This is a genomic window from Sphingomonas faeni (assembly GCF_024273235.1).
GTDB classification, from domain to species: domain Bacteria; phylum Pseudomonadota; class Alphaproteobacteria; order Sphingomonadales; family Sphingomonadaceae; genus Sphingomonas; species Sphingomonas faeni_A.
The window spans coordinates 1-56,723 of record NZ_JANBVH010000015.1; the positions used below are offsets into that span (position 1 = coordinate 1).

Annotated in this window: 52 protein-coding genes (1 of these 52 running past the window's edge); 23 read left to right on the forward strand and 29 right to left on the reverse strand. The window is 66.8% G+C overall.

The annotated features are described in order from the left end of the window. Together rsmD and NLI89_RS09795 are read right to left on the reverse strand one after the other, a co-directional pair. The coding region (gene rsmD / locus NLI89_RS09790; RefSeq protein WP_254686884.1) for a 16S rRNA (guanine(966)-N(2))-methyltransferase RsmD at positions 1–536 on the reverse strand (536 nt) is incomplete at its 3' end. Next, the gene (locus NLI89_RS09795; protein ID WP_254686885.1) at positions 536–2,122 is read right to left on the reverse strand and encodes a pseudouridine synthase; all 1,587 of its coding nucleotides are present in this window, start codon (positions 2,120–2,122) and stop codon (positions 536–538) included. The genes rsmD and NLI89_RS09795, both read right to left, overlap by 1 nt. A gap of 119 nt (positions 2,123–2,241) precedes the next feature. Here NLI89_RS09795 and NLI89_RS09800 point away from each other — a divergent pair, with 119 nt between their 5' ends. After that, a complete protein-coding gene (locus NLI89_RS09800) occupies positions 2,242–2,673 on the forward strand; it encodes a response regulator (RefSeq protein ID WP_254686886.1) in 432 nt (143 codons plus the stop codon). Between the two features lie 85 nt (positions 2,674–2,758). Further along, positions 2,759–4,090 carry an AmpG family muropeptide MFS transporter gene (locus NLI89_RS09805; protein ID WP_254686887.1) on the forward strand — a complete coding sequence of 444 codons (1,332 nt, stop codon included), beginning with the start codon at positions 2,759–2,761 and terminating at the stop codon, positions 4,088–4,090. A gap of 160 nt (positions 4,091–4,250) precedes the next feature. Here NLI89_RS09805 and NLI89_RS09810 read toward each other — a convergent pair whose 3' ends face one another. The 10 genes from NLI89_RS09810 to NLI89_RS09855 all read right to left on the reverse strand — a co-directional run bounded on the left by NLI89_RS09810 (position 4,251) and on the right by NLI89_RS09855 (position 14,466). Continuing rightward, complete coding sequence (locus tag NLI89_RS09810) at positions 4,251–4,751, reverse strand: DUF6628 family protein (protein WP_254686888.1); 501 nt, start codon at positions 4,749–4,751, stop codon at positions 4,251–4,253. A gap of 68 nt (positions 4,752–4,819) precedes the next feature. Further along, on the reverse strand, positions 4,820–6,139 hold the full coding sequence (locus NLI89_RS09815) for a bifunctional folylpolyglutamate synthase/dihydrofolate synthase (protein ID WP_254686889.1): 1,320 nt from the start codon (positions 6,137–6,139) through the stop codon (positions 4,820–4,822). Between the two features lie 144 nt (positions 6,140–6,283). Further along, positions 6,284–7,135: an acetyl-CoA carboxylase, carboxyltransferase subunit beta gene (gene accD, locus NLI89_RS09820; protein WP_254686890.1), complete on the reverse strand. Its 852-nt coding sequence runs from the start codon at positions 7,133–7,135 to the stop codon at positions 6,284–6,286. Next, a complete protein-coding gene (trpA, locus tag NLI89_RS09825; protein ID WP_254686891.1) occupies positions 7,132–7,944 on the reverse strand; it encodes a tryptophan synthase subunit alpha in 813 nt (270 codons plus the stop codon). The genes accD and trpA overlap by 4 nt, the downstream gene beginning before the upstream one ends. Positions 7,945–8,119: 175 nt before the next feature. Then, positions 8,120–9,361: a tryptophan synthase subunit beta gene (gene trpB, locus NLI89_RS09830; protein WP_254686892.1), complete on the reverse strand. Its 1,242-nt coding sequence runs from the start codon at positions 9,359–9,361 to the stop codon at positions 8,120–8,122. Between the two features lie 161 nt (positions 9,362–9,522). Beyond that, positions 9,523–10,161: a phosphoribosylanthranilate isomerase gene (locus NLI89_RS09835; protein ID WP_254686893.1), complete on the reverse strand. Its 639-nt coding sequence runs from the start codon at positions 10,159–10,161 to the stop codon at positions 9,523–9,525. Between the two features lie 175 nt (positions 10,162–10,336). Next, a complete protein-coding gene (gene pyrF, locus NLI89_RS09840; RefSeq protein WP_254686894.1) occupies positions 10,337–11,011 on the reverse strand; it encodes an orotidine-5'-phosphate decarboxylase in 675 nt (224 codons plus the stop codon). Next, positions 11,008–11,361: a LapA family protein gene (locus tag NLI89_RS09845; RefSeq protein ID WP_254686895.1), complete on the reverse strand. Its 354-nt coding sequence runs from the start codon at positions 11,359–11,361 to the stop codon at positions 11,008–11,010. Before NLI89_RS09845 ends, pyrF begins: the two co-directional genes overlap by 4 nt. Positions 11,362–11,445: 84 nt before the next feature. Continuing rightward, positions 11,446–13,734 (reverse strand): patatin-like protein, encoded by a 2,289-nt coding sequence (locus NLI89_RS09850; RefSeq protein WP_254686896.1) that lies wholly within the window; start codon positions 13,732–13,734, stop codon positions 11,446–11,448. 24 nt (positions 13,735–13,758) lie between these two features. Next, positions 13,759–14,466, reverse strand: a complete 708-nt coding sequence (locus NLI89_RS09855) for an endonuclease/exonuclease/phosphatase family protein (RefSeq protein WP_254686897.1) — start codon at positions 14,464–14,466, stop codon at positions 13,759–13,761. Positions 14,467–14,699: 233 nt separating this feature from the next. On the opposite strand from NLI89_RS09855, the gene NLI89_RS09860 reads away from it, so the two are divergent. Continuing rightward, on the forward strand, positions 14,700–15,779 hold the full coding sequence (locus NLI89_RS09860; protein ID WP_254686898.1) for a sphingomyelin phosphodiesterase: 1,080 nt from the start codon (positions 14,700–14,702) through the stop codon (positions 15,777–15,779). Between the two features lie 65 nt (positions 15,780–15,844). Here the strand turns inward: NLI89_RS09860 and NLI89_RS09865 are convergent, their stop codons facing one another. The 7 genes from NLI89_RS09865 to NLI89_RS09895 all read right to left on the reverse strand — a co-directional run bounded on the left by NLI89_RS09865 (position 15,845) and on the right by NLI89_RS09895 (position 24,432). Further along, positions 15,845–17,209 (reverse strand): ATP-binding protein, encoded by a 1,365-nt coding sequence (locus NLI89_RS09865; protein WP_254686899.1) that lies wholly within the window; start codon positions 17,207–17,209, stop codon positions 15,845–15,847. Continuing rightward, complete coding sequence (locus NLI89_RS09870; RefSeq protein WP_254686974.1) at positions 17,206–17,922, reverse strand: response regulator transcription factor; 717 nt, start codon at positions 17,920–17,922, stop codon at positions 17,206–17,208. The genes NLI89_RS09865 and NLI89_RS09870 overlap by 4 nt, the downstream gene beginning before the upstream one ends. A gap of 118 nt (positions 17,923–18,040) precedes the next feature. Next, positions 18,041–19,435 (reverse strand): efflux transporter outer membrane subunit, encoded by a 1,395-nt coding sequence (locus NLI89_RS09875; protein ID WP_254686900.1) that lies wholly within the window; start codon positions 19,433–19,435, stop codon positions 18,041–18,043. Next, positions 19,432–22,551, reverse strand: a complete 3,120-nt coding sequence (locus NLI89_RS09880) for an efflux RND transporter permease subunit (protein ID WP_302675707.1) — start codon at positions 22,549–22,551, stop codon at positions 19,432–19,434. Before NLI89_RS09880 ends, NLI89_RS09875 begins: the two co-directional genes overlap by 4 nt. Before the next feature lies 1 nt (position 22,552). Further along, a complete protein-coding gene (locus NLI89_RS09885) occupies positions 22,553–23,608 on the reverse strand; it encodes an efflux RND transporter periplasmic adaptor subunit (RefSeq protein ID WP_302675708.1) in 1,056 nt (351 codons plus the stop codon). Positions 23,609–23,708: 100 nt separating this feature from the next. Continuing rightward, a complete protein-coding gene (locus NLI89_RS09890) occupies positions 23,709–23,984 on the reverse strand; it encodes a hypothetical protein (protein WP_254686902.1) in 276 nt (91 codons plus the stop codon). 154 nt (positions 23,985–24,138) lie between these two features. Beyond that, positions 24,139–24,432 carry a putative quinol monooxygenase gene (locus tag NLI89_RS09895; protein WP_254686903.1) on the reverse strand — a complete coding sequence of 98 codons (294 nt, stop codon included), beginning with the start codon at positions 24,430–24,432 and terminating at the stop codon, positions 24,139–24,141. A 240-nt stretch (positions 24,433–24,672) separates the two neighbouring features. Here NLI89_RS09895 and NLI89_RS09900 point away from each other — a divergent pair, with 240 nt between their 5' ends. After that, complete coding sequence (locus NLI89_RS09900) at positions 24,673–25,350, forward strand: glutathione S-transferase family protein (RefSeq protein ID WP_254686904.1); 678 nt, start codon at positions 24,673–24,675, stop codon at positions 25,348–25,350. 19 nt (positions 25,351–25,369) lie between these two features. Here NLI89_RS09900 and NLI89_RS09905 read toward each other — a convergent pair whose 3' ends face one another. The 9 genes from NLI89_RS09905 to NLI89_RS09945 all read right to left on the reverse strand — a co-directional run bounded on the left by NLI89_RS09905 (position 25,370) and on the right by NLI89_RS09945 (position 33,364). Further along, the gene (locus NLI89_RS09905) at positions 25,370–25,819 is read right to left on the reverse strand and encodes a pseudoazurin (protein ID WP_254686905.1); all 450 of its coding nucleotides are present in this window, start codon (positions 25,817–25,819) and stop codon (positions 25,370–25,372) included. Positions 25,820–25,973: 154 nt separating this feature from the next. Continuing rightward, positions 25,974–26,834 (reverse strand): hypothetical protein, encoded by an 861-nt coding sequence (locus NLI89_RS09910; protein ID WP_254686906.1) that lies wholly within the window; start codon positions 26,832–26,834, stop codon positions 25,974–25,976. Positions 26,835–26,854: 20 nt separating this feature from the next. Further along, the gene (locus tag NLI89_RS09915) at positions 26,855–27,322 is read right to left on the reverse strand and encodes a DUF6152 family protein (RefSeq protein ID WP_254686907.1); all 468 of its coding nucleotides are present in this window, start codon (positions 27,320–27,322) and stop codon (positions 26,855–26,857) included. A gap of 43 nt (positions 27,323–27,365) precedes the next feature. Then, a complete protein-coding gene (locus NLI89_RS09920; protein ID WP_254686908.1) occupies positions 27,366–29,015 on the reverse strand; it encodes an FAD-binding oxidoreductase in 1,650 nt (549 codons plus the stop codon). Next, positions 29,012–29,695 carry a hypothetical protein gene (locus NLI89_RS09925; RefSeq protein ID WP_254686909.1) on the reverse strand — a complete coding sequence of 228 codons (684 nt, stop codon included), beginning with the start codon at positions 29,693–29,695 and terminating at the stop codon, positions 29,012–29,014. Before NLI89_RS09925 ends, NLI89_RS09920 begins: the two co-directional genes overlap by 4 nt. After that, a complete protein-coding gene (locus NLI89_RS09930) occupies positions 29,692–30,051 on the reverse strand; it encodes a c-type cytochrome (RefSeq protein WP_254686910.1) in 360 nt (119 codons plus the stop codon). Before NLI89_RS09930 ends, NLI89_RS09925 begins: the two co-directional genes overlap by 4 nt. Before the next feature lie 342 nt (positions 30,052–30,393). Next, the gene (locus tag NLI89_RS09935; RefSeq protein ID WP_254686911.1) at positions 30,394–31,656 is read right to left on the reverse strand and encodes a HupE/UreJ family protein; all 1,263 of its coding nucleotides are present in this window, start codon (positions 31,654–31,656) and stop codon (positions 30,394–30,396) included. 11 nt (positions 31,657–31,667) lie between these two features. Further along, positions 31,668–32,594 (reverse strand): peptidyl-prolyl cis-trans isomerase, encoded by a 927-nt coding sequence (locus NLI89_RS09940; RefSeq protein WP_254686912.1) that lies wholly within the window; start codon positions 32,592–32,594, stop codon positions 31,668–31,670. Then, positions 32,591–33,364 (reverse strand): c-type cytochrome, encoded by a 774-nt coding sequence (locus NLI89_RS09945; protein WP_254686913.1) that lies wholly within the window; start codon positions 33,362–33,364, stop codon positions 32,591–32,593. The genes NLI89_RS09940 and NLI89_RS09945 overlap by 4 nt, the downstream gene beginning before the upstream one ends. 134 nt (positions 33,365–33,498) lie before the next feature. Between NLI89_RS09945 and NLI89_RS09950 the strand changes: the two genes are divergently transcribed. The 5 genes from NLI89_RS09950 (at position 33,499) to NLI89_RS09970 (ending at position 40,393) form a co-directional block, all read left to right on the forward strand. After that, a complete protein-coding gene (locus tag NLI89_RS09950) occupies positions 33,499–34,800 on the forward strand; it encodes a helix-turn-helix domain-containing protein (RefSeq protein WP_254686914.1) in 1,302 nt (433 codons plus the stop codon). Positions 34,801–34,931: 131 nt separating this feature from the next. Further along, a complete protein-coding gene (locus tag NLI89_RS09955; RefSeq protein ID WP_254686915.1) occupies positions 34,932–37,163 on the forward strand; it encodes a TonB-dependent receptor in 2,232 nt (743 codons plus the stop codon). Next, a complete protein-coding gene (locus NLI89_RS09960; RefSeq protein ID WP_254686916.1) occupies positions 37,138–38,661 on the forward strand; it encodes a hypothetical protein in 1,524 nt (507 codons plus the stop codon). The genes NLI89_RS09955 and NLI89_RS09960 overlap by 26 nt, the downstream gene beginning before the upstream one ends. After that, the gene (locus NLI89_RS09965; RefSeq protein WP_254686917.1) at positions 38,658–39,371 is read left to right on the forward strand and encodes a HupE/UreJ family protein; all 714 of its coding nucleotides are present in this window, start codon (positions 38,658–38,660) and stop codon (positions 39,369–39,371) included. Before NLI89_RS09960 ends, NLI89_RS09965 begins: the two co-directional genes overlap by 4 nt. Continuing rightward, a complete protein-coding gene (locus tag NLI89_RS09970) occupies positions 39,368–40,393 on the forward strand; it encodes a hypothetical protein (protein ID WP_254686918.1) in 1,026 nt (341 codons plus the stop codon). Before NLI89_RS09965 ends, NLI89_RS09970 begins: the two co-directional genes overlap by 4 nt. Before the next feature lie 80 nt (positions 40,394–40,473). On the opposite strand, the gene NLI89_RS09975 is transcribed toward NLI89_RS09970, so the two are convergent. Further along, positions 40,474–41,271: a cytochrome b gene (locus NLI89_RS09975; RefSeq protein ID WP_254686919.1), complete on the reverse strand. Its 798-nt coding sequence runs from the start codon at positions 41,269–41,271 to the stop codon at positions 40,474–40,476. A 243-nt stretch (positions 41,272–41,514) separates the two neighbouring features. On the opposite strand from NLI89_RS09975, the gene NLI89_RS09980 reads away from it, so the two are divergent. The 14 genes from NLI89_RS09980 to NLI89_RS10045 form a co-directional block, all read left to right on the forward strand. Further along, entirely contained in the window at positions 41,515–42,369 is an 855-nt protein-coding gene (locus NLI89_RS09980) for a fumarylacetoacetate hydrolase family protein (RefSeq protein WP_254686920.1), read from the forward strand. A 74-nt stretch (positions 42,370–42,443) separates the two neighbouring features. Further along, positions 42,444–43,874, forward strand: coding sequence for an aldehyde dehydrogenase (locus tag NLI89_RS09985; protein ID WP_254686921.1), 1,431 nt, complete (start codon positions 42,444–42,446; stop codon positions 43,872–43,874). A 148-nt stretch (positions 43,875–44,022) separates the two neighbouring features. After that, on the forward strand, positions 44,023–44,511 hold the full coding sequence (locus NLI89_RS09990) for a DUF6644 family protein (protein ID WP_254686922.1): 489 nt from the start codon (positions 44,023–44,025) through the stop codon (positions 44,509–44,511). A 28-nt stretch (positions 44,512–44,539) separates the two neighbouring features. Then, positions 44,540–45,055: a DUF6644 family protein gene (locus NLI89_RS09995; protein ID WP_254686923.1), complete on the forward strand. Its 516-nt coding sequence runs from the start codon at positions 44,540–44,542 to the stop codon at positions 45,053–45,055. 311 nt (positions 45,056–45,366) lie between these two features. Further along, a complete protein-coding gene (locus tag NLI89_RS10000; RefSeq protein WP_254686976.1) occupies positions 45,367–47,370 on the forward strand; it encodes a TonB-dependent receptor in 2,004 nt (667 codons plus the stop codon). Positions 47,371–47,473: 103 nt separating this feature from the next. Then, the gene (locus NLI89_RS10005) at positions 47,474–48,178 is read left to right on the forward strand and encodes a TetR/AcrR family transcriptional regulator (RefSeq protein WP_254686924.1); all 705 of its coding nucleotides are present in this window, start codon (positions 47,474–47,476) and stop codon (positions 48,176–48,178) included. A gap of 613 nt (positions 48,179–48,791) precedes the next feature. Further along, positions 48,792–50,297 (forward strand): bifunctional 3-(3-hydroxy-phenyl)propionate/3-hydroxycinnamic acid hydroxylase MhpA, encoded by a 1,506-nt coding sequence (gene mhpA, locus NLI89_RS10010; RefSeq protein WP_254686925.1) that lies wholly within the window; start codon positions 48,792–48,794, stop codon positions 50,295–50,297. Positions 50,298–50,389: 92 nt separating this feature from the next. After that, positions 50,390–51,283: an acetoacetate decarboxylase family protein gene (locus tag NLI89_RS10015; RefSeq protein ID WP_254686926.1), complete on the forward strand. Its 894-nt coding sequence runs from the start codon at positions 50,390–50,392 to the stop codon at positions 51,281–51,283. A 437-nt stretch (positions 51,284–51,720) separates the two neighbouring features. Next, positions 51,721–52,365: a YceI family protein gene (locus tag NLI89_RS10020; RefSeq protein ID WP_254686927.1), complete on the forward strand. Its 645-nt coding sequence runs from the start codon at positions 51,721–51,723 to the stop codon at positions 52,363–52,365. After that, complete coding sequence (locus tag NLI89_RS10025; protein ID WP_254686928.1) at positions 52,362–53,771, forward strand: hypothetical protein; 1,410 nt, start codon at positions 52,362–52,364, stop codon at positions 53,769–53,771. Before NLI89_RS10020 ends, NLI89_RS10025 begins: the two co-directional genes overlap by 4 nt. Positions 53,772–54,100: 329 nt before the next feature. After that, positions 54,101–54,508, forward strand: coding sequence for a DUF6152 family protein (locus NLI89_RS10030; protein WP_439144503.1), 408 nt, complete (start codon positions 54,101–54,103; stop codon positions 54,506–54,508). Positions 54,509–54,519: 11 nt separating this feature from the next. Beyond that, on the forward strand, positions 54,520–55,257 hold the full coding sequence (locus tag NLI89_RS10035) for a hypothetical protein (protein ID WP_254686929.1): 738 nt from the start codon (positions 54,520–54,522) through the stop codon (positions 55,255–55,257). Positions 55,258–55,289: 32 nt separating this feature from the next. Then, entirely contained in the window at positions 55,290–56,240 is a 951-nt protein-coding gene (locus NLI89_RS10040; protein ID WP_254686930.1) for a hypothetical protein, read from the forward strand. Between the two features lie 26 nt (positions 56,241–56,266). After that, positions 56,267–56,723: the 5' portion of a nuclear transport factor 2 family protein gene (locus NLI89_RS10045; RefSeq protein ID WP_254686931.1), read on the forward strand. 92 nt of this gene lie beyond the right edge of the window; 457 of the gene's 549 nt are visible here — the first part of the coding sequence; its start codon is at positions 56,267–56,269; the stop codon falls past the right edge of the window.

Genomic DNA, 56,723 nt, shown 5'->3' on the forward strand with positions numbered 1-56,723 from the left:
TAGATAGGGCGGAGCAACGTAAGTCGCGCCTTGCCGTGCACGCGCGTGGCGTCGACCTCGAAGCCGGCCAGTTCGACGACCTCCGCCTTCGCCGTCTCCAGGCTGATCCACGTCGCCGGCCCGACCCAACCCAGTCGCGACAGCTTGTCGAGCGCGACCAGTCCGGCACCGGTGGCGTAGGGCGGATCCATCAGGATCACGTCGAGCGGCGCGGGTGCCGGCCCGAGCGCCATCACCGACGTTGCGCGGACGTCACCGCGGATTTCCAGCTTGGCGAGATTGGCCTTCAGCGCATCGACCGCCAGCTTGTCCGATTCGACGAACATGCACGTCGCCGCGCCGCGCGAAAGCGCCTCGATCCCGAGCGCGCCCGAGCCTGCGAACAGATCGGCAACCGCCAGACCCTCGAAACTCCCGACTCGGCTCGTCAGCATCGAGAACAAGGTCTCGCGCATCCGGTCGGCGGTCGGGCGGGTGGTGTCACCCTTGGGCGCGGCGATCTGACGGCCGCGAAACTGCCCTGCGATGATCCGCATCAGCGCTTCCCTCCACGTGGTGCACGGGGCGGATGACCGCGCCCCCCCGACGGACCCTTGCCGGGCGCAGTCGGACGTGTCCCCCGCTCGGGCCGTGCCGGCGCATCGCGCACCGGCCGCGGTTCGGCACCCGGACGCCCGGACGCACTGCGCGCGGCACGCTTGTCGAGCGAACTGCGGCCGCGCGAGTCATCCGCCTGAGGACGAAAACCGCGCTGCGGCTCCTGACGCTGCGGCGTATCGGCGCGACGCGGCGCCACCGTACCTCCGGCACCGACCCGCGACGGCGCAGCCCGCTCGCGCGGCGGCTTGGCCGCGCGGAAATGCTTGATCTTGGGGCTCGTGCTCAGTTCCTCGCCGCGATCCGCGCGTTCCTGACGCACATAGGGCTTGGACGTTTCGCCACTCGTCGGGCGGGCGTGATGCGTCCCCGTCGGCCGAGCGGCATTGCGGGCATCCGGCCGCGCCCAGGGATCGTTGACGTCGCCGCGCTGCATCGCCGCAGTCGGACGAATCCGCTCCGGCCGTGCAGGCCGCGACGGACGATCGGTTGGCACCGTGCCGCTCGAGAACCCCGAGCTTGCCGGCGCCGTGTACGGGCTCCGGACGGGCGTCCGCGCACCGCCAGCGGCAGGTCGCGCACCCGGCGCAGGCCGTGTCGTTGCGACGGGCCGTGGCGCATTGCTGCCCCGCTGGCTCGACCGCGCACCGATCCCCGCACCCGCACCGGCGCTCGCGCTGATCCCGATATTCGCGCGCGCACCCGGACCCTCGGGCCGGCCCTTCGCGAGCTCCTTCTGGAACGCGACGACGTCGTGCTGGAGGACCTCGCCGATCTGCCCCGGCGGCAGGTCGCCGAGCACGAACGGGCCGTAGCGCGTCCGGATCAGCCGCGAGACCTGCAGTCCGAGATGCTCCAGCACGCGGCGGACTTCGCGGTTCTTGCCCTCGGTCAGGATCATCTCGATCCACACGTTCGCGCCCGTTCGACGCTCGATATTGGCGTTGATCGAGCCATAGCGCACGCCCTCGATCTCGATGCCTTCGATCAGTTCCTCGAGTTGCGGCTGCGTTATGTTGCCGTAGGCGCGTGCACGATAGGCACGCTCGACGCCGGTCGCGGGCAGTTCGAGCTGGCGCTTGAGGCCACCATCGGTGGTCATCAGCAACAGCCCCTCGGTGTTGAGATCGAGGCGACCGACCGGCACCAGCCGCGGCAGATCCTGCGGCAGGCGATCGTAGATCGTCGTGCGGCCCGCGGGATCGCGCTCGGTGACGAGCAGCCCGGTCGGCTTGTGATACAGGAACAGCCGCGCCGCGCTGGGCGCTTCGACCGGATCGCCATCGACCGTCACCCCGTTCAGATTGCGCAGGATCGTCGCCGGCGTGTCGAGCGTCGAGCCGTTGAGCGCCACGCGTCCCTCGGCGATCATCCGCTCGATATCGCGGCGCGAGGCGATCCCGGCGCGGGCGAGCAGCTTGGCGATACGGTCGCCCTTGATCGGTGCGGCAGGGGCTGTGGCAGGGGTTGCAGGCGCGTCGGGCGACGGGCTGGCAGTCGGGTTATCGTCTTTTGAAGTCGTCATGGCGCGGCTGATACTATGGATCGCCTCGAAGCGCGAAATATTTGCGACCGTTCGTGCTGCGGCGCGTTAAGACACGCGAGCGTAACGACCTTTCGTTAGCGTCCGGGGGCCTTGCGGCGATGTTGTTCGGAAAGAAGAAGCGGCAGATTGTCCGGCTCCTCGTGGTCGAGGACGAGCCGTTGGTGGCGTTCGATACCGAATATTTCCTGGCCGAGGCGGATTTCACGATCGTCGCGACGATCGACCGGGTCGCCGAAGCGCTGCTGATCCTGTCGAGCGATACGGTGGTCGATCTGGTCCTGGTCGACGTGAACCTCGCCGACGGATCGGGCGTCGACGTCGCCCGCGCGGCGCAGGCTGGCGGCGTGCCGGTGATGTTCGTGACCGGAAGCTGCCCGGTCGAGGCGACCACGCTTGCCGCCGGCTGCATGGCCAAGCCCTACGCACCGCGCGATCTGATTGCTGCGATCGAGGCGATCGAGGCGATGATGGGCGGCAAAAAGCCGAGGCGCGTGCCGTCCGGGTTCACGCTGTTCGAAGCAAAAGCCTGACGTTTGCCGCCTTCCATCGCCTGACGGGTAGCGCATCGGCGATTTCCCGTTAGGGTCCGCGCAAGCGAGTGGGAGCGTAAGTGCGATGGACGGAACCGAAGGCAAGCGCTGGAGCGACGGTGTTCGCCCATATCTGGAAAAGGCGCCGCTGGCGGCGTTCTTCCTCGGTGTGTCCTCGGGATTTCCCTATGCGATGATCGGCGCGACGCTGACCAGCCGGCTGGCGCAGGATGGTCTCGACAAAAAGACCATTACCGCCTTCACGCTCGGGTTCCTCGTCTACAATCTGAAGCCCTTATGGGCATGGATGATCGACGGCGTGCGGCTGCCGGTTCTCGGATGCCTGGGGCAGCGTGTGTCGTGGCTGGTGTTCGCGGGGCTGTTGACGATCGCGGCGATCGTCAATCTGGCGTTCGTCAGCCCTGGCACGAACCTGTCGGGAACGATTGTCGCTGCCATTCTGGTCGGGATCGCGGGGGCGACGTTCGACATCGTGATCGACGCCTACCGGATCGAGCAGCTGAAGCCCTACCAACTGGGTGTTGGCTCAGGCATGACCCAATATGGTTGGCGGATCGGCAACGTGGCGGCGGCGTCGCTGGCGTTGGTGCTGGCGGCACGGATCGGGTGGAGCGGCGCGTACCTTGCCTGCGCGGTGTTCGCACTGCCGGCGATGCTCACCGGATTGCTGATGGGTGAACCCGACCGCCACCGCGAGCCGACCGCCAAGCGCGCGACCGCGGAGGTGATTGCGTCGATCGTTGGACCGTTCGTCGAATTCTTCCAGCGTCAGGGCGCGATCGTGATCCTGCTCTTCATCCTGATTCACAAGATCGGTGACACGCTGGGCCAGATCGTGCTCCGGTTGATGCTCAATGATCTGGGGTTCAGCAACGACGAGATCGCCCTGTATGACGTCGGTGTCGGCTTCTGGGCGTATCTGGTCGGGATCTTCGTCGGCGGCGCGCTGTATGCACGGCTTGGGCTGAAGCGCGCGGTTCTGCTCAGCCTGGTGCTGATGGCCGTGTCGAATGCGAGCTTCGCATTGCTCGCGAGCGCTGGACACAGCAACGAAGGGCTTGCTGCAGCGATCGGGTTCGAGAATATCGCCAGCGGGATCGGCGGCGTGACTGTGATCGCGTATTTCTCCGCCCTGTGCGACCTGCGCTTTACCGCCGCGCAATATGCGCTGATCTCCGCGGCATCGAGCGTCGTCGGACGATTGTTAACGGCGACCACGGCGGGCGGGCTGGTCGAGCGGTTCGGCTATGTCGACTTCTACTGGATGACGACACTGGTTGCGTTGCCTGGCGTCCTGCTGTTCTGGTGGATGAGCCGGTCGGGCATGATCGATCGCTCGATCGGCAGCGCGGGCGTCGAGGGAGAGGGCGACGCCCGCGACGGTACTGCTCCATAGAGCTGAGTCGCTTTGTCTTCCTAGTCCTCCCCCGCCAGGGGGAGGTGGCGCGAAGCGACGGAGGGGAGGACCACGCAACCGGCGTTTGCGTTTGCCTCCCCCTTCGTCAGGCAAGCGCCTGCCACCTCCCCCTGGCGGGGGAGGATCGTGAGACCTACCTCTACATCGTGACCGGTCGCCCCTCGTCGGCAAACGCGGCTGCCACCGCCGCGGCGCTGGCGAGGACGCCATCGACGCGGCGGACGCCGAGCAGGTCGGCCATCAGGTAGCGCGCGCTCTCCGGTGCAATCTCGACGCGCGCGAGGATCGACAGCATCGCCGACTCCGCCGGCGTCATCCGCGCGCAGCAGCACGGCGCGATCGCGATCGTCCCCGCCGACGTGCCGGCGAGGTCGGCCATCAGCGCACGCAACAGCACTAGCGGGCGGCGGAAGCTCTGCCCGAACGCGGTGAACATCGTGTGCGAGGCACGGGCATCGGCAAGGCCGTGGGCCCCCATCCGACGCATCGCGAACAAGGCGATTCGCGCATTCTCACAAGGCGGTAGCGGATGCGGCAGCAACGTCGTCGCACTGGCGAGCAGGTTAGCCGAGGCGGCCGTCGACCTGGGCGCCGACTTGGGCGTCGAACTGGGCGTCGAACTGGGGCGGGTATCGGTCATTCACGCGACTCCGTGGTGGTGTCCACAAAGTCGCGCGTCCGTTATTGATAGTCAATAGCAATAAGAACTCAGTCCGGCGGCTGGTCGTTTGCCGCGAGCACTTCACCGGCGAGGTAGAGCGAACCGGCGATCAGGACGAGGTTGGGCAGGGCGCTCCGCATCCCGATCAGGTCGAGCGCGTCGGCGGGGGTCGACGACGTTTCGGCCGTCTTCCCGAAGCTTCGTGCAAGCGCTGCTAGTGCCTCGGGAGCGTGATGCGCGTGGCCCGGCACCGGGATGGCAACGACATGCCCGACCGACGGCGACAGGATGCGGATCACCGCCTCCGCATCCTTGTTGGCGAGCATTCCGAGGATCAGCGTGACCGGACGACCCTTCGCCAGCGTCCGTAGCGCCCGCGCGACCGGTTGCGCGGCGTTCGGGTTATGCGCCCCGTCGAGCCATAGTTCGCAGCCGTGCGGCAGGCGCGCGAGCAGGGGACCGTCGGACAGGCGCTGCATGCGCGCCGGCCAGTGCGCCCAGTCGGCGGCGGCGCGCATCGCGGCTTCCGGGATGTGCACCACGCCTTGATGCCGCAGCATCGCGATCGCCAGCGCGAGATTGCGCGACTGGTGCGCGCCGACCAGTCGAGGGCGATTGGTGACGACCGAAAAGCCGGCATCCTCGTAGCGCATCGTCGTCCGCGCGGTCTCGCTGGTCCACGCCGTGCCGCGCGCGACGACCGACGCCCCCGCCGCATCGGCGATCGCGGCGATCTTCGCGCGCAAGGCCTTGGGGTAGTCCATCGTGACGAGGGGTATGCCGGGCTTGGCGATGCCCGCCTTCTCGCCGGCGATCTCCAGCAGCGTGTCGCCGAGGAACGACTGGTGATCGATGCCGAGCGCGGCGATGCCGGTGACGACCGGGTTCGGGATGACGTTGGTTGCATCGAGCCGCCCGCCGAGGCCGACCTCGACGATCGTCGCGGCGGCGGGCGTGCGCGCGAAGGCGAGGAAGGCGACGGCGGTGGTGACTTCGAAGAAGCTGGCTTGCAGGTCTGCGGCTTGGTCGAGAACCTCCTCCAGCAGCGCGGCGAGCAGGTCGTCCTCGATCAGTTTGCCAGCGAGGCGGATGCGTTCGTTGAAGCGGACGAGGTGCGGGGATGAGTAGACGTGGACGCTGTGCCCGGCGGCTTCGATCGCGGCGCGGAGGAAGGCGCAGGTCGAGCCCTTGCCGTTTGTGCCGGCGACGTGGAACACCGGGGGGAGATCGAGGTGGGGGTCGCCGAGGCGGCTGAGGAGCGCGGTGATGCGCTCGAGGCCGAGGATGTCCGCACCCGGCGACAGCGCGGTGAGTCGGTCGAGCTGGGCCTGGACGGCGGGGGACGAGGAAACGGCGTGGTCGGGCATTCTAGCTCCTCACGATCCTCCCTCGCCAGGGGGAGGTGGCTGGCTCTTGCCAGACGGAGGGGGAGGTAAGCGACGACGTAGGTTTCGTGTCCGCCCCCTCCGTCGCCTTCGGCGCCACCTCCCCCTTGCGGGGGAGGATCAGGTTTACGCGGCTTCGCGGGCGCTGAGATACCCGATCACGGTGCCGAGCTGCTCGCGCAGGTCCTTCCGGTGGACCACCATGTCGATCATCCCATGCTCGAGATAATATTCGCTCGTCTGGAAATCCTCGGGCAGCTTTTCGCGAATGGTGCTCTCGATCACGCGGCGGCCGGTGAAGGCGAGCGTCGCCTTGGGCTCGGCGATCTGCACGTCGCCGAGCATCGCGTATGCCGCCATCACGCCGCCCGAGGTCGGATCGGTCAGCACGACGATATATGGCAGCCCGGCATCGTGCAGCATCTGGATCGCGACCGTGCTGCGCGGCATCTGCATCAGGCTGAGGATACCTTCCTGCATGCGCGCGCCGCCCGATGCGGTGAAGATCACGTAGGGCACGCGGTCCTCGATCGCTGCCTCGACGCCGCGCACGAACGCTTCGCCGACCGCGAGGCCCATTGAGCCGCCCATGAAGCCGAAGTCCTGCACGCCGACCACGACCCGGTGGCCGTCGATGCTCCCGCGCGCGTTGATCAGCGCGTCCTGCTCGCTATTGTCGGTTCGTGCCGCCTTCAGGCGATCGGTGTAGCGCTTCTGGTCGCGGAACTTGAGCGGATCCTCGGGCACCTTCGGTGCGGGAAGCTCGCTGCAGCTGCCTTCGTCGAACAGTTGCGCAAAGCGGATCTTCGGGCCGATGCGGTCGTGGTGATCGCATTTCGGGCAGACGTAGAGATTGTCCTCCAACTCCTTGGTGAAGACCATCTGCCCGCAACCCTTGCACTTGTGCCAGAGATTCTCGGGCGTCTCGCGCTTCGCGACGAAGGGCAGGACGTTGCGGACGCTGTTGAGCCAGCTCATGCGGGGACCTTCCGTGCGGACGCGACGGCGTCGGCGAGAGATTTGATATAGGCGCGGACCGGCTCAGCCGCAGCGGCGCCGTGCTGTGCGACGAGTTCGACGATCGCCGAGCCGACGACGACGCCATCGGCGACGCGCGCGACGTTGGCGGCCTGCTCGGGCGTGCGAATGCCGAAACCGACCGCGATCGGGATGTCGGTCTGGGATTTCAGGCGTGCGACGGCGTCCTCGATCGAGGATTGCTGCGCCTGCTGGAGCCCGGTGATGCCGGCGACCGAGACGTAATAGAGGAACCCGCTCGCGCCATCGAGCACGGTCGGCAGGCGGGCGGCGTCGGTGGTGGGCGTCGCGAGGCGGATCAGGTCGATTCCGGCGGCGCGCAACTGCGGTCCGAGCGAATCGTCTTCCTCGGGGGGCACGTCGACGCAGATCACGCCGTCGACTCCGGCCTTCGCGGCGGCGTCGGCGAACCAGTCCGCGCCGCGGCGGAGCATCGGGTTGCCGTAGCCCATCAGGACCAGCGGCACGTCGGGGTGGCGCGCGCGGAACGCGGTGGCGGTGGCGAGTATGTCCGCGGTGCGCGTCCCCTGCGCGAGGCTGCGGATGTTGGCGGCCTGGATCGCGGGGCCGTCGGCCATCGGATCGGTGAACGGCATGCCCAGCTCGATCGCGTCCGCGCCGCCCGCGACCAGTGCGTCGAGGATCGGGCCGGTGGCCTCGGTGGTTGGATCACCTGCGGTGACGAATGCGACGAGCGCGGCGCGGCCGGCGGCGGCGGTGCGCGCGAAGGTGGCGGCGAGGCGGCTCACTTGCCCCCCTCCAAACCAACGCCCGTCGCTCGACCCATCTCCCGAGCCACACCAACACCCGTCACCCCAGCGAAAGCTGGGGTATCCCGGTTGGCGACCACGGCACATGCCCCATGGATACCCCAGCTTTCGCTGGGGTGACGGGTGGAGGAGGGGGACTGCGCCTCGATCGCGATCATATCGCCACTCCCAGCGCTTCCGCCACGGTGAAGATGTCCTTGTCGCCGCGGCCGCACAGGTTCGCCAGGATGATCTGGTCCTGCCGCATCTCGCGCGCCTTCTTGGTCACCGTCGCAATGGCATGCGATGGCTCCAGCGCGGGGATGATGCCCTCGGTGCGGCACAGCAACTGGAACGCGTCGAGCGCCTCTTGGTCGGTCGCGCTGTCATATTGGACACGGCCGATATCGCGCAGCCATGCGTGCTCGGGACCGATGCCGGGATAGTCGAGCCCCGCCGAGATCGAGTGCGCCTCGGTGATCTGGCCGTCCTCGTCCTGCAACAGATACGTCTTGTTGCCGTGGAGCACGCCGGGGAACCCGCCGGCGAGGCTGGCGGCATGTTCCTTGTCCAACCCGTGGCCCGCCGCCTCGATGCCGAGCATCTGCACGTCGGCATCGTCGAGGAACGGATGGAACAGCCCGATCGCGTTCGATCCGCCACCGATCGCGGCGACCAGCATGTCGGGCAGGCGACCGACGCGCGACAGCATCTGCGCGCGCGCCTCGGTGCCGATCACGCTCTGGAAATCGCGGACCATCTCCGGATAGGGGTGCGGGCCGGCGGCGGTGCCGATGATGTAGAAGGTGTCGTGGACGTTGGCGACCCAGTCGCGCATGCCCTCGTTCATCGCGTCCTTCAGCGTATGCGCGCCGCTGGTCACGGGGCGGACTTCGGCGCCGAGCAGCTTCATCCGGAAGACGTTGGGCGCCTGCCGCTCGACGTCCTTGGCGCCCATGTAGATGACGCAGGGGAGGCCGAAGCGCGCGCAGACCGTGGCGGTCGCGACGCCGTGCTGGCCTGCACCCGTCTCGGCGATGATCCGCGTCTTGCCCATGCGCATGGCGAGCAGGATTTGGCCGATGCAGTTGTTGATCTTGTGCGCGCCGGTGTGGTTGAGCTCGTCGCGCTTGAACCAGATTTGCGCACCCATGCCCGGCTCAGCGGATTCGCGCAGCGCCTCGGTCAGGCGTTCGGCGTAGTAGAGCGGGCTCGGGCGGCCGACATAATGTTCGAGCAGGTCGTCGAACTGCGCCTTGAACGCGGGGTCCGCCTTGGCGGCGCGGTAGGCCTCGTCGAGTTCGAGGACGAGCGGCATCAGCGTCTCGGCGACATAGCGTCCGCCGAAATCGCCGAAATGGCCGCGCTCGTCGGGCTGGGCGCGGTAGGAGTTGGGGGCGAGGGTTGGAGCGTTCATGACTGGGCGTTTAGCACTTCGTAAATCGCTGTCACCCCTCCCGTTTTATCAGGCACCACCCCGGCGGAGGCCGGGGCCCAGTTGGAAAGGTCTCGGTAACGGAGTTTGGCTCGTGCCAAATGGCCGTTCCCACCTGGACCCCGGCCTTCGCCGGGGAGGTGCTAGCGTGTGGCGACAGCGCGTAGGAACGCCGCGATCTTAGTTTGGTCCTTCGTGCCGGGGCCGCTTTCCACGCCTGAGGACACGTCGACCAGTTCCGCCCCGGTCCGCCGGATCGCCTCCGCCACGTTCACCGGATCGAGTCCACCCGACAACGCCCACGGCAGCGGATGCCTGAACCCGTCGAGCAGGTCCCAGTCGAACCGCAAGCCCATCCCGCCCGGCAACGCCGCCGAGTCCGGGGTCTTGGCATCGTACAGGATCCGGTCCGCAACTCCGGCAAAGCCATGCGCAGCCTCAAGATCACCCCGCGTGCGCACCGCGACCGCGACCCAGGTCTCGATCCCGAACTTCGCGCGGATCGCGGCGGCCCGCGCGGGGGTCACCTTGTGGAGTTGCAGCACGTCGAGAGCGGCCGATGCGACCGCCTGCTCGAGCATCTCGTCCTCGGGATCGACGAACACGCCGACCTTCGCGACATGGCCCGGCACGCGTGCGGCGAGTTCGGCGGCTTTCGCGAACGTCACGTGCCGCGGCGACGCGGGGAAGAACACGAACCCGACATGGCTCGCACCGTGCCGGATCGCGGCGTCGAGCGTCGCGGGCGTGGACAGGCCGCAGATCTTGGCGGTGGTCATCATCGTTCCTAAAACGGATCACGGAAGATTGATCATCCTCCCCCGCCAGGGGGAGGTGGCGTCGAAGGCGACGGAGGGGGCGGACACGGAACAGAGGTTTGCCCTTACCTCCCTCTCCGTCAGGCTATGCCTGCCACCTCCCCCTGGCGGGGGAGGATCGTAACGATTTCATCGGCTGTTACAGCGTCGCGCCGATCGCGCGGGCGGCGGTGTCGGGGTCTTCGGCCTGCGTGATCGGGCGTCCGACCACCAGGATCGAAGCGCCTGCATCCATGGCCTGGCGCGGCGTCACCACGCGCTTCTGGTCGCCGATCGCGCCGTCGGGCAGGCGGACGCCGGGCACCACGAAGAACCCCTTCGGCCATATCGCCTTCGCCGCGGCGACCTCGGCGCCCGAGCAGACGATGCCGTCGATCCCAGCCTCGCGCGCCAACTCGGTCAGCCGCGCGACCTGGTCGTGCGCGTTGCCGATAACGCCGGTCGCCGCGAGATCGGCCGCGTCGAGGCTGGTGAGCATCGTCACTGCGATCACTTTGGTCCCGATCGGTGCCGCGGCCTTCGCATCCTCCAGCATCGCCCGCCCGCCACTGGCATGCACCGTGAGGATCGCCGGTTCGAGCGCGCCGAGCGCCTGCACCGCCTTCGCCACCGTGTTCGGAATGTCGTGCAGCTTCAGGTCGAGGAAGATCGGCAGGCCGAATTCCGCCATCGCATGCACGCCGGGCTGGCCGTGCGCCGAGAAGAATTCGAGCCCCAGCTTGATCCCGCCGACATGATGGCGGACGCGCGCGGCGATCGCCTTCGCGCGCGCCAAGTCGGGCGTGTCGAGCGCGACGTAGATCCGGTTGCTCATCGCACGTCACCCGGCGGTACGGCGGTGGGTGTGACGGGCGCTGTCATCGGCGTCGCAACCGGCGTTTCGACCGGCACGAACGCCACCGGCTCCGGCCTTGGCGTCCGCAGTTCCAGCAATTCGCGCTCGCACGTCGACAGCCGTTGCCGCAGCCGCCACCGGATCGCGTGGTTATACAGCATCGTCGGCACGAACCCGATTAGGAAGGTGACGAACAGCAACAGGGGGAGGTTCACGTCGGCGATGAGGCCGCCCCAGAGCTGGATCTGGACGGCGTTCCAGTTGCTTATGGTGAACACTGCGGCGACGAACGCCAGCAGGCACCAGAACAGGATTTTCAGGAACTGCATGCGGCGACCCTCTTTTGTGCCCCAATCGCGCCGAAACGCGGTTGGAAACGCAGAGCTACCGCCACATCCGCCGTTTGGCCAGCTTTAGCCGATTTCCGTCCGCAACTGCGCGATCAGCGGCAGGATCGCGGTCAGCCGTGGCTCCTCCTCGTCGAGGATCGCGAGGAACGCCGCCCGCTTGATCGCCGCGACCCGGCCCGGCTTCATCCGCACGGTCTGCGGCAACGTCGAGACGGTGATGTCGATCATCCGCTCCGACCCGTGCAGCCGCCCCCAGAGATAGTCGTTCTCGCGGTAGGCACGGCTGAAGAACGCGCCGAACGTGCCGAACTGGATCCCCTTCAACGTCGCCTCCGCGCCGCCGGAGCGGATCGCGGTCGCATCGTCGGGGGCGATCCGGTCCACCTTGATCGGGTCGAACTCGTCGAGCCCCTCGCCCTGCAACAGCGGCAGCGTCGCGGTATCGAAATACGGAAAGCCCAGATAGGCGAGCAACAGCGTCCGCCGCGCAGGCTTGGCAAGCGCGGCGAACGCCTCCGCCAGCCGCTGGTCGGTTTCCGCATCGAGCCGCTCCAGATCGAACGTCCGCCCCAGCGTCTCCAGCACCGCGGTCGCATCGCCCTTCATCGCGCGCACCGCATCGTGCATCCCGGCATGCATATCGCCGCGCAGCCGATCCAGATACGGCGACAGCGATTCATAGATCGCGTCGCGCATCGGGGCGAGCTCGGGCTCGTCGGCGGCGGTCTCCACCTCCGACAGGCGCCGCGCCATCAGGCGCAGCCGACGGATGCGAAAGCCGATGTCGAAGGTTCGGAGGAACGCGATCGACGCGGGGCTGGCACCGTTTGCGAAGCTCGCCCCGAGCTGGTCCGCGCCCGTCGCCGCGACCCGCGCGACGATCGCGGCGCGGATCTGCACCAGCCGCCGCGGGCTGTGATGCCGCCCCGCATCGTACAACAGGCTCGCGATCGTCTCGATCACCGCGCTCCGCTTCAGATGCCCGTAGGCGACGAACCCATAGCCCGAACTCGCCGCCGCGGCCTTCTGCGCCCGCCGCCGCCACGCGATCAGCCGCGGCGCGGTCGGGCGATCGAGGAACAGCGTGTGACCGAACAGCGATTCGACGTCGGCCTCCACCTCCGGCCGGATCGCGGTGACGATCCCGCGCATCCGGTCGATCCGCGCCGAGCGCGCGGCGATCGCCTCCAGATTGTCGCGGATCGGTTGCTGGCGCGGAATGTCGCTGATCGCGCCGATGATCGTCTGGAAGAACCCGGGCGTGCCTTCACCGCGATTGAGCCGCAGCTTGATGCCGGGCGAGGGGTCTATGTAGATGAACCGCCGGTCGATCTGGCGTCGTGCCGGGCGTTCCTTCAGCGCGTCGAGCGCCGGGCGGAACGGCGCATTGGCAAGCACCGAGCCGTCGATCAGCACCGCGCTTTCCGCCGCGTTGGCCGCGGTATGACGGGGCAGCACGCGCGCGAGGAAGCCGCTGCGGCCCGGCCACGCGATCTTGCGCTGCTCCAGTACGCCGTCCAGTTCGGCGACCGTGAACGGCGGAAACGCGCCGGGAAAGCTCGACGTCGCGCGCGCCGCGAACGCCAGTTCCGCGCGCGGCGCGAGGGTCTCGGTCGCGCCGCCATGATCGGTGAAGTCGACCACCAGCCGGTGCTCGGTCTCGACCACCTCGGCGGGCGAGTTGAGCTGCAACCGCTCGGGATGCCCGGAGAAATCGGTCACCGTCACGAACAGGTCGAGCGGCTGGCCGGGCGGCAACAGCCGCGGCCCGCGCTCGCTCGCACCCATCGCATCGAACGCATCGAGCAGCAGGTTGGTGAAGGTCTTGCCCCCGAACGGTGGCTCGAACCAGCGCGAGCGGATGAAATGCGACAGCTTGGTGCGCACCTCTTCGCGGGTCGGCTCGTCGAGCGCCTCGACCTTGTCCGTGCTCCGCCCCGCCGCCATCCACGCGAGCGGCATCGCCCAGGCCTTCGAAAAGCGCGATTTCGGCGCCGCCTCGGTATCGATCAGCGCCTCGACATCCGCCGACGTCATCCACAGGTCGGTCAGCGGATCGAGGCTCTGGCCGGTTGCGATCGCCTGCGCGAGGAAGATGCCGTTGATCCCGCCCGCACTGGCGCCGGCGATGATGTCGGCCAGCACACGCACCCGGATCGCGGCGTGGTCTTCGATCTCCTGGAGCAGGGCGTGGTACACGCCCTGGCTGCCGCCCTTCGGCGCCTCGCCGTCATGGAATGCGCGGCTCGCGCAGACCAGACGCCAGATCTCCTTGGTGATCCCGTGCATGTAGACCGCCAGGCTGATCCCGCCATAGCAGACGAGCGCCAGCCGCAGTTCCTTCTCGCGCATTCCACATCCTCGTCCGGGTATCGATTACAGAGCCAGGGCCTTGGGTTGCAGTATAGCCCATATCGGCAGGTGATCCGATGCCTTCCGCGCCGCGGGGCTCGCATGCACGCCGCAATCGACGACGGTGAGGTCACGCGAGACCATGATCCGGTCGAGCCGCGCGACCGCCCGCCGCGAATGGAAACTCGCGCCCGTTTCGGCAAACGCATAGTCGCGCCCGAAATCGCGCAGGCATCCGGCACCCGCGCTCCATTCGTTGAGGTCGCCCATCATCACCGTCGGATGGCGATGCGCGCAGGTATCAACATGGTTCATGATCGCCGCCGCCTGCTTGCGCCGCCACAAACCCGACAGATCGAGATGCATGCCGAGCACGCGGATCGTCCCGCCGGCGAGTTGCACGTCCGCCATCACCGCCCCGCGCGGCTCCAGCGCCGGCAGGTGCAACGGTTCGCTGGCGACCACCCGCGCCGACTTGCGGACGAGAATAACGTTGCCGTGCCACCCCATGCTGAGCGCGCGGAGGCCGAAATCGACCGGCTTCCAGTCGCTATGTTCCTCCAGCAGATGATGCGGCAAGACGCACGCCTTCGCGCCGAACCGCCGGTCTGCCTCCTGCAGCGCGATCACGTCCGCGTCGATCTCGCGCAGAACCTCGACCACGCGCTCGGGGTTGCGCCGACGGTCGAGCCCGATGCCCTTGTGGATATTGTAGCTGGCGACCTTGATCATGCGTGGGCCCTATAACGCCGTCCGCGCGACCGCGGTTGCAGCATCACGTTTTCGAAACGAAAAAGTGACCGGGCGAAACGACAAAGTGACCGGCCGAAACGACAGAATGCCCGGATGAAACGGCAAGGAACCCGGTCCGAAACGAAAAAGCGACGGGCGAGCATTCGGTCGCACTGCGGACTCCGTCACGCGGCGACGTCACCGAAGCAGACTGCCACAGGGATGCTTTCATAGTGACGACACGATATCCGGGCGCTGCGACGTTCAGGGCGAAATCCAGGCTGAAGGCGGCGTCGAAGACCGGCGCGAAGATGGCGGCGGCGATGCTCGCCGTGGCGCTGGCGGGCGTGCCGGCGATGGCGGGCCCCACCGTCCGCGACCTGTCGTTGATGACCTATAACGTCCACGGGCTGCCATGGCCGATCACCGACGATCGCTCAGCCGATCTTCATGCGATCGGCGCCCGGTTGCGGTCGATGCGTACCGCGGGCGATCAGCCCGGCATCGTCGTCCTGCAGGAGGCGTTCGTCGCGGATGCCAAGGCGATCGGGGCGACGGCGGGCTATCGCTATGCGGCGTTCGGCCCAGCGGAGGAGTCCGCCGCGCCGGTGCCGCGTACCGATGACGGTTTCGTCGAGGACGGCAGCCGGCTGGTCGGTGAACGGCTCGGCAAGCATGTCGACAGCGGCCTCGCGATCTTCTCCGACTACCCGATCCTCGCGGTGCGGCGCATGGCCTACCCGGTCTGTGCCGGCTATGATTGCCTCGCCAACAAGGGCGCGGTCGCGGCAATGATCGCGGTGCCGGGAATCGCCACGCCGATCGTCGTCGTCGATACGCACCTGAATTCCAACGGAGCCTCGGGTGCCGGATCGCCCCGCGCGATCTATGCCTATCGTCGACAGCTCGATCTGCTGGCGACCTTCATCGGCTCGCTGGGTGCGGGCAATCGCCCGATCCTGGTCGCGGGCGACTTCAACGTCGGGCGCGATCTGGCGCGGCGGACGCAGTTCGATCTTCGCATGCTGGGTGGCGCGGCGTCGTTGCAGACCGCGGTCGCGACCTGCCGGATCGCCCCGAGATGCACGGTCGCGGAGCCGGCGGGGATGGCGATCTCGATCGGTCGCGGCAAGGACTGGATGATGTACCGCGATTCCCCGACGGTCCGCATCCGTCCGGTCGCGCTGGCGGCGCCGTTCGGCCGCGCCGCTGACGGAACGATGCTGTCCGATCACGTCGGCGTATCCGTACGCTACCGGATCGATACCCTCGCCCCGCCCGCCGTGCCGACGACCACGCTCGCGAGCCGCTGACCGGCGGGAGTTATTGCACCGTCGAGCCCGAGGGGGCTCCAGGGCTTGTTCCCCGCCGGAGGGGCTCAGGCTTTATTCAGCGTCAGGGTCGCTTCCAGGCCGCCATGGGGATGATTGGCGAGGTCCAGGCGCGCGCCGATCGCGGCGGCCTGCGCGCGGGCGATGGTGAGGCCGATCCCGGTTCCATCGCCGCTCGACCGCGACGTGTCGGCGCGGACGAACGGGTCGAATGCGTGCGCCAGCATGTCTTCGCTCATCCCGGGGCCGTGATCGCGGACGGTGACGATCACCGTCTTGCCCGCCCGCCGCGCCGCGATATGGGCGTCGCCGCCATGCTTGATCGCGTTATCGACGAGGTTCGACAGGCACCGGGTGAGCGCGTCGGGGCGTACGCGGACGGTTTCGCCGCAGGGCTGCGTGAAACGGACGGCATGGCCGAACTCCGCGGCGTCGTCGGCGATGCTCGACAGCACGGAATCGAGATCGACCGTCGACCAATCCTCGGCGCTGTCACCGCTCCGGGCGAGGTCGAGGCCGCGTTTCATCATCGCCAGCGTCGCCGACAGGTCCGCGACGAGGCGGTCGCGCAACGGCTCGTCCTCGACCTGTTCGAGGCGGAGGCGCAGGCGGGTCAGTGGTGTCTGCAGGTCGTGGCTGATCGCGGCCAGGATGCGGGTGCGCTCGCGCAGGCCGGCGCGGACCCGCTCCTGCATCAGGTTGAAGGTGGCGAGCGCGGCGCGCACGTCGGTCGGGCCGGTTTCCAGCACCGGCTCGGCATCGATCGACCGCGCGAACGCGTCGGCGGCGGCGGACAGGCGGCGCAAGGGGGCGGTCGCCAGGCGCGCGACAATCAGCGACAGGGCCAACGCCGCGGCGATGACGAGCAGCAGGAACAACCGGTCGGTGGTCCAGCTCGGCGGTGCGGGCAGTTGCGGCAGGTTGAGCGCGACGACCAGCGAGCGGCCGTCCAGGACCGTCGCCATCAGCCAGCAGTCGAGCACCAGCGGCTGGATCCCGGCCGTGCGCGGGCGCTCCTGCAACGGGTCCTTGACCTGGCACGCGGCGGCGGGCGCAGGCGAGATCGTGACGGCCGCGCCCGGTGCGCGTCGTGCGGCGAGCATCTCGCTCAGCGTGCTGTTCGGATCGATCAACGGCCGTGTCCGGCCATCGACGAGATGCGCACCGACGAGCCGGCCGTCGCTGAGGTTGCGCAGCGTGCCTTGGGGATCGCGGTGGAGGCGGCCGAGGACGTCGAGCGCGCTGGCGATCACGCGCTCGTCGCGGATCCGCATGAACTCGCCGCGACGGCCTTGTTCTGCGATCAGCAGCGCGCCGACCGAGGCGATCAGGATGCCGACCGCGAGGATCAGCGCGATCCGGCCGGTCAGCGAGCCGGCGAAGCGCACCATCCGGGCAATGACGGGCTTCATCCGAACGTGACGGTGGCGGCGAGCATATAGCCTTGGCCGCGGACCGTGAGGATCAGGTCCTCGCCGTCGGGTCTCAGCTTCTGGCGCAGGCGACTGATCTGGTTGTCGATCGTCCGGTCGTACGAGGCGGTCGCGGCGCGGGCGGGGACGAGTGCCTCGCGCGACAGCGGATGCCCCGCGGCATGGACCAGGCGGGAGAGCATGTCGAACTCGGCGGCGGACAGCATGACGACGTTGTCGCCGGGGGCGAGCAGGCGACGCTTGACGAGATCGAGCCGCCACCGGCCGAACGTCGCGATCCGCGCCGGTGCCGCCGTACCGACGTCGCGGGCACCGCGGCGGAGCAGGTTGCGGACGCGCGCGGTCAGTTCGCGCGGCTCGAACGGCTTGGTGAGATAGTCGTCGGCGCCCAGTTCCAGGCCGAGCACCCGGTCGATCGCACTGTCGCGCGCGGTGACCATGATGATCGCGCCCGGATAGCCCTCGCCGCGCAGTTCGCGGCACAGCGTCAGCCCGTCGCCGTCGGGCAGCCCGAGATCGAGGACGATGAGGTCGATGCTGTGCGCCGCCAGCGCCGCGCGGATCCCCGCAATGTCGCCGGCGGCGGTCAGCGCATAGCCCTCTCGCGCCAGCTGTGCGGTCACCAGGTCGCGAATATCGGCGTCGTCGTCCGCGATCAGGAGGTGAGGGCGGTCCGCCGCCGTGCCGGGCATCATGTCGTCATCCATCCGATCGGGCGGCGTCATGTCGAGGCCGTGGCGCAGGCATAGCCCGCCCGGCCTGGCATGCCCACCCGCACCCCGCGCAACCTGGTCACCCGGCTCAACCCGTTCAAAGCGTGTCGTCCGACCCGATCGCCTGGTACAGCGTCACGCGGTTCTGGAGATCGGTCAGCACGGTGGTGATCGCGCTCTGCCGGGCGGAATACAGCGTGCGCTGTGCGACGAGCGCGGTGAGGAAGCTGTCGGTGCCCTCGCGGTATCGTGCCTCGCTGATCGTGTAGCTCTTCTGCGCGGCGGCGACGAGATCGGCCTGCGCGGCACGCTGGCGGGCGATCGTACCGCGTCGGGCTAGGCCGTCGGCGACGTCGCGATACGCGGTCTGGGCTGCCTTGCGGTAGGCGGCGAGGTAATAGTCGACCTGCGCCCGCGCGTAATCGAGGTTGCCGCGATTGGTCCCGCCGAGGATCGGCACGCTGGCGGACGGCGTCGCGGACCAGGTCGAACCCGAGAACAGGCTGGTCAGCGCGGTGCTCGCGACGCCGAGCGCGCTGGTCAGCGAGATCGTCGGAAAGAATGCCGCGCGCGCCGCACCGACATTGGCGTTGGCCGATTTCAGCTGGTGCTCGGCCTCGACCACGTCGGGTCGGTCGAGCAGCACGGTCGAGGACAGCCCGGCGGGCACGGTGGCGATACCCGTATCGAGCGCGTCGAGACTGGCGGGCAGCAACGCGTCCTCGACCGGCGCACCGACCAGCAGCTCCAGCGCGTTGCGGTCCTGCGCGACCTGCGTCGTGTATTGCGCCACGTCCGCCCGCGCCTGGGCCAGCAAGGTCCGCGCATCCGCGGGGTCGGAGCCGCTCACCAGCCCGACATCGTGCAGTTCGTCGTTGAGCTTGACCGTGCGCGCGCTGCTGGCGACCTGGGCGTTGGCGACCGCCAGCAGGTCGCGGTCGGAGAGCAGCGTCAGATACGCGGTGGCGGTCTCGGCAACGACGGTGAAGCGCGTGTTCCGCGCCCCGCTCTCGGTCCCGAGATAGGTCTCGAACGCCGCGCGCGACAGGTTCTTCTGGCGCCCGAACAGGTCGAGCTCGAAGCCGCTGATCCCGACGCTGCCGGAAAACAGCGTACTGGAGCCGGCCGAGGCGGTGCCGCCGCCGGTCACCGCCCGGGTGATGCTCGCGCCGCCATCGGCCGACAGCGTCGGCAGCTGGCTCGACTTCTGCACGCGGTATTGCGCGCGCGCCGAGGCGACGTTGGCGACCGCCTGGGCGAGGTCCTGGTTGTTGGCCAGCGCGCGTTCGATGACGGTCCGCAACCGGGCATCGACGATCAGCGACCGCCACGGCATGCCCGCCTTCGCGTCGGGGTTTGCCGCATAGGCGGCCCCGCTCGGCCATTGCGGCGGCACGAAATCGGCGACCGAGCGGACATAATGGGGCGCGAGATTGCACCCGGCGAGCGCGGTGGCCGCGATCAGCGCCGCCGCGATACGCACGCGGATCATGCCGCTTTCTCCTTCTTGCCGTGGAACAGTCGGGCGACGATGACGAAGAACATCGGCACGTAGAAGATCGCCAGCACGGTCGCGGTCAGCATGCCGCCGACCACCGCGGTGCCGATCGCGATCCGGCTGTTGGCCCCCGCACCGGTCGCGACCGCGAGCGGGAACACGCCGAAGATGAACGCGAGGCTGGTCATCAAAATCGGGCGAAGCCGGGTCCGCGCCGCCTCCAGTGCGGCATCGACCACGTCCTTGCCGTCGCGCCGCGCCTCTTCCGCGAACTCGACGATCAGGATCGCGTTCTTGGCGGCAAGCCCGATCGTGGTGATCAGCCCGACCTGGAAGTAGATGTCGTTGTCGAGCCCGCGCATCGTCACCGCGATCACCGCGCCGATGATCCCGAGCGGCAGCACCAGCAGCACCGCGATCGGCACCGACCAGCTCTCGTACAGCGCGGCGAGGCACAGGAAGACGATCAGGACCGACAGCCCGTACAGCATCGGCGCCTGTCCGCTGGCCTGGTTCTCCTGGAACGACAGCCCCGCCCAGGCATAGCCGGTGCCGGGTGCCAGTTGCTTCTGCAGCTTGATCATCTCCTTCATCGCCGCACCCGAACTGCCGCCCGCGGCCGGCTCGCCCTGGATTTCATAGGACGAGCGACCGTTGAAGCGGGCGACGCTGTTCGGGCCCTTCTCCCACGACATCGTCGCGATCGCCGAGAACGGGACCATCGTGCCGCTGGAGGTGCGGACGAACCAGCCGTCAAGGTCGTTCGGCAGCATCCGGAACGGCGCGTCGGCCTGCATGTAGACGCGCTTCACCCGGCCCCGATCGACGAAATCGTTGACGTACACGCCGCCCCAGGCGCTCGACAGCACGTTGGTCACGTCGTTCTCGGTCAGCCCGAACACCGCGAGCTTGGCATCGTCGAGCGTCACGCGAAGCTGAGGCGTGTCGGGCAGCGTGGAGGCGCGGACCTGCGCGAGCTTGGAATCCTTGTTGGCCGCCGCGATCAGCTTGTCGCGCAGCGCGACGAAAGCATCCCGGCTGAGCCCGCTCGTGTTGGTCAGCTCGAACGTGAAGCCGTTGGACTGGCCCAACCCGGAAATAGCGGGTGGGGTCAGCGGAATGACGGTCGCATCGCGGATCTGGCTGAAGCTCTTCATCGCGCGGGCATTGATCGCCGATGCGCTCTGGCTCGCATCCTTGCGCTCGTCGAACGGCGCGAGGCTGGCAAAGGCCATGCCGGCATTCTGCCCCGATCCGCTGAACCCGAATCCAGTGATGCTGAAGGCGTTGGCGACCGTCCCCTTCTCGTGATCGGTGAAATAGCTCTGGACGCGGTCGCGTACGGCCTCGGTCCGCTCGTTGGTGGCACCGGCGGGCAGCGTGTACATCACCATCACCTGCCCCTGATCCTCGGTCGGCAGGAAGCTGGTCGGCAACCGGAGGAACAGCACGGCGAGGACGATCGTGATGACGCCGACCACCGCCATGTGCAGCCCGCGCCGGCCGATCACCGCGCGCGTCGCTCCGACGTACCGATGCGTCGAGCGATCGAACCACCGGTTGAACTTGCCGAACACGCCGCGCCGTTCCAGCGGATCGCCATGCGTCGGCTTGAGCAAGGTCGCAGTCAGGGCAGGGGTGAGGACGAGCGCGACCAGCACCGACAACAGCATCGCCGACACGATCGTGACCGAGAACTGGCGATAGATCACGCCGGTCGATCCACCGAAGAACGCCATCGGCAGGAACACCGCCGACAGGACGAGCGCGATGCCGACCAGGGCCGATCCGATCTCGCTCATCGACCGGATCGTCGCCTCGCGGGGGTTCAGGCCTTCCTCGGCCATCACCCGCTCGACATTTTCGACCACGACGATCGCGTCGTCGACCAGCAACCCGATGGCGAGCACCATCGCAAACAGGGTGAGCGTGTTGATCGAATAGCCGCACACCGCCAGCACCCCGAACGTGCCGAGCAGCACGACCGGAACCGCGATCGCCGGGATCAGCGTCGCCCGCCAGTTCTGGAGGAAGACGAACATCACGACGATCACCAGGATGATCGCGATCACCAGCGTCTCGACGACTTCCTCGACCGACAGTTTGACGAACGTGGTGGTGTCGCGCGGATAGGCGATGGCATAGCCGGCGGGCAGGTTGGTCGACAGTTCGGCCATCCGCGCCTTCACGGCGGTCGCGGTCTCCAGGGCATCTGCCCCGGTCGCCAGCTGGATCGCCATCCCCGACGCCGGATGGCCGTCGAGTTCCGCCGAGGAGTTATAGCTGTCCTGTCCCAGTTCGACGCGGGCGACGTCGGACAGGCGGACGATCGATCCGTCGGTCTTGGTCTTCAGCACGATCGCACGAAACTGGTCGGGGGTCGTCAGGCGTGATTTGGCACGGACGGTGGCATTCAGCATCTGCCCCTTCACCGCGGGCAATGCGCCGACCTGTCCGGCCGAGACGTCGACGTTCTGCGCCTGGATCGCGCTCTGCACGTCGGACGGCATCAACTGCACCGCCGCGAGCTTGGTCGGATCGAGCCACACGCGCATCGCATATTGCGCGCCGAACACCTGGGTCTGGCCGACGCCGTCGACGCGCGCGAGATCGTCCTGGAAATTGCTGACTAGGTAATCGGCGATGTCGTTCGCAGTGGCCTTGTCGGTCTTGTCGTACAGCGCGACGATCATCAGGAAGTCGCTGTTCGACTTCGACACGGTGACGCCCTGCGACGTCACCGCGCTCGGCAGGCGCGCCTCCGCCTGCTGGACCTTGTTCTGCACCTGGACCTGCGCGGTATCCGGATCGGTGCCCTTGACGAAGGTGACGGTGATCGAGGCCGATCCCGACGAATCCGAACTCGACTGGAAATACTGCAGGCCGTCGATCCCGGTCAGCTGCTGTTCGATCACCTGCGTCACGCTGGTTTCCAGCGTTTCGGCGGAGGCGCCCGGATAGGTGGCGCTGATCGATATCGTCGGGGGTGCGACGTCGGGATATTGCGCGATCGGCAGCGAGCGCAGTCCCGCGACCCCGCCGAGCATGATGACGATCGCGATCACCCACGCGAAGATCGGGCGTTCGACGAAGAAGCGGCTGATACCCATGTCAGTTGGTGGTCCCGAGCTTGACGGCGACCGGCTTCACGGTCGCGCCGGCCTGTGCCTTGTCGACCCCCTGGACGATCAGCCGGTCGCCGGCCTTCAGTCCGGCGGTGACGATCCATTTGTCGCCGACCGCCTGCGCGGTCGTGACCTGGCGGAGCGCGACCTTGTTGTCGGTGCCGACGACCATCGCGGTGGCGTTGCCCTTGGCGTCGCGGGTGATGCCCTGCTGTGGTGCGAGGACCGCGTTGCGGATCACGGTCTGCGGCACCGTCAAACGCACGAACATCCCGGGCAGCAACAGGCCCTTGGGGTTCGCGAACCGCGCGCGCAGCGTAACGGTCCCGGTGGTCGTATCGACGACGGCCTCGCCGAACTGGATCGTTCCGGTCTGCGGATAGGCGCGACCGTTTTCCAGCGACAGGCGGACGGTGGTGCTCGCCGGCAGCGCTTCGCCGGTGGCAAGGCTTTGTCGCAGATCGTAAAGCGCGCTGCTCGATTGCTGGATATCGACGAAGATCGGATCGAGCTGGGAGATCGTCGCCAGCGCCGTGGTCTGCGCCGCCGTGACGAGCGCACCCTGGGTATAGGTCGATCGACCGATCCGCCCCGAAATCGGCGCATAGACCCGCGTGAAGCCCAGGTTGACGTTCGCGGTGCGCAGGTTGGCGCGATATTGCGCAATGCTCGCGCTCGCCTGCCTCGACGTCGCGACGGCATCGTCGACGTCCTGCCGCGCGACCGCATCCGCGCTTTGCAGGCGGTTATACCGCTGCACCTTGGCCTGTGCGGTGACGGCCGAGGCCTGCGCGCTCGCCAATTGTGCGGCGACCTGGTCCCGGGTGGCCCGGTACAGGCGGGAATCGATCTGGTACAAGGGCTGGCCGGCGCGGACCAGCGTGCCCTCGGTGAACAATCGGGCCTTGATGATCCCGTCGACCTGGGGACGTACCTCCGATATCGCGGTGGCCGCCGTTCGACCGGTCAGTTCGGTCGTGGTCGTTACCGGCTCCGTCTTCAGCGTGACGATGCCGACCTCGGCGGGGGGCATTTTGGGCATACCCTCCTTGGACGATCCGCACCCCGCAAGGGGTACGGCCAGCGTCAGCAACAGAGCGGTCAGAGGATGCGGCCTCGACGGGATCATGATCTTGGCCTGCTCAGCGCGCGCAGCGCTGGCGTTTGCCGCGGGCGTCGCGGTACGTATTCGACTTCGCGTCGTAGGATGCGTTCGACCGGCGGCAGGGGCTGACGGTCTTCTTGCTCTGCACGGTCTTCTTGGTCTGGACCGCACGGCGGGCGTTGGTGCTGGCCGGGGCGGTGCGCGTATTAGCGCGATCGCTCACGCGCACGGACGACGTGGAACGCGACGGCTCCGCGTGCTGCGGAGCGGCGGCCATCGCGACGATGGCGGCAGCGAGTTCGAATGCGATCATGGGGAGAACCTTTTGCTGATGGTCCTCCGCAGCTAGGCGGTCCGGCGGCCTCCAAACATGCTCGCGGGGTAAGCAAACGTAAGCGTTTGTAACGGTCGGCACGCCGGACGTAGCGAACCCGTCGGTGCGTCCGGGCGCCGCTCGTCGGGGCGGTTCACGTCACGGCGATCGGGTCCAGGACGATGGCGGTGCGCTCCGCGAGATCCTCGATGACCGCCACGTAGCGTTTGAAATGCGGTGTCGCGCGGTGCGCCGTCACGGCGGCACCATCGACATAGAGCTCGTCCAGGACGAACCGCCCGGGATCGTCGCGATCGCGCCATATGTCGTAGCGCAGATTGCCTGGCTCGGCCCGGCTCGGTGCCGCCATTCCGTCCAGCAGGGCTTTCAAGTCGTCCGTCTTGCCTGCGCGTGCGGTCAGGATCGCCACGATTTTTACGCTCGTCATGCTGCATCGTCTCCCTGTTCGTATCTGCGCTCGTACCGTCGGTCTCGTCGGCACGCACGCCCGATAACCTAGGCCAGTCATGGACCTTTATTTATACTCGACAGTCAGCTTTGCACTGGATAGTTCAAAAATATCAAGCGGGCGAGGGCGCTGTGCTGTCAGGATCGATCCCATGGTCCGGCACGGCGTTCGGCGTGCGGTCGTCACGGCTTGATACATCGTCGTCGAGGAAGCGTGACCATGACCGAACCCGCCAATGATTCAATCGTGCTGTTCTTTACCCCCGGAACATGTTCCCGCGTGACGCTGAATGCGCTGGAGGAACTGGGTCTGCCGTTCGAGGCGCGACCGATCGACATCTTCAAGGGGGCGCAGCGCCGGCCGGACTATCTCGCGATCAATCCCAAGGGGAAGGTTCCGGCGTTGCTGGTCGGCGAGGCGGTGTTGACCGAGACGCCGGCGATCCTGTTGTGGCTGCACGAGACGTATCCCGCGGCTGGCCTGATTCCCGGCGAGGATGCGGTGTCGCGTGCACAGGCGTTTGCCGACATCGTCTGGTGCTCGAATACCTTGCACCCCCTGGTCCGTGCGGTCCTCATGCCGCAGCGCATGACGCTCGGCGATCCCGATCCCGTTCGCGCGGCGGCGCTGGCGCAACTGACGCCCGAACTCGATCTGATGCAGCGTCGCCTCGGCGAGAATGCCTGGTGGTTCGGGGCGGACTGGTCGATCCTGGATGTGTATCTCGCCTGGATCACGGGCATGTGCATCGGGGCGAAGGTCGATATGGGGGGCTATGGCGCGCTGCTCGCGCATATGGGGCGAGTGCGCGACCGGCCCGGTTTCCGGCGGGCGCTGGCGCGCGAGCAGGACGCGCTGGATACGGCCGGCATCGTGCTTCCCGGCGGACGACTCTAGGGATGCGGCGCGGGGCCGCCTATTTCGCCATCGCGAGCAGGGGCGCCATGCGCCTGGCCGCGAACGGCGGAAGCTTGGCGGCCCTGGCTGCGGCCAGATTGGCCGACGGTCCGTTCCCGACCTGGATCAGGGCGACCATCCCCATCGCGTAATGCGGCCGGCACTCGATTCCATAGAGGCCGGGCGTCGAGACGGTCAGCGCGAACTCCTTGTTGATCTGGCCCTTCGATGTCGTGACGCCAGCTGGCAGCATCGTGGGAATCGTCTCGGCATTGTGACTGGGATCGGTCGGCAGAAAACGTACCGTGTCACCCGGCATCACCTTCACGAACGCGGGCTCGAAGACCATCACGCCCGCAGCGCCTTGATTACGCATATGGACGATCACGTCCTTCGCCGCGGCCGGTGCGCCGGCGGTCGCGCAGGTGATCGCGAGGGCGAGGATCGGAACGGCTGAAACTCTACGCATGCTCATACTCCAGGCGGCCGGGCAGGATCCCGGCCGATATCGGCGAAACAGGTTGGGAGAGGGGCCCGCCCCGATCGCGCGACGATCGGGGCGGGGGGCAGGGGCAGGGGGCAGGGGGCAGGGGGCAGCCAGGGCGCGAGAACTTGCAGCGACCCTAGCGGTTCTGCGCCTTGTCCTTGACGTTCAGTTCGAGCTTACCCGTCGTCGGGTCGAGATAGTCGCGATTGTCGGTGCAGGCCCATTCCTGCGGCTCGTTGCGCCGTTCGATCCCGCGCACGAACTTCCGGGGTTCGAGCGCGTAGGGCTTTTTGAAGATGGTATCGTCGTACAGCGTCGTCTGGATTTCCAGCGTATTGAAGTCGAGCAGACGCATGCGTTCGACCAGTCGGAGGTTGGGGCCGTGTGGGCCGAAGATCACGCCGGATACCGGCGAGTGATCGCCCTGTGGTCGGAGCTTCTCGCTCAACCGTCCCAGTTGAAATACCGAATCGGCGGCAATGCCGGTGGTGTCGACGACCAGCGTATCGCCCTCCCAATGGCCGATCGACTCCCCGAGATAGGAGGGATTGGGTTCCTCGGTGTGCTTGCGCCCGTCGGTATGGATGAACCGCGTCATGCCCGACGTCTCGATGTAGAGCGCGATCATTCCCGGTGACTGGAAGAACTTCATGGGCATGCCGCCGATGTTCTGCACGAACGGCATGCCCAACGGCTTGCAGTTGGTGAACGGGCTGTCTTCGGCCGGCTTGTAGGCCTTGATATAGGCAAGTGCCGAAGGCGTGTAGTCGGGCGGCGTCGTGAAATTGTCCGCGATCGGCGCGATCGACTGCCACGTGCCTTGCCAGAAATCCGGCCGGTTGGCGATCTCCTGCCAGGCTTTGGCCTGTTCGGCGGCCGATCGCGGCACCGCAGGCGTCTCTGCGGTCTGCTGGGCTCGGCCGGCATCGACCGCAAGCGTCAAAGCCGCGAGCGAACACAGGCCACCGCACACCGCGCGGACCAGGGGCTTCTTCATCCGAGGCGCTGGAATGTCGATCATTTATAGGGTTGTCCCTGCGGTTTGGTCGGTACCTGGCTGGGACCGCCTGCGAGTGCCTGTCCGGTCGAGCCAGCCGGATCTCCCAGAATTTTACCCTTGGCCGTGAAGACCGTCTGGATCGCGCCGATCGACGAGCCGTCGCGGCCCGGATGCACGTCGACCGTTATCTTGTCGCCGGCCTTGATGTCGCTGGCGTTCCAGCCCCAGCGGCTCATCATGTTGGGGCTCGATCCGACGAGAGCCCATTGCTCGGTCGTGCCATTTGCCTTTTTGACGATCACGATCAGCCAGGTGTGGGGGTTGGCCCAGGTGAATTCGCGGACCGTGCCGGTGATCGCCGTCAGCTTGCCCATGTCGAACTTGCCGAACGAGTGATGCGCGTCGGCGGTCTGCGCGAAGGTCGTCGCCAGCGCGACGAGCGCGAGCCCCCAGCGACGCGCGCGGGATCGTGGTGTGTCGGTCATGATAGTCTCGTCATCGAAAATGGGGGAGCGAAGGAACAGGAGGTCATGCTTTGGCCTTTCTCAGCTGGCGCGGGCGGATCCCGTAGCGGCCGACGGACATGATCCCGTTGGGATCCACCGCGTCCTTGATCGTCTCCAGAAAGTCGCGCAGCGCATGGTCGTTGTAGGAATAGGTCTCCATGACCACGTCGTAGAAGGCCGGCGCCGTGCGATACTCGCCCCAGCCATGCTCGGCCGCCACCGCGACGAGTTCGCGGACGATTTCGCGGACCTTCGCATTGACCGCGGTCGACCGGGTGACCGGCAAACCCATCGCGAACAGGAAAGCGCGCTCGAAGATCGAGGACGGGAATTGCAACGGCGGGGAGGGCAGCTTGTACTTGCGCGCGATCGCCGCGAACACGTCCATCGCCTCGATCGCGGCCTCGCCGGTCCGCGGAATGACCGGCGAGAAGAAGACATGGCCGACCACGTCCTCGCCCTCGTACGAGATCATCGGCCCCATGCTGAAGGTGCGCAGCGACGGGATGCCGAGCGGCCCGGTATCGAACAGCCCGGCCAGCTCCGCCGCCGGCAGCGGCAGCGTGCGGATAGCGTTCAGCGTGAACTGCGCACTCGGGACGGCGGCGCCGATCGCGTCGCGGATACAGTCCCATTGCGCCGTTATGAGCTTGCCCGGGCCATAGAGATTGAACTCGCAGGCCCAGAACGGAACGCCCGCAGCCTGCGCCGCCACGTCGAGCTTGGTCATGTCGGCGCCGGCAGGATCGTTCAGGACGGCGGATATGCGCGGATCGATCTGCGGGGGAACGCCGCCGACGATATGCGCAGCGTCACCGCGAACGCCGGTGGTCGGGCTGGACAACGTCCAGAGGCCCTGCACGATCTTGCTCTGCTCGAGCCGGCCGATGACGTCGACGAGCGGGATCAGGTCGCGGAATTTCGGAACGGTGACCACGCCGGTCGCGAAATTCTCGGGCGGCGGCATCAGCCAGAAGCCCATCTTCGTGACCACGCCGAAGTTCGATTGCTTGAACAGCCCGTCGATCCGCGGACCGAACCCGGGCCGGAATTGCTGCCACGTCCTGGCGTTGGGCATGGCGCCCATGCCGGTCCGCATCATCCGGCCGTTGGGGAGAACCACCTCGATGCCGCACTGCGCATCGAAATGATTGCGGTACGACGCGAGCGTGACGCCGACGCCGCCGTCCAGCGCGTTGCCGATCAGGCTGCCCCAGCCCGGGCTGGGACAATCGATCCACAGCTTCAGGCCCTTTTCCTGGATGTAGCTGTAGAGATCGAAATAGCTGACCCCGGGCTCGACCACGACATAGCCGTTGCGTTCGTCGATCTCGACGATCCGGTTCATCCGCTTCAGGTCCAGCACGACGCTGCCCGCGACCGCAGGGGCGGCACCGCCGTAGCCGAGATTCTTGCCGGTCGAGATCGGATAGACCGGGATCTTGTACCGGTTGGCGATCTTGATCAGTTCGACGACCTGCTCCGACGTATCGGGCGCGACCGCTGCCGAGGCGGTCGGCTCCGCGGCCTCGTCCCACATCACCGAATAGGAATCGCGATAGAGTTCGAGATCTTCGTCGCTGGTGAAAAGCCACTCGTTGCCGACGATCGCGGCAAACGCCTTCAGCGCTGCGGTGAAATCGGCCTGGCTGACGTTGGGAGGCAATTTCATGACCAGGCTTTCATGCGATCAAGGCGTGACGGAGCGCTGCTCGACTTCTGCATCGTCCAGGCGTGCAGCGTTCCATCCTGCCGTGACGGCCGGTAGTGGCGGGCAGGGACCGAAGGAGACGTGCCCGAGGGGTGCGCGGCGTTCAGGAAGGCGACCGCGTCCTGCAAGCGCGCGCCGTCATCCAGGTCCGCGTCATCCAGGCCCGAACCATCCAGGTCTGCGGAGCGGCGTCCGCTTCGCGCCGTCAGGCGATAGCCGTGATCCCAGGCAATCCGCTCGACGCAAAACAACGTCGCGCCCGAGGTGACCCCGGCAAGGACGTGGCTGTCGCGCAGCACGCGAACCAGCGCTGCATGGCCGACGGCATCGAGCCGGATGCCGACGATCGGGAGCGTTCGTGCCCTGGCCGCGACGAAGGTCGCCAACAGCCGCGGCATCTCGACGCCGTGATCGACGAGGAGCGCATCGATCGGCCGCGGCGCGGCGTGATATCCGATAACCTGCGCGGAGGCCGCGGATCCGACGGAGCAGGCGATCGACGCGGCGATCATGCCGGAGCCGAGAACGGTCCGTCGCGTCATCGAGGGGCGATCGACGACAGCGACATCGATCGCGGAAGCGTCGTTTCGATGGCCAGTGCTCATGGCAGTGCTCATGGCACTGTTCATGCCGGTGTTCATGGCCGTGTCCTCGCGGGAACAGCCCGCTTGTGCGGCGCGGTGAGATAGGTCGCCAATTGCGCCAGTTCGGCGTCGGTGATCTCGGTCTTCCGGAAGGACGGCATGAAGGACACGCCGTTCCGGACTGCCAATTTCACGTATTCGGCAGTCAGATCGGTGCGTTGCAACAATATCGCAGCCGGATTTCCCTGATATTTGCGCTGTAGAGCGATGCTGCCTGGCCCCGTCGCGGGGGTGTGGCAATCGCTGCACCATTTCCGGTAAATCTTTTCGCCCGACACCGATGCGACAGTGTTCAGCGCGGCAGGGGATTGTTTGGCAGTCGCCAGTTGCGTCCCCGCCGCGCTGCCGAGCAAGGAGAGCAGTACAAGAAGCTGTAGTCTACTCATCATAGCGCGTTCCGGGCCCGACCCTGTGCGGGGCCGCTCATGTTCGAATTTCCATGACCTTCATGCGGTCCATGAGAGTATGCACGACGCCTGTTTGCCTCGGTGTCGCTATCCGAAACGACACTCGGACGGTTATTCCGACCGACCGGATGCAAGCTATTCAGGCTGATCGCGCACGATGCTCTGGAGAGAAAACGTCATCCTGCGAAACTAGCAGGCGCCTTGCCTCAAGATAGGTGCATGAATTGGCACCATCTTTAGGGGAACGTCGGGAAGGGCAACGTCGTGAAGAGGCCAGGTCCGGACGGCTCAGGCGAAACTGAAGCTGCGGCTGACGAACCAATACACGCCTTCGAGCACCAGGAACGACGCGCAGACATCGACCACGATCGGCCTCGGAAAGGTCAGCTTGAACCGTCTGAGCAGCGTGACGGCGCCGACCAGAGTCGTGACGACGGTGAGCTGGCCGATCTCGACGCCGAGGTTGAACCCGACGAGCAGTTCGGCAAGCTTTGCCGGCGGTATCGCTTCGTTGAGCAGGTCGGCGGCGAACCCGAAGCCGTGGATGAGGCCGAAGATCAGCGTGACGACGAGCCGCAGGCGGCCGGCATCGCGGACATGGCCTGCGACCATAAGATAGTTGGCGGAGAACAGCCCGGCGCCCAGCAGCAGGGTGAACGGGAGCAAGCCGATGCCGAGCAGCTTGAGGCCTGCCATCGCCAGCAATGCACCACCCGTCCAGAGCGCGAAGAGCCCCGGCCGCTGGATCTGCACGGCAAGATTCTCGACCCCGATCAGCGCGATCGTCAGTGCGACCAGCGCATCGATGAACTCCGCGTGCGGACGGATGATGCCGGTGACGGCGAGCGCCAGCGTCAGGCTGTGCCCCAGCGTGAAGCCGGTGATGACGAAGATGAGATCCTTGAACCGGCGCGAGATCAGGACCAGCCCGAGCAGGAAGCTCATATGATCGATGCCGGTGAAGATGTGCATGAGGCCCATCTTCACGAAGGTCGGGAAACCGGCGCCCTCGATCTCGCCGCCCTGCGCCTTGCCGAGGTCGATCGTCTGGGAATCGGCGGTCAGCACGTCCTCGACGAAATCGCCCTTGGCGGTCTGGATCTGTGCAAGGTTCACATGGGTCGGGACCAGTTCGAAGAATGCGCCATCACGCAGCATGATCCCTTCCGCGGAGGGACAATCGTAGAAGAACTCGACCCGGCGATAGCCGGTGACGGCCGCGACTGGCCGGGGTTTGCCGGTCAGTGCACAGGCCTTGCCCTGCGCGGTCGCCCCGAGCTTCGGCGTCAGATAGGCGATCAACTGGGGATTGTTCGGCGGGCGGCCATCGCCGGTCAGCCGGCGTGCCTCGAGGTCGGACACCGAGAACGTCAGGTGCACCGAACTGCCGTCGACCAGCCAGGTCGAATGGGATTCGGAACGCGTGTGTGCGCTGGCCGGCGAGCCCTGCCAGAGGAGCATCGCCGCCACGGCCAGCAGCCACCGGCCGATCGTGCGCGTCATCTCCGTGCGCGTCATCTCCGTGCGCGTCATCTCCGTGCGCGTCATCATCGTGCGCGTCATCATCGCAGGTCCGGCGCGATTTTGATGTCGGCACGCTTTTTCAGGAAGCGTTGGTTGCCCTCCTGGAGACGTGCGACCTTGTCGGCGAGAAAGTCTCGAAGCACCTGGTCTCGCGCCTCGGCATAGGGTGTCGCGACCGGACGCGTGTTGCGGACCATCTGGAGAATGTGGATTCCGCCGGGGGTCTGGATGGGGTCCGAGATCGCGCCATCGGCCAAGCCGAGCGCCACCGCGAAGACCGGCTTGCCGAGATGCTCTTGCGCGGCGAAATAGAATTCCTCGCCGTCGTCGACCCGACCGGTCGTCAGCAGTCCCGCCGCGGCGGGCGACGCACCGTTGCGCAGCGCCGTCACCGCGCGTCGTGCGTCGACACCGCCCGGCGCGCGCCATTCGTGCAAGGTCATCAGACCCTCCGTCGCGTATTTCGCGCGGTGGGCGTCGTACCAGCCGCGCAGCTCGTCCTCGGCCGGCTTGGCGGTCGTCGCGTCCTGCGCGATCTGGCCTTCGGTTGCCTGGACGAGCGCCTGGCGAACGTCGATGTCGTCGTTGGGTAGCCCCATCTCGACGCCGCGTTGTACGTAGAGTTCCTCGCGGACCATGTCGTCGAGGACCTTTTGTCGCTGCGGTCGCGTGGTCTGCGAATAGGGCAGGCTGTACAGCGCGGTGACCTGTGCGATCAGGTCGGCACGGAGGACGGGGATGTTGTTGACGAGCGCGGCATCCTCCGCGGGGACCGATGCAGTGCGTGTCCCTTGCGCGGTGAAGAGGCCGTAGCCGGCAATCGCGAGCCCGAGCAGCGCGCCGAGCGCGGCGAGCAGCAACGAGCGGCGGCCGACCGGCTTGTGCACGTCCCAGACGGCATCGCCGATAGCTGTGGAGGACGCCGTTGGCTGGGCCGGGTTCGGCGAAGGGGGCTGCTGGGTCATTTCCTGTCCGGTTGGGTTGGCGCCAGCGAGGCGACGTAGACCGCGACGTTGCGCAATTGTGCGGGGGTCAGCTTGCGCGCGAAGGCCGGGCTCATGCCCGCGCGGCCCCGGCTGATCGACCGGCGGATGTCTGCAGGGGTGCCGCCGTACAGCCAGATGTCGTCGGTGAGCGAGGGCGCGCCGATCGCGCCGTCGCCGCCGAGATCGCGACCGTGGCAATCCCAGCATCCGGCCTTGTTATAGGCGTCGCGCCCGCGTTGCTGCGTGGCGTGATCCTTGACGCCGGCGGTGAAGGAATGGATGAACTGCGTCAGCACCTCGATCTGCGCCGGGGTCTGCGGCGGCAGCGGTTCGGCCGCATCGGGGTTCTTGCTGGCATAGGCCGGCATCACCGCAAGGTTCCAGCCATGCTTGTTGCCGGCGCGGATGCCGTAGCGCGCGATATCCTCGATCTGCGCCACCGTTCCCTCGCGGTACAGATGGTCGTCGTCGGTGAGGTCGGGCACGCCCAGCGTCCGGTCGCCCTTGCCGGTCGCGCCGTGGCACGACGCGCAATGCTGCTGGTAGACCGGATGCCCGGCAGCGAGCGCAGCTTCGCGCAGGGTCGGATCGCCGAGGATCGCCTCGGGATCGGCGCGCAACACGTCGGCCGCGATCGCCCGTTCGCGCAGGCCGTGGCTGACGACCGCGACGATGAGGATGAACAGCGGGATGATCCATATCAGCCGGCGCGGTGTTGCGGCGCGGGCGAGGATCCGGGGGGGCTTCATGGCGGCGGTCGTCTATCGTTCGGCCCCTGCGCGTCCAGCACCGAACCGTAACGTACAGGTTACGAAACCGTCGGGAGCGGCGCGAAAGCGACGTTTGCGCTTGTCCGGCGGACAAAGGCTGATAGCGACGGGGGATGACGGCGACGGACACAGACTATCGGGAGCGACTGGCCGCAGAGGCCAAGCGCGTTCGGGATAGCGGGGACCTCGGCCGGTCCGAACCGCTGATCAGACTCTTCGATTTCCTCGTCGAACGCTCGCTCGACGGCCGCATTCCGCGCGAGATCGAGATTGCGCAGGACGTCTTCGACAAGACCAACGACTTCGACGGGATGCTTGATGCGTCGGTGCGCGTGTATATCCACCGGCTGCGCCGCAAGCTGGCCGAGCATTACGCGCGGGCGCCGGGCGATCCCGACTGGATCTCGATTCCCCTGGGTGAATACCGCGTCGTGCTCGCCTCGCCGGAGGTCGTCGACGAGGTTGCAGCGCCGCCCGAGCCCGTCGTCGTGGCGCCGGCGACGCGGCGGATCAACCGGGTCTGGCTCGCGGTGCTGGCGATCGCGTTGCTCAACGCCATCGCCTGGATCGTCTATGTCGACCGATCGTCGAGCGACGACGCGGCGGTGCGGAGCAATCTGTGGCGGCCGATCGCCGACAACAAACGGCCGACATTGGTCGTGCTCGGCGACTATTACATCTTCGGCGACGCGGCGGACGGGATCGTCGTGTCGCGGCTGACGCGCGACTTCGCGATCAACTCGCGCGAGGACCTCGACCGCTACCTGATGCTCAATCCCGAGAAGGTCGGCAGCTATGTCGACGTGAACCTGCACTATCTGCCGGTCAGCATCGGGCGTGGCCTGCGCAGCCTGTTGCCGGTCGTCAACGCGGTGGCCGGGGGCAGCGGCGAGCACCCCGGAGTCGAGACGATGTCGGACATGAAACCCGAGATCTTCAAGGCGGCCAATGTCGTCTATCTCGGCTTCCTGAGTGGACTGGGCGCGTTGCAGGACCCGTTGTTCCGCGCGTCCGGCTTCAAGGTCGGCGACAATTTCGACGAGCTGATCGACAAGGCGAGCGGCCGGCGGTTCAAGTCGGACTGGGGCGTGGTCGCGGACGGCAAGGTGCCGCAGCGCGACTATGGCTATATCGCCAGCATGCTCGGGCCGACCGGCAACCGCATCCTGATCATCGCCGGGACGCGCGACCCCGCGGTGGCGCAGATGGCCGAGATCGCGGTCGACCGCCAACAGCTCGACGCGATCGATGCGAAGAGCGGCGGCGGCGCCTTCGAGGCGCTGTTCGAAGTGCGGACGCTGGGCAATCTCAATCTCGGCAGTTCGCTCGTGCTGGCGCGACCGATCCGCGCCGAGAGCATCTGGCAACCCGAACGCCAGGCGAGCGCCGGCAATTCGGCAGGTTCGGCGAACTGAGCAAGTCGCTGCATTCGCTAGGGTAACTTCGGCGACGGCAGGTTCGATCCGGTGCGGTGACGGTACGTAACTGGCGGCTGCGGCCGAATGCGTCTCAGGACCCTCGACAGTGAACATTGAGGGAGATCGACATGATTCGATCGATACGGATCCTGCGCCATGCCTGCTCGGTGCTGGCGCTCGCCGCGGGCATGGCCGGAGTGGCGGGGGCGCAGGTTGGGGCGCAGGAGGCGGCTACGGCTAGCGCCGAGACGGACGATGCCAACCGCTCGGACATCCTCGTGGTCGGTCGGACCGTGTCGCTGGAGGCCAGGACGGCGACCGGCAGCCGGCTCGGGCTGACCGTGCTGGAGACGCCGGCGAGCGTTGCGGTGCTCGACGGCGACGACGTGCGTGCGCGGGGCGACATGAGCGTCGTCGAGGCGGTCACGCGCGCGCCGGGGATCACCAGCGTCGCGAGCCCGGGCAATGGCGGCACCGCGCTCGCCGCGCGTGGGTTTTCGGGGCAGGGCTCGGTGCTGCAGCTGGTCGATGGCATCCGGCTGTTCCCGGCGGCGGGCACGATCACCTTCCCGACCGATCCGTGGACGATCGACCGGATCGAGGTGCTCAACGGTCCCGCCTCGGTCCTGTACGGGCAGGGTTCGCTTGGCGGCGCGGTCAACGTGATCTCGAAGATGCCCCGCGGCGATCGGACGCGGATCGACGCCGAGGTCGGTTATGGATCGCAGGACACGGCGCACGTCGCGGCCGGGATCGGCGGACCGGTCACCCCGACCGTATCCTACCGCGCGGATGCGAGCTATCGGCGGTCGGACGGCTATGTCGACCGCGGCGGATCGCGCAGCCTGGCGCTGTCGGGCGCGCTGCGGTTCGCGCCCAGCGACCGGTTCTCGCTGACGCTGCGCGACGATTATGGCGACGTGCACCCGTCCAAATATTTCGGCACGCCGCTGATCGACGGGAAGCTCGACACGGCGATTCGCGAGCGCAACTACAACGTCGCCGACGCGGAGATGTGGTCGAAGGACAATCGCCTGTCGCTGACCCTCGACTGGTCGCCGAGCGACACGGTCACGATCAGCAACGTCGGCTATTACATGACCAGCAAGCGGAAGTGGCGGAACCTCGAAAACTATTGCTGGATCGATGCGAGCGGCAATTGCCCGAGCGGGTACAACGGCACGTCCGGCACGCCGGGGACGATCTATCGCACCGACAATACCGGCATCGTCCACGACCAGACGCAGTGGGGCGACCAGGGGACGGTCAAGCTCAGCACGCCGTTCGGCCACGGCATGGCGAACGACCTGGTCGTCGGGTTCGACGTGAACCTCGTCAAGCTGACCTATTCGCATGACTTCGGATCGGATCTGCAGGAGGACTTCGTCGATCCGTACCAGTTCGATCCCGGCACCTTCTACGACACGCAGGGGATCGCGCCGCGCTATCGCACGCGGACCTTCGAGTGGAGCCTGTTCGCGGAGGACCGGCTGACGCTCACCGACAAGCTGTCGATCGTCGGCGGCGTGCGCGCGGAGAGCGACAAGGTGTCGCGCTACAATTTCGTCTACACCGGCGACCAGATCACCGGCGAGGTGCCGGCGCTGAACGGCGGCACGAGCGGGTCGCGCAAGCTCGACAACACCACCTGGCGGATCGGTACGGTGTATCAGCCGACGCCCAACACCTCGCTCTATGCGCAATATGTGACGGGCGTCGACCCGTTGGGCACGCTCACCACCTATTCGACCGCGGCCGACCAATATTACTTCACCAACGCGACCGGGGAGCAGATCGAGGCCGGTATCAAGGGCAGTTTCCTCGACGGCCGCGTATCGGCAACCCTGTCCGCCTACAGGATCGTGAAGCACAATCTCGCCGCACAGCGGACGCCGACCAGCCCGGTCGAGCAGATCGGCCAGCGGTCGTCGAAGGGGATCGAGGCTACGGTTCGCGTCACCCTGCCGGCCGGGTTCCTGATCGATGCCAACGGTACGGTGCTCAAGGCGCGCTACGACGATTTCGTCAGCGGCGGGACGAGTTATACCGGCAACGTTCCGACCGACGTACCGCAGACTTCGGCCAATCTCTGGCTGAACTGGACCGGCCAGAAGATCGGCGCACGGGCTGGGCTGCGCTATGTCGGTGCGCGCTATTCGGACAATGCGAACCTGTTCCGTGTACCGGCCTATGCCGTCGTCGATGGCAGCCTGAGCTACGCGCTCCGGCCCGAACTCGCGCTCGACCTTCACGTCTACAATTTGTTCGACAAGGATTATGCGCTGACGACCTATAACGACCAGCAATGGATCCTCGGCCGGCCGCGATCGATCGATGTCTCGCTCCGCGCCCGCTTCTAGGCCCTGGAGCCCGGCGATCGGCCACTGGCTGAAACGCTGGCTTTATATCGGGCATCGCTGGCTCGGCATCGGCAGCTGCATCCTGTTCGCGATGTGGTTCGTGTCCGGGCTGGTGATGATCTATGTCCCGTTTCCGGCGCTGACCGAAGGCGAGCGGCTGGCGGGATTGCCGATGATCGACTGGGGCCTGGTCCGCGTCGTTCCCGGACAGTCGTTGCGCGCCGAGGGGTTCGAAAGCCCGCCGCGCGTCATGGTGCTGGAGATGCGGGGTGCACTTCCCGTCTGGCGCGTCCGCAACGACAGCGGCGGCGGCGAGCGGAGCATCTCGGCGCTCGACGGCACGCTGCAACTGCCGCCGACCGAAGGGCAGGCGCGCGGTATCGCCGCGCGTTTCGGTCGCGACGCGGTGATCGGCGTGGAACGGATCGAACGCGATCAATGGACCGTATCCGGCGCATTCGACCGCCACCGCCCGCTCTGGAAAGTACGGCTTGCAGGGGCAGATGCGCGCAGCCTCTATATCTCCGGTAGCACCGGCGCGGTCGTGCTCGATACCGTCCGCACCGAACGGTTCTGGAACTGGCTCGGATCGGTGCCGCACTGGCTGTATTTCACGGTCGTGCGGCAGGACAATGCGGTCTGGCGGCAGGTCGTGATGTGGGTTTCCGGGCCGTGCATCGTCGCGGGGCTGACCGGCTTCTGGATCGGCATCCTGCGCACCCGCTTCGGTCGCAGGCGCTACCGCGACGGCCGGATGACGCCCTATCGCGGGTGGATGCTGTGGCATCACTGGGCCGGGTTGATCGGTGGGCTGTTCCTGCTGACGTGGATCTTCAGCGGCTGGTTGTCGGTCGACCCGTTCCGCCTGTTCGGCGGCGGCGGCGTGACGGCGCAGGCGGAGGCGCGGTACGAGGATGCGCGCTGGGCGAGCGCGCCGGACATCAGGCGGCTCGGCCACGTCGCGCGCGGTGCGAGACAGGTCGAACTCGCCTGGGTGCGGGGCCGATCGGTGCTCGAAATCCGCTGGGTCGGAAGGACGCGGATCGTCGACGCCCGGACGCTTGCACCGTTCGCGCCGGTGATTGCGCCAGCGGCGTTGGTGCCGGGGGCGCCGATCGTTGGGACCGAGAGGCTCACGGCGCCCGATGCCTATTGGTACGCGCTCGACGGCTTGCCCAAGCTGCCCGTCGTTCGCGTCCGGTTCGGCGATGCGGGGCGAACCTGGGTGCATATCGATCCGGCGAGCGGGCGCGTGCTCGGCAGCGTCGATGCGCGGGGGCGGGTCTATCGCTGGTTGTTCGACCTGCTCCACAAATGGGACCTGACCGTGCTGACGGGCAATCGTCCGGTCTGGGACGTGATGCTGTGGGCGCTCTCGATCCTGGGGCTGGTGACGTCGGTCAGCGGCATCTGGCTGGGGTGGAAGCGGCTCAGGCGACCGAAACGCAGTCCGGTAACGCGCGCGGGTCGTGATCGCGCAGTCGGGGAGAAAGCATGACGATCGCATCGAGGACGAGGATACGGTCGGTCGCGCTTGCCGTGGCGACGATCGCGTTGTGTTGCGCAGGATCGGCGCTTGCGCATGACGTGGCGGAAGGCGACCGGGGTTATATCGCGACCACGAAGGGCGTGCAGATCGGCGCGTTCTTCTATCTCGGCGCCAAGCACATGGTGACCGGCTACGACCATCTGCTGTTCCTGATGGGAGTGATCTTCTTCCTCTACCGACTGCGGCAGGTGGCGGCCTACGTGACGCTGTTCGCGATCGGGCACAGCACGACACTGATCCTCGGCGTGCTGTTCCGGACCAGCGTGAACGCGTATCTGATCGACGCGATCATCGCGCTGTCGGTGGTCTACAAGGCGATGGACAATGTCGGTGCGTTCCAGCGGTGGTTCGGCATCAGGCCCGATCCGCGCGCGGCGGTGCTGATCTTCGGGTTCTTCCACGGACTGGGGCTGGCGACCAAATTGCAGGATCTCGGGCTGTCGTCGGACGGCCTGATCGCCAATCTGATCGCGTTCAACCTGGGCGTCGAGACCGGGCAGTTGCTGGCGCTCGCGGCGATCCTGATCGCGATGGGCTATTGGCGGCGGACCACCGGTTTCGCGCGTCATGCGGTTGCCGCCAATATCGTGCTGATGACCGCGGGCTTCGTTCTCTTCGGCCAGCAGATGGCCGGCTATTTCCTGGGAGTATCGGCATGACCGCGACCGGACCGGAGATCGTTGCGCCGCCTACGCTGCGGCGGCTGAACACCGCAGTGCTGATCGCGACCGTCGCGGCGGCGGCGATCACCGTCGCGGCGGTGCTGCCCGCCGAATATGGCGTCGATCCGACCGGGATCGGCCGCGTCCTCGGCCTCACGCCGATGGGGGAAAGACGGATCGCACAGGCGAACGGCGGCAAGGCGCCCGCCGGGCCGGTCGCGGGCGATGCGATCACGACGACGCCCGACGGGGGCAGGCGCGTGCGGATCGTCCTCGGTCCCTATGCCGGGCGCGAGGTCAAGGCGGTGATGAAGGCGGGGGCCGGAATGACCTATCGCTGGTCGACCGACGGGGTGGCGGTCGAGTTCGAGTTTCACGGCGAGCCGGATACTCCGACGACGCCCGGCGACTATTCGAGTTACGAAAAGGGCACGAAGGCCAGCGCGCAAGGGAGTTTCAAGGCGGGGTTTGCGGGGCATCACGGCTGGTTCTGGAAAAACCCGACCGCCAAGCCGGTCGTCGTCACGGCGACCGTTAAGGGCGGAGTCGAGTCGTTCGCGCCGATCTATGCCAAAGGCGTTGCCGCCGCGGCGGATGCGGCGACCCCCGTTGCGGGGGCAGCCGCTTCGGCGAACGCTGGCCGGTACAATACCGACCTGCCGCTCAAGACCGTGATGAGCGCGGTGTTCGGCCATGCCGCGCAGGAGATCTGGAAGCGGCAGGGCTATATGTCCGACGCGACCGGGTTGCACTCGCTGTTCCCGAAGGATGCGGAGGAGTGGAAGCTGGCGGAGAACGACGCGCTCAGCCTGGCGGAAATGACCAACATCCTGCTGCTGCCGGGGCGCAGGGTCGACGAGAAGGCGTGGATCGACAGCGTGGCGGGGGTGCGACGGTCTGCGCTGACGCTGGCGGCGTTGACCCGCAAGCAGAACAAGGACGCGTATTTGGAGGCGGGGCTCAAGCTGAACGACGCGTGCAATGCGTGTCACGTGCAGTATGCGCCTGGCGTGGAGTGAGCTTGACTGCGAGATGGCGAACAAAAAATGGGCTGCCGGGGAGTGACCCGGCAGCCCCTTTTCGCATCGGGTTGAGCGGATTATTCCGCGTTACGCTTGCGACTGCGGAAGCCCATGCGCTGCAATTCCGGCTCCTTGTCGATGAACTGGTGCTTCAGCGCGCCGCCGATGTGGAGGATCAGCAGCAGGATCATCAGGTAGCCGCCGATCTTGTGCCACTCGGCGAACTCCTCGTGCAGCACGTGCTGCGGTTCGACGCCGCCGGGTTCCAAGCCGATGTTCGCGATCGGGGTGATTGCCGGGAGGGGAATGACCCACCAGATGCCGGGGGGAGGGGGTGGGCCCTTTGGTGCGCCGGCAGGAGGGCCGCCCGGTGCAGCATTGCCAGGTGCGCCGCCCGGTGCGCCGCTCGCAGGTGCGGCCATCGGCGAGGCGCCCATCGGTGGCCGGGCGACCTTCGCACCGGCGGACCCGGCGGGCGGATGCGCCGACAGGATCGCCCAGCCGGTCAGCGGCATCAGCATCATGCCGGCGTATAGCAGGAAATGCGCGACATGCGCGGCGTGGCGCTCCCAGGGCTTCATCTCGGCGGGATAGGGCGGTGGCTCGTGGAACAGGCGCCATGCGATCCTGACCACCGTCAGCGCGAGCACGGTCAGCCCGGACGACAGGTGCGAGGTGATGCCGAAGCCGTAGAAGGCCTTGTGCGCCTTGAAGAAACCGGCGGCGAGATCCCAGACCAGCAGGCCGCTGACCAGGTTATAGATGATCAGGATCGCGATCGCCCAGTGCAGCCACATCGCGACGCGGGTGTAGCGCGCACTTTCGGTACTGGGCCTGTTCGGCAGCCACCCCGCCTCGACCGCTCCGGTTGCCATACGCTCTCCTCCATCCTGATGTTTCGGCGCCGTTGCACCGGGCCATTCCGACCGCCGCCAGACCGTACGACCAAGCGCACAGCAGCAATGCTATATTTGAACTAGACAGTCATCGTTGGACAACTTAGTCAAGAAAAAAGCAAGGTGCGGTGGTCGGATCGAGGTTGTCCGGAAGGGCGCTCGGACGGTCGTCGACACCTGCTGCGCGCCATGTCGCGACATTATTCTGAGAGGATCGATCCGATGAAGCTTGCCAGGTTTACCGTTGAGGGCCGCACCCGTCTGGGCAAAATGGTCGATGACCGGGTCATCGATATCAGCGCGGCGGTACCCGATGCCGGCGACTCGATGCGGCTTTTGCTCGAGCAGTTCGATTCGGTGCGCTCCGCGATCGACGCGGTCGATGCGCCGTCGTTCGCGGTGGCCGACGTCGTGCTCGAAGCGCCGATCGCCGACCCGAAAAAGTATCTCGCGATCGGCATGAACTACCAGTCGCATGTCGACGAGGCCGAGGCGGCGGGCAAGACCGCGCCGAAGACGCAGATCTGGTTCAACAAGCAGGTGACGTGCATCAACGGTCCGTTCTCGGACGTCGACGTGCCCAAGGCCGGCCCGGACATGGTCGACTACGAGGCCGAGATGGGCGTCGTGATCGGCAAGCGCTGCCGCCACGTGTCGCGCGAAGAGGCGCGGTCGATGATCGCCGGCTATGTCGTGTGCAACGACGTCACCGCGCGCGACTGGCAGTTCCGCTCGCCGACCTTCACGCTGGGCAAGTCGTTCGACACGCATGGCCCGATCGGCCCGTGGATCACGACCGACGACGAGATCGCCGATCCGCATGCGCTGACGATCACGCTCGAACTGAATGGCGAGGAGCGCCAGCATGCCTCGACCAGCGAGATGATCTACGACATCTATGACCAGATCTCGTATCTGAGCGAAGTGATGACGCTGGAGCCGGGCGACCTGATCGCGACGGGTACGCCCGCCGGAGTCGGCATCGCCGGCAATCGCTTCATGAAGGAAGGCGACGTCGTGCGCGTGTCGGTCGAAGGGCTCGGCGCGATCGAGAACCGGTTCGTCAACGAACGCTGAACTACCCGCGCGCCAGTCGGAACACCGGCGGCGCGCGCCTACCCACGACAACGACAAGAATTTTGGAGAGCGAGATGTCGGGTTTGAGCACCGAGCAGCAGGCCGCACGCACCTTCGAGCGGCGCAATCCGGTCACCGGCGAGGTCGCGACGACGGTCCATGCGGCAACCGTCGCGGACGCCAATGCGGCCTGCGATGCGGCGCAGGCGGCGTTCCCGGCATGGTCTGGCATGGGCCCGAACGCTCGTCGCGCGGTGCTGATGAAGGCGGCGGCGGAACTCGAGGCGCGCGCGCCGCAGTTCGTCGAGGCGATGATGGGCGAGATCGGTGCGACGCAGGGCTGGGCCGGGTTCAACCTGGCACTGGCGGCGGGGATCGTCCGCGAGGCCGCGGCGATGACCACGCAGATCACCGGCGAGATCATTCCCTCCGACAAGCCCGGCTGTATCGCGATGGCGATGCGGGAGCCGGTCGGCGTGATGCTGGGTATCGCGCCGTGGAATGCGCCGATCATCCTCGGCGTGCGCGCGATCGCGATGCCGCTCGCCTGCGGCAACACCGCGGTGCTGAAGGCGAGCGAGCAATGCCCGCGCACCCACGCGCTGATCGTCGAGGCGTTCCAGGCGGCGGGGCTGCCCAAGGGTGCGGTCCAGATCGTCACCAACGCGCCCGAGGACGCTGCCGAGATCGTCGGTGCGCTGGTCGATCATCCGGCGGTGCGGCGGATCAACTTCACCGGATCGACTCATGTCGGCAAGATCATCGCCAGGCGCGCGGCCGAGCATCTGAAGCCGGTGCTGCTCGAACTGGGCGGCAAGGCGCCGCTGATCGTGCTGGAGGACGCCGATCTCGACGAGGCGGTGAAGGCGGCGGCGTTCGGCGCGTTCATGAACTCGGGCCAGATCTGCATGTCGACCGAGCGGATCATCGTCGTCGAAGCGGTGGCGGACGCATTTGCCGCGAAGTTCCGCGACAAGGTGGCGTCGATGCCGTGCGGCGATCCGCGCGAGGGCAAGACTCCGCTGGGGGCGGTGGTCGACCAGAAGACCGTCGACACGGTCCAGGCCCTGATCGACGATGCGCTCGCGCAGGGTGCCGAAACGCTGGTCGGCGGCGATGCGAACGGCGTCCTGATGCCCGCGCACGTGATCGACAAGGTGACGCCGGCAATGAAGCTGTTCCGGGACGAGAGCTTCGGCCCGGTCGTCGGCATCATCCACGCGCGTGACGAGGCGCATGCGATCGCGCTGGCGAACGACACGGCATACGGCCTGTCGTCGGCGGTGTTCACGCGTGACACCGCACGCGGCCTGAGGGTCGCGCGGCAGATCCAGTCGGGGATCTGCCATATCAACGGCCCGACCGTGCACGACGAGGCGCAGATGCCGTTCGGCGGCACCAAGGCGTCGGGCTACGGCCGGTTCGGCGGCAAGGCGGGAATCGATTCGTTCACCGAATTGCGCTGGATCACGATCGAGACGTTGCCCGGTCATTACCCGATCTGACCCCGCCGGAACCGGGTTTGTAACGGTAGCACGCGCGTAGAGAAACGGTTCTCTACGCGCGCTGCCCGCAGAAGCGGGTCATCGATCGTGATGCAGGGGCGGCCCCCAAAGAGCCCCCCGACACGCGCAGGTCTTAGGATAGCAGATCATGTCACTCCAATCGTTTGCCAGTCATCTGTACGGGACGCCGATCAGCACGGCGATCCGCGAGACCAGCTGGATCATCCCGGCGGTGCAGAGCGTCCACATCATCGCGATCGCGGGCGTGGTCGGCGCGGCGATCGTGATGGACCTGCGGCTGGCCGGCGTGCTGGCGACCGACGAGACGCCGCGCGCGGTCGTGAAGCGGCATCTGCCGTGGATGTGGTCGTCGCTGGCGCTGTTGCTGACGAGCGGGTTCGTGCTGGGGCTCGGCGAGCCGTACCGCGTGCTGATGAACGCGGTGTTCTGGGTCAAGATGGCGATGGTGGTGACCGGTTTCACGCTGACGTTGCTGTTCCGCTACCCGATCCTCCACCCCGACTACCGGATCGAGCATGCGCGCGCCGCCGCGCTGATCAAGCCGCTCGCCTGGGCGTCGCTCGCGATCTGGGTGGTCGTGGTCTTCTGCGGTCGCTGGATCGCCTACTACCAATGATTCCCGCTATTTTTCCGGAGACCAAGCCATGATGCCGGATTCCGCGCCGCCCAACGCGCTGATGCAGATGCTGTACGAGTCCACGATCGGGACGACGATCCGTGAGAGCGCGACGCTGTTCCCGTGGATCGAGAGCGTCCACGTGCTGATGATCGCGGCGGTGGTCGGCACGATCGCGATCGTCGACCTGCGGCTGATCGGGGTGGCGTCGCACCTTCGCGGCGCGCGCCAGCTGATCCTCGACATGCTGCCCTTCACCTGGGTCGCGTTCGTGCTGGCGGTGATCTCGGGGACGCTGCTCTTCCTGTCGAACGCGACCGGCTATTTCCAGAGCATGCCGTTCCGCTTCAAGCTGCTGACGATCCTGATCGCTGGGATCAACATGGCGATCTTCCACATCACCGCGTACCGCAAGATCGGCGATTGGGACGACCAGCTGCCGACGCCGCGCGCCGCCAGGATCGCCGGATTCAGTTCGCTGACGCTGTGGCTTGTAATCGTCTTCCTCGGCCGCTGGATCGGATATTCCTACCCGCTGGCCTGACGATCCTCCCGACCGTTCCGAAAAGACCAGATGCGCAGCCGGCCCCCCGCCGGTTGCGCATTTCGCGTTGAGGGCGCCGCGTTCGCCGGCTGCGGAACGTGGATACGCGCCGTTACAGAACATGGGTTAGAACCGTAACGTGCGAGCGTTCCTGTTCGGGACGACCCCAGAAGGATGCGTCACCAGGGAACCGATCCACCGCCGTCCGAACGAGGATGGTCGTGCGTCCGCTCCCATCCTTCGAGGTATGTTTCTTGAAACCATCGATCCGCCGCGCGCTCGCGACCGTCGTTCCCTGTGTCCTGCTACAAATGGCGGCTGTGCCGGCACTGGCGCAGAGTCAGCCCGCCGCTGACCCTGCGGCACCAGCCGCCGACGATCCCTCCGCTGCGGGCAAGGCCAACGACATCGTCGTCTTCGGTCGCGGCGAGCTCAAGATCGGGACCGCGCAGTCGGCCAGCGAGGGGACGATCAGTGGCTCCGACCTGCTGGTGCGGCCGTTGCTGCGCGTCGCCGAACTGCTCGAGGCGGTACCCGGCATGGTCGCCGCGCAGCATTCGGGCAGCGGCAAGGCCAACCAGTATTTCCTGCGCGGCTTCAATCTCGATCACGGGTCCGACTTCACGACCTATATCGACGGCGTGCAGATGAACTTCCGCACGCATGGTCACGGGCAGGGCTATCTCGACCTCAACGGGCTGATCCCCGAGATCATCGCGCGCGAGGATTTCCGCAAAGGCCCGTACCGTGCCGACGGCGGCGACTTCGCGATGGCGGGCGCCGCGTACATGACGACGATCGAGCGCTACGATCGACCCTGGGCTTCGGTCGAGGCGGGATCATACGGTCATCGCCGGATCGCCGCAGGGGGCACGATCAAGAACGTCGCGGGCGGCGACCTGACGGCGGTCGGCGAGTTCCGCGTGTATGACGGGCCGTGGCAGCAGCCCGAGCACCTGCGCCATTATGCGGGCTTCCTGAAATACGCAAAGCCGCTGGGTGCCGCCGAGCTGGAGCTGACGCTGCACGGTTATCGCGGGACGTGGAAACCGACCGAGCAAATTCCCGAACGGATCATCGGATCGTCGGTGTGTGCGGATCAATTCTGTTCGCCCGATCCCACCGCGACCGGCGAGACGACGCGCTACATCGCCAACGCCAAGCTGTCCGGCGCGGGCTGGCGGGTCAACGCCTTCGCGCAATATTATAACTGGGACATGTATTCGAACCCCGAATATTTCGACGCCACCGGCACGAGCGCGCAGATCCACCAGATCGACAAGCGCATGGTGTACGGCCTGACCGGCGAGAGGGACTGGAAGCTGTCGGACACGATCGACCTGACGCTGGGGACCGAGAATCGCTACGACAAGATCGACCGGGTCGGCGTGCAGCATACGATCGCGCGCCAGTTCGTGAATTCGCTCGGCCTCTACACGGTCGATGAAGCCTCGGCGGCGGTGTACGGTTCGGCGACATGGCGTCCGATCGACGGACTTCGCCTGATCGGCGGCCTGCGCGGCGATTATTATCACTATTCGGTGCGGGCGCTTGATGCGGAGGCTGCCGCGCTGGGGCAGGGATCGGGATCGGACGCGATCCTGTCGCCAAAGGCGCAGGCGGCTTACCGGATCGGCGACCATGTCGAGGTCTATGCGGGCTGGGGCAGGGGTTTCCATTCCAACGACGTGCGCGGCGCGGTGACGACGACGCCGGTGCCGGTTCTCGTTGCGGGTACCGGCAAGGAACTGGGCGCGCGGTTCCAGTTCAAGAAGGTCAGCGTGACCGCGACCTATTGGTGGCTGGACCTGGGCAGCGAATTGCGGTTCGTCGGGGATTCCAACGCGGTCGAGCCGAGCGCCGCGAGCAAGCGCCACGGGTATGAAATCGTCGCGTTCTGGCATCCGTTCGCGTGGCTGGCGATCGACGGCAATTATACCGCGAGCCATGCGCGCTACGACAATGGCGACTATATTCCCAACGCGTTCGAGAATGCGGCGTCGGCCGGCGTCTCGTTCATCAAGGGACCGTGGGAAGCGAGCGTACGCCTGCGCCACCTCGGACCCTATCCGCTGGTCGAGGACAATTCGCAGCGCGACAAGGGCAGCAACGTGGTCAATATCCGCGGTGCCCGCAAGTTCGGGGCGTTCCAGGTCTACGCCGAGATACTCAACGTCCTGGCGAGCGACGACAAGGATATCGCCTATTGGTACCAGACCTATGTCCCGAGCTTCGACGCGGCACCGGTCGAGGGGCGGGTCAGCCGCGTGGTCGAGCCGCGTACGCTGCGCGCCGGGGTGCGAGTCACATTTTGACGATATCGGACAAGGACTGTAATTGAACGGCGCGGTCAATTTTGACCGTGCGCCTGCAACGCTACCCGTGCCCCCGTGGCGAACGTATCGATAGGAACATGCCATGGCCGCTCGGCCACGACTTACTGAGGGTACGAAGCGGTCTCCCTCGCTTCTGGGACAGCTCGATACGGCACGGAAGCCGGGCGAGGCGACCGGGCGTCGAGTCAGTCGGACGCGGGTCGCGCTGCTCGAAGCGGCGCAGCGGCTGTTCGCCACGCGGTCCGTCGACAGCGTCAGTATCGACGACATCGCCAGAGAGGCGGAGGTCGCCAAGGGCAGCCTCTACAATCATTTCGAGAGCAAGGAGGCGCTGGCCGACGAGTTGTTCCGGATGGTGCGCGGTCATGTCGCCCAGTTGCTCGATACCGCGGTCGACGACCAGACGCCGCCGCCCGAGCGGCTGGTGCGCGGCGCGTTCGTCATCCTGCGCTTCGCCATCGATCATCCGGAAAGCGTCGCGGCGCTGCTCAAGCTGTCGCCGGCGTTGCTCGAGACCAACAATCCGCTAAACGTCAAGGCGCGGGAGATCATCGTCGAAGGGCTCGAATCGGGGCATTTCAAAGGCATCCCGTCCGATTCGGCCACGTTGCTGATGGTGGGTGCGATGCTGGTGATGCTGCAGGATTCGATCGATCGGCAGAAATCGGTCAAGCGGCTGATCGCACGGATCATCCCGCTGATGGGCGGCGTGCTGAAGGCGCTCGGCGTCGACGGCGACAGTGCAGCGGCGGCGGCGAAGGCTGCGGCGCGCACGACTCTGGAATAGATTCAGCTGAATAGAGGCGGCGTTTCGCGGTGCGGACCGGACGCTGTGGGTGCGCACCGTTTGGCACGGGTACCTTGCGAACACGTACGCACCTCCGCGGCGGAGGCCGGAGTCCAGTTGGGAGACGCTGCTCATCGAGGTAGCGCTCCGTTACTGCAACCTTTCCACCTGGGCCCCGGCCTTCGCCGGGGAGGTGCACGTGTTCGGCATCGATAGGGGCCTTCGCGGTTGCAGGTCTGCGCATTCCGATTGCCGATGCGGCAAATGAGTCGGTCGAGGGCCCCTGTGCAGCCGCGCGGCAAACCCATGTTACCGCAGCCCGCAAAATCCGCTGCATTCAACAGATACGTACCAAACGGACGGCATTTGTAGTTGACCATATAGTTCAAATATGACTGTATGGTGCAACAAAGTCCGGAGAGGGATGATGAAAGCCGCGCCAAGTTTCTGCGCCCGTCATGCGGGCGCTGCTGACCCTTCTGCATTCGTCTCACTCTCGTTCGACTGACGCCGACGCCGGCCGCCGCGAGTGGTCGCGAGCCGGCTCGCTCACGGACTAGCTGGCGGTCGCGGAGGGTCCCGCGCCGTCCTTGCCAAGGGAACAACAATCGTCATGACCAGTGAATTCGCCCGTGATTTCGACAGTGATTTTGACTGCGATCTTCTGGTCGTGGGGCTCGGACCGGTCGGCGACGTGCTGGCGGCACTCGCGCAGAACCATGGTCTGTCGGTGATCGCGATCGAGCGGGCGCCGACGCCGTTTCCGCTGCCGCGGGCGGCGGTGTTCGATCATGAGATCATGCGGATCTTCCAGATGATCGGCGTCGCCGAGAAGATCGCGCCGCTGTGTCGCGCGCCCGAGCGGTACCAGTTCCACACCGCGTGCGGCCAGGTCCTGCTCGATTTCGAGAACGCCCGGGTCGGCCCGTTCGGCTGGGCCGAGACGTACGCGCTTCACCAGCCCGCGGTCGAAGAGGTGTTGCGCGCCCGGCTGTACGAACTCGGCGTGCGCGTCCAGACCGGTGTCGCGTTCGAGCGTCTGGCGCAGGACCGGGACGGCGTGACCGTCGATGTCACCGACAATGGCTCGCCGCGCCAGATCCGCGCGCGCTATGTCGTCGGGTGCGATGGATCGTGGAGCCCGGTTCGCGAGGCGCTGGGCATCAAGCTGGACGATTATAATTTCGACGAGCCGTGGCTGGTGCTCGATACGATCATCGACGAGCCGGGCGACCTGCCGATCGTCTGCCAGCAGATCTGCGACCCGAAGCGTCCGGTGACGCACATGGCGATGAGCGGGAAGCGCTTCCGCTGGGAGTTCATGATCAAGCCCGGCGAAACCGCGGAGGAGATGCTCGACGATGCGCGTATCCGAGAGCTGCTGGCGCCGTGGAATTGCGCCGATCGCATCCAGATCGAACGCAAGGCGGTCTATCGGTTCCATGCGCTGGTCGCCGAGACATGGCGCGACGGGCGCGTCCTGCTGGCGGGCGATGCCGCGCACCAGATGCCGCCGTTCGCCGGGCAGGGGATGTGCTCGGGCATTCGCGACGCGGCGAACCTTGCCTGGAAGATCGCCGCCGTCGTCCGCGGCGAGGCGGATGACGCCGTCCTCGACACCTATCAGGAAGAGCGCGAGCCGCATGTCCGGGCCATCATCGGCACGGCGATCGCGATGGGGCAGATCGTCTGCATGCTCGACGAGACCGCAGCGGCCGAGCGCAACCGCAACATGCTCGCGCGCAAATCGTCCGGCGCGCAGGACGTGTCGGTCCTGTATCCCGACCTCGCGGGTGGCCATCTGACGGATACCGCCTTTGCCGGTGCGCTGTTCCCGCAACCCGTGACGGACGAGGGCGAGCGGCTCGATTCGCTGTTCGGCCTCGACGCGGTGCTGATCTCGCGATCGGCGACCGATACGACCGATCTCGGGGTGCGAAGGTTCAGCCTGGACGCGCCGGAGATCCGCAAGTTTGCCGAACCGATCGGCGACTGGCTGACGAAAGCGGGCGCGGACGCGGTGCTGATCCGGCCCGACCGGCATGTCTTCGGCACCGGGGAGGCCGAGGCGTTGCTCGGCGCCTGGACCGAGCGGACGCGGCGCAAGATCGCCGCCTGAGCGGCGCAAGATCGCCGCCTGAGCGGCGAGCCGATCCCGAGATCTCCCGACATTCACCTCCCGCCAACCCAAACCGCAATGGAACCTGTCCAATGACATTTATTCCCAATGCCGAATCGCGTTACCGGATGCCGATCATGTTCGGCCCCGCGCCAGGACCGCGGCAACATTCCGAAGGCCGGATGTGGACCGCCGAAGAAGCCGGCAACATGACCGCGCAGTGGATGAAGATCGGGTATCGGACCGACCCGGCCAAGCTGGAAAAGCTGCTGCCGGCGGGGTTCAGCCTGCGCGGCGATCCGATCGTCTCGGTCAGCTGCGCGTGGTTCAAGAACCTCTATTGGCTGGCGGGCCGAGGCTACGGCATCCTGTCGGTCGATTTCCCGGTGACGTACCAGGGCAAGACCGAGCGGCTCGACGGTGCGCTCTGCCCGATCATCTGGGAGGGATCGCCGGACGCGATCATGACCGGTCGCGAGGAGCTCGGTTTCCCCAAGATGTTCGCCAATTTCGCCGAGATCGACTTCGATGAAGCGACGGGACGCGCGACCTGCGACGCGGGTTGGTACGATCACACGTTTTTCGACATCGCGCTGACCGACTTGGTCGAGGAGCAGAACCCGACGAAGCAGCTTCCCGGCTCGAACGGCGGTGCGCAGATGTACTACAAGTACATGCCGCGGACGAGCCCCGGCGGGCGTGAGGGTTCCGACCTCGCCTATGTCACGACGTCGGCCGCGCTGGCCGGTAGTGGCGGCGCGGTCGCCAACATCAACTTCGACGAGTTCGAGTTTCGGCGCTGGACCGGCAAGGGGACGCTCGACTGGCATCGCGCGACGTTCGAGCAGCTGCCGCTGTCGTTCCACATCGTCAACGGCATCGCCGACCTCGACGTCCTGGAATATACCGACGCGGAGATGGTGCACTTCACGGGACCGGGTGTCGGCGTTGCGATGAACGGGCATCGGGCCGTCGAGCCGGCATAAATCGGCGCTCGACTGGAGACCGCCTTTCGATTCATCGAGGGGAGTTGCGCGTCTCGACCGGTCGGGTCGTCGATCCGATATCTGCGCCAATATCGGGGCCGCCGGCGACATGCTGGCGGCCCTTTTTTGCGATGTGTTTTCCTGGTTGAGGCCTGCGCGTTTCGTGCAACAACTGCGAGACGCGGTTCGCACGTATTTATATGTCTCGCTTCGACGAATCGCGCGGTCGGGACTTGACCGTGTCGTCCAAATATGACTGAATAGTTCACACAAGCCAGACGGGTCCCGAACACGGGGTCCAGTCTGGAGGCACCGTCCGCTTGGATAGGCTCGGCTAACAGCTGCCGTCTTCACGCACTCGATCTGGTGTGTGAAAGACGGGCGTAGACCGATCCCGCCAGAGGACGGAAAATGGAGAGTGGATGATGCGAAAAGCTATGAGATCCTGGATCGGCGTTGCTGCGGTTCCGTTCCTGCTTGCCGGGCTGGTGCAGGCGCAGGATCGGCCACCGCCGCCGCCCAAGGGCGCGCCGCTCTCCGGCCCGATGGCCCCCGCCAGCAAGGATCCCGCGGCGGCACCGGCCGGCACCTATCATGTCGATCTCGAACATTCGTCGGTCGTCGCGCGGGTCCTGCATCGGGGCCTGTCGTACAACGTGCTTCGCTTCGGCGTGCGCGAGGGAAGCCTGCGCTGGAACCCGGCCGACCCCGCATCGATCGCACTCGACGTGACGGTCGACGCCAAGCCGTTCTACGCGCCGATCGTCTATAAAATCCTGCCCGAAGGCCCGCAGTCGCTCAACGTCGCCAAATATCCCGAGGCGCGGTTCGTATCGACCGCGGTCCGCGTGAAAAACGGTGGTCGCGCCGTCGTCGAAGGACGGCTGACCCTGATGGGGGTGACCAAGCCGGTCGCGATCGAAGCCGAGCTGGTCGGCGTCGGGCAATCGATGGAAGGCGCGCCGATGGTCGGCTTCACCGGCACGATGATGGTCGACACCGCCCAGTTCACCCAGCTGCCCATGGCCAGGATGGTCGGCAAGGTGATGGTGATCCTCGATGCGGAATTCCTGAAGCAATGATGGGCACCGAACAGCGGCGCATCGAGGGCGTCCCGCATCGCACCGGCACGACGACCGACATCATGTTCGGCACCGGCATGGACGAATTGCTGCGTATCAGCGCCTGCATGCTTGGGTCGCAGATCCCGGCGAGCCTTGCCCATCAGGCGGTGCTCGGCATGGAGATGAGCCTGCTTGGGCAGGGCTGGCCCGTCGGTCGGTCGCTGGGCGCATTGCCGGAAGTGCGGACCCGGCTTGGCCTGGGGCGCCCAGCGTTCCGCGAGGCGATCACGATCCTGGAGGCACGCGGGCTGCTCGACGTTCGGCGCGGCCCCGGCGGCGGGTTGTTCGTGGCCGCGCCCGCGCTGGAGGACGTGGTCGGCGCGGTGCTGATGTATCTCGCGCTGACCGGCGAGACGTTCGCGCCGATCGAGGAGTTTCGCCTGCTGGTGTGGCGGATGATCGTCAACGCGGCGATCCAGCGGCATGTCTCGCTGCCGCCGGCCTGTGCGGCGTCCGGCCAATGGGGCTTTGCGGTCGATCTTGCGGAGCAGACCGGCAATACGACGATGGTGCTGCTGGCACGACTGGCCGAGATGCTGGTGCAGACGTCGTCGCAGGCGCCTGCCCCGCCGCGTGATGCCGCGCTCGAGGCCGCCATAAGGCAGGGCGATCTCGCCAAGGCCTTCGATCGACTCGGCGAACTGGCGGGATCGACCGGCCTGGAGGCGTCGGTCGTGACGCTGGAGGTGGCCGAGCGTGCCTTCTCCCTGTCCGGCCGAAAGTCGGCGATGGCGCTTGCCGCGCGCATGACGCACGAACTGACCCTGCGCGGCGGTACGCAGGAGGCGGAATGGGAAACCGCGGAACGCCTTGGCTATACCGATGCGGTCGTACGGCAGGCGCGCCGCATCCTGCAGGATTTCGGGATCGTTCGCTGCCGGCAGGGCCGCAAGGGCGCCGAACTCGCGCCGCCGGCCGCGCCGACGGGCGTCATCCGCCTGCTCGCGCCGCTGCTGATGGCAGGCGCCATGTCGGCGTCGGACGAGAAGGAGGCGATCTCGTTCCTGGTCGGCGAGGGATCGGTGATCGCGGCGCGTCGCACCCAGGCCGGGGGCGCCTTGCCTGTCAGGCGTTTCCCGTCCGCGCCGCTGCCCGACGCATTCGAGGCGCTGACGATCGAAAACCTCCTGCTGGAGCTGAGCGGCAACCCGCTTCTGGCGATCGTCGTGCGGTCGTTGGGGGTGGCCAGTATCTTCGCCGCCGCCGATCCGCTGCCGCCGTCCGATCTGCGCGACGTGATCGCGATCAACCGTCGTATGCTGCAGGCGATCGAGGCCGGGGATGTCGGCACGGTCACCATGCTGGCGCGCGTCAAGATGGAACTCATGCAGCAGCCGGCCGACAGCTACCGACAGGTCGCGTGACGCGGCGCCGGGAGGGTTGGCGGGAGGCCCACCCGGTGGGCCGGCGGGAGATGATGCAGCTAACTCGCCCCTGCCGGCCATAGTAGCCTCCTCTCTCGAACCCGTACACGACGACACGGGAACTGGAGGGACTGGGTGAACGTGAGGTCGCAGGGCCGTCTCCGTGCGAGGGGCAAGGGCGAGAGCCGCCACCCCGATCGCGCGCGGCTTATGTCGCACCCTCTCGGACGAGCCGGGGTTTCTCCAACGCGTCGGCCGCGAGGCATCGCGCCGGGTATCGCCGCGGTTCGGGCGATCCCGGACCGACCCCGCCTGTTTGGAGCACTATGATGAATGCGTTGAAGGCACCCCGATTTTTGTGGCCGGTCCTGGCCGTGAGCGTCGGTCTCATGGCCTGCCCGGCGATCGCGCACCATTCCTTCGCGGCGTACGACATGAACCAGACGCTGTCGGCCGAGGGGACTCTCAAGGAGTTTCGCTGGGGCGCACCCCATTCGTCGATGGTCCTGATCTACATGGACCGGGGCAAGGAAAAGCAGATGTCGATCGTCAGCGGCAGTCCGCTGATGTTCTCCAAACAGGGGCTCACCCCGCGCGATTTCAAGCGCGGCGACAAGGTGAAGGTCACCTTCCACCCGAACATCAGCGGTCAGCCCGGCGGCGCGATGGCGAGCGTCAGGCTGTCCAGCGGCAAGAGCTTTTCGGACACCGAAGCCGCGCGTGCCGGCGGCAATTGAAAGTTTTCGACATGGCGATTGATCCCAGGATGATCCGGCTCACCGTGCGCACCGCCTTGGCGGGCGCGGTATTGGGTCTCGCGGGCGCGGCCTCCGCCCAGTCGGCGCCGCCTATGGGCGCGAACCTGGAAGGTGTCTGGAAAATCGCGACGCCAACCACGACGCTCAAGCCGATCTCCGGTGCGGTGCCGTTCACCGCGGAGGGGCGCAAGGCGTATGACGCGAACAAGGCGCTGAGGGCGCAGGGCAAGTTCGACGATTACGACATCACGCTCGCGCGCTGCTCCAACCCCGGCGTGCCGCGGCTCGCGCTGACGCCGATGCGGTTCAAGATCTGGAACCGGCAGGGCGTCGTGACCTTCGACTATGAGTGGAACCGTGCGCTCCGCCAGATCAACGTCGGCGTGCCGCCGCAGCCGGATTTGATGGGGCAGGGCCTCGTGCCGACGATGACCGGCAAGTCGAAGGGGCATTGGGAGGGCGATACCCTGGTCTCGGTGATGCAGGGCGGATCGGATCGCACCCTGATCGACGATCTCGTGCCGCACGGCTACGACCTGAAGGTCACCGAGCGCTATCGCCTGGTCGATGCGAACACGCTCGAGGACCGCATCACGGTCGAGGATCCGGTGTTCTTCACCCAGCCCTGGACGTCGGTCGTGACCTACAAGCGGCAACCCGACGCCATCTTCGCCGAGGACGTGTGCCTCGATCGGCTTGCCGCGAAGCAGCCGGCGTTTGCCAAGTGACGCGGTCGCAATCTGATCTGGAGCCTATCCGTATGACGACCCGCTTCCCGTTACCCGTCACGATGCGCGGGCCGATCGCTGCGGCCACCGCGCTGATGCTGGCAGTGACGCCTGCGTCCGCGCACGCGCAGCAGGGCCCGCCCGGTGGCCAGATGCAACTCCCGCCGGGTGCTTCGGGTGGTCCGCCACCCGGTGCGCCGACCGGGCCGGTGTTGACGGAAGCGCAGAAGATCGTTGCTGCCCTGCCACCGCCGGGGCCGGGCCTGATACCGCCGCGACCGCCATTGCCCGCCGATGCGGTCATGCCGAGTGCGGACCCGCGCGACCTGCAAGGCACCTGGGTCAACAACCAGCCGCTCCAGTTCCGCTCGCAGCGCGACATGTACGGTGCGCTCGCGCCCTATACGATGGCCGGCGCCAAGGTCCTGTCGCGTCGCGTGATGTCGCTAAAGGCCGGCAAGCCGTTCATCAACGCGTCGGCGATCTGCCGTCCGCCGGGGCCGCAATGGCAGCGCGACCTGAACTTCCCGTTCTCGATCGTCCAGGACAAGGATCATGTCGAGGTCCTGTTCGAGGAATATCACGGCCGCTGGTATATCTCGCTCGATCCGCAGGGCGTGCCGCTGCCGACGCAGAAGCAATATATGGGTCGCTCGGTCGGGCATTGGGACGGCGGTACGCTCGTCGTCGAGACGACCGACTTCAAGCAGCCGATCTGGCTCGACGTCGACGGGACGCCGCTGTCGGCGAACGGCAAGCTGATCCAGCGGATGCGCAAGGTGAGCGACGCCGGCCGCGTGCCGTTCCTCGAGGTGGTCACGACGATCGTCGACCCGACCTATTATACCGCGCCATGGTCGATCGTGCGGACCTTTGGCTGGGCGCCGCACCAGGCGGTGTTCGCCGAGTATAATTGCGAAGAACAGGTCGGCGATCCGAGCGTCAGTGCCGATGCCGGGCTCGTTCCCGAACCACAGGACTGATCGTCGTGCGCACGCCAGGAGACGTCATGCGGAAGAGTATCTGGAAGTCGGTCGGCATATCTTGTGCCGCGATGCTGGCGGTAGCGTCGCCAGCGTTTGCCCATGACCCGAAGTCGGAGGCGGCGAACAAGAAGATCGTGCTCGACTTCTACCAGGCGTTGAACGCCGCGGATGCGACGGGCACGACCAAGGCCCGGATCCAGGGGATCGCGGAGAAATATCTCAGCCCGGATTACGTGCAGCATGCGGCGTCGTTAGTCGATATGCCGGGACCGGGGACCGCGCGCGACAAGCTGGTCCGGATGTTCCAGGGCATGCCGGCGATGAAGCCGATGCCCGCGCCCAAGACGATTGCGGTCATGGCCGAGGGCGACCGCGTCATGATGCTGACCGCGCGCGAGATGCCGGACCCCGCGACAGGGCAGCTGAAACAAGCCTATATCTTCAACATGTTCCGCGTTCGGGACAACAAGCTGGTCGAGC

What these genes read in the sequence shown, in the direction of transcription:
- NLI89_RS09795 (WP_254686885.1), bottom strand. Translation starts at nt 2,122, where the DNA reads ATGACGACTTCAAAAGACGATAACCCGACTGCCAGCCCGTCGCCCGAC.
- NLI89_RS09800 (WP_254686886.1), top strand. Translation starts at nt 2,242, where the DNA reads ATGTTGTTCGGAAAGAAGAAGCGGCAGATTGTCCGGCTCCTCGTGGTC.
- NLI89_RS09805 (WP_254686887.1), top strand. Translation starts at nt 2,759, where the DNA reads ATGGACGGAACCGAAGGCAAGCGCTGGAGCGACGGTGTTCGCCCATAT.
- NLI89_RS09810 (WP_254686888.1), bottom strand. Translation starts at nt 4,751, where the DNA reads ATGACCGATACCCGCCCCAGTTCGACGCCCAGTTCGACGCCCAAGTCG.
- NLI89_RS09815 (WP_254686889.1), bottom strand. Translation starts at nt 6,139, where the DNA reads ATGCCCGACCACGCCGTTTCCTCGTCCCCCGCCGTCCAGGCCCAGCTC.
- accD (WP_254686890.1), bottom strand. Translation starts at nt 7,135, where the DNA reads ATGAGCTGGCTCAACAGCGTCCGCAACGTCCTGCCCTTCGTCGCGAAG.
- trpB (WP_254686892.1), bottom strand. Translation starts at nt 9,361, where the DNA reads ATGAACGCTCCAACCCTCGCCCCCAACTCCTACCGCGCCCAGCCCGAC.
- NLI89_RS09835 (WP_254686893.1), bottom strand. Translation starts at nt 10,161, where the DNA reads ATGATGACCACCGCCAAGATCTGCGGCCTGTCCACGCCCGCGACGCTC.
- pyrF (WP_254686894.1), bottom strand. Translation starts at nt 11,011, where the DNA reads ATGAGCAACCGGATCTACGTCGCGCTCGACACGCCCGACTTGGCGCGC.
- NLI89_RS09845 (WP_254686895.1), bottom strand. Translation starts at nt 11,361, where the DNA reads ATGCAGTTCCTGAAAATCCTGTTCTGGTGCCTGCTGGCGTTCGTCGCC.
- NLI89_RS09850 (WP_254686896.1), bottom strand. Translation starts at nt 13,734, where the DNA reads ATGCGCGAGAAGGAACTGCGGCTGGCGCTCGTCTGCTATGGCGGGATC.
- NLI89_RS09855 (WP_254686897.1), bottom strand. Translation starts at nt 14,466, where the DNA reads ATGATCAAGGTCGCCAGCTACAATATCCACAAGGGCATCGGGCTCGAC.
- NLI89_RS09865 (WP_254686899.1), bottom strand. Translation starts at nt 17,209, where the DNA reads ATGAAGCCCGTCATTGCCCGGATGGTGCGCTTCGCCGGCTCGCTGACC.
- NLI89_RS09870 (WP_254686974.1), bottom strand. Translation starts at nt 17,922, where the DNA reads ATGCCCGGCACGGCGGCGGACCGCCCTCACCTCCTGATCGCGGACGAC.
- NLI89_RS09875 (WP_254686900.1), bottom strand. Translation starts at nt 19,435, where the DNA reads ATGATCCGCGTGCGTATCGCGGCGGCGCTGATCGCGGCCACCGCGCTC.
- NLI89_RS09880 (WP_302675707.1), bottom strand. Translation starts at nt 22,551, where the DNA reads ATGGGTATCAGCCGCTTCTTCGTCGAACGCCCGATCTTCGCGTGGGTG.
- NLI89_RS09885 (WP_302675708.1), bottom strand. Translation starts at nt 23,608, where the DNA reads ATGCCCAAAATGCCCCCCGCCGAGGTCGGCATCGTCACGCTGAAGACG.
- NLI89_RS09890 (WP_254686902.1), bottom strand. Translation starts at nt 23,984, where the DNA reads ATGATCGCATTCGAACTCGCTGCCGCCATCGTCGCGATGGCCGCCGCT.
- NLI89_RS09895 (WP_254686903.1), bottom strand. Translation starts at nt 24,432, where the DNA reads ATGACGAGCGTAAAAATCGTGGCGATCCTGACCGCACGCGCAGGCAAG.
- NLI89_RS09900 (WP_254686904.1), top strand. Translation starts at nt 24,673, where the DNA reads ATGACCGAACCCGCCAATGATTCAATCGTGCTGTTCTTTACCCCCGGA.
- NLI89_RS09905 (WP_254686905.1), bottom strand. Translation starts at nt 25,819, where the DNA reads ATGCGTAGAGTTTCAGCCGTTCCGATCCTCGCCCTCGCGATCACCTGC.
- NLI89_RS09910 (WP_254686906.1), bottom strand. Translation starts at nt 26,834, where the DNA reads ATGAAGAAGCCCCTGGTCCGCGCGGTGTGCGGTGGCCTGTGTTCGCTC.
- NLI89_RS09915 (WP_254686907.1), bottom strand. Translation starts at nt 27,322, where the DNA reads ATGACCGACACACCACGATCCCGCGCGCGTCGCTGGGGGCTCGCGCTC.
- NLI89_RS09920 (WP_254686908.1), bottom strand. Translation starts at nt 29,015, where the DNA reads ATGAAATTGCCTCCCAACGTCAGCCAGGCCGATTTCACCGCAGCGCTG.
- NLI89_RS09925 (WP_254686909.1), bottom strand. Translation starts at nt 29,695, where the DNA reads ATGAACACCGGCATGAACAGTGCCATGAGCACTGCCATGAGCACTGGC.
- NLI89_RS09935 (WP_254686911.1), bottom strand. Translation starts at nt 31,656, where the DNA reads ATGATGACGCGCACGGAGATGACGCGCACGGAGATGACGCGCACGGAG.
- NLI89_RS09940 (WP_254686912.1), bottom strand. Translation starts at nt 32,594, where the DNA reads ATGACCCAGCAGCCCCCTTCGCCGAACCCGGCCCAGCCAACGGCGTCC.
- NLI89_RS09945 (WP_254686913.1), bottom strand. Translation starts at nt 33,364, where the DNA reads ATGAAGCCCCCCCGGATCCTCGCCCGCGCCGCAACACCGCGCCGGCTG.
- NLI89_RS09950 (WP_254686914.1), top strand. Translation starts at nt 33,499, where the DNA reads ATGACGGCGACGGACACAGACTATCGGGAGCGACTGGCCGCAGAGGCC.
- NLI89_RS09955 (WP_254686915.1), top strand. Translation starts at nt 34,932, where the DNA reads ATGATTCGATCGATACGGATCCTGCGCCATGCCTGCTCGGTGCTGGCG.
- NLI89_RS09960 (WP_254686916.1), top strand. Translation starts at nt 37,138, where the DNA reads ATGTCTCGCTCCGCGCCCGCTTCTAGGCCCTGGAGCCCGGCGATCGGC.
- NLI89_RS09965 (WP_254686917.1), top strand. Translation starts at nt 38,658, where the DNA reads ATGACGATCGCATCGAGGACGAGGATACGGTCGGTCGCGCTTGCCGTG.
- NLI89_RS09970 (WP_254686918.1), top strand. Translation starts at nt 39,368, where the DNA reads ATGACCGCGACCGGACCGGAGATCGTTGCGCCGCCTACGCTGCGGCGG.
- NLI89_RS09975 (WP_254686919.1), bottom strand. Translation starts at nt 41,271, where the DNA reads ATGGCAACCGGAGCGGTCGAGGCGGGGTGGCTGCCGAACAGGCCCAGT.
- NLI89_RS09980 (WP_254686920.1), top strand. Translation starts at nt 41,515, where the DNA reads ATGAAGCTTGCCAGGTTTACCGTTGAGGGCCGCACCCGTCTGGGCAAA.
- NLI89_RS09985 (WP_254686921.1), top strand. Translation starts at nt 42,444, where the DNA reads ATGTCGGGTTTGAGCACCGAGCAGCAGGCCGCACGCACCTTCGAGCGG.
- NLI89_RS09990 (WP_254686922.1), top strand. Translation starts at nt 44,023, where the DNA reads ATGTCACTCCAATCGTTTGCCAGTCATCTGTACGGGACGCCGATCAGC.
- NLI89_RS09995 (WP_254686923.1), top strand. Translation starts at nt 44,540, where the DNA reads ATGATGCCGGATTCCGCGCCGCCCAACGCGCTGATGCAGATGCTGTAC.
- NLI89_RS10000 (WP_254686976.1), top strand. Translation starts at nt 45,367, where the DNA reads ATGGCGGCTGTGCCGGCACTGGCGCAGAGTCAGCCCGCCGCTGACCCT.
- NLI89_RS10005 (WP_254686924.1), top strand. Translation starts at nt 47,474, where the DNA reads ATGGCCGCTCGGCCACGACTTACTGAGGGTACGAAGCGGTCTCCCTCG.
- mhpA (WP_254686925.1), top strand. Translation starts at nt 48,792, where the DNA reads ATGACCAGTGAATTCGCCCGTGATTTCGACAGTGATTTTGACTGCGAT.
- NLI89_RS10015 (WP_254686926.1), top strand. Translation starts at nt 50,390, where the DNA reads ATGACATTTATTCCCAATGCCGAATCGCGTTACCGGATGCCGATCATG.
- NLI89_RS10020 (WP_254686927.1), top strand. Translation starts at nt 51,721, where the DNA reads ATGAGATCCTGGATCGGCGTTGCTGCGGTTCCGTTCCTGCTTGCCGGG.
- NLI89_RS10025 (WP_254686928.1), top strand. Translation starts at nt 52,362, where the DNA reads ATGATGGGCACCGAACAGCGGCGCATCGAGGGCGTCCCGCATCGCACC.
- NLI89_RS10030 (WP_439144503.1), top strand. Translation starts at nt 54,101, where the DNA reads ATGAATGCGTTGAAGGCACCCCGATTTTTGTGGCCGGTCCTGGCCGTG.
- NLI89_RS10035 (WP_254686929.1), top strand. Translation starts at nt 54,520, where the DNA reads ATGGCGATTGATCCCAGGATGATCCGGCTCACCGTGCGCACCGCCTTG.
- NLI89_RS10040 (WP_254686930.1), top strand. Translation starts at nt 55,290, where the DNA reads ATGACGACCCGCTTCCCGTTACCCGTCACGATGCGCGGGCCGATCGCT.